Below are 54,379 nucleotides of genomic sequence, written 5' to 3'. Positions count from 1 at the left end.
GGCTGGGAATAAAGATCCCTAATCGTCCGGTTTTTATACAAAATGTAGTGCAGAATTTGAGGGGGTAAAACCCGCAACCCCTTGAAAAATAAGAAGCTTGATTTTAAAACTGCGGAACTTAGGCTAGTTTAGATACAATTAATAAAATATTATTAATTGAATTAAAAAGGGGCGGTTCAAAAATATCGAGAAAAGAAAGAGACCAAGCTATTGGTTATATAGAGGATTTTGCTGGTTGCGGTAGTATTATAGGCAATCCATATATATACGCTTTTATTGTTGGAGAGCAATTTTCAGAAAAAGTTCAACCAGTTCAGACTTCAAAAAATAGTCAGGATATTGAAGTTGGGAAAGTTAGAATTACTACTTATGGGCAGTTAGTTGATACAGCAAATAAACGTCTTTTTGGTTTAAGGGAAAAACTATCTGAACGTTATGATGATATCCCAGGAATTGAAGCCTATAAAAAGACTATTCAATTAGTTTAAATGGATAATGTCAAAATGGAATGAAAAATGAGCAAAATGATGCGTAAAAATTTTATCTCTGAAATCAAAGAAATCATAAACCAATCACGCGTGGCGGCCATTCGCAATGTGGACTTCCAGCGTGTATTAATGTACTGGCATATCGGGAAAAGAATATTTGAAGAAGAACAGCAGGGCAAAGAGCGGGCTGGTTATGGTGATTATCTTACCAGGAATCTGGCTGGAGAACTTGAACCGGAATATGGAAGCGGGTTTTCAGTAAGAATTCTGGAAATCAGCAGGCAATTTTACAGAACTTATCCAATTGCGAACGCACTGCGTTCGCAATTGAACTGGAGCCAATATCGGCTTTTATTACGTATTGGGAATCAGGATAAAAGAGAATACTATTTGCTCGAAGCGGTTAATAATAATTGGACCGGCAGGGAATTGGAGAGACAGATAAACTCAGGGCTGTATGAGCGATTGTTGTTAAGTAACAATAAAGAAAAAGTTTTAGCTGTAGCTCGCAAAGAGAAGATGCCTGAAGAGCCGCAAGAAATCATAAAAGACCCTATGTTTTTAGAATTTCTCGGCTTGAAGCATAAAGCGGAATACTATGAAAAAGACCTTGAATCTGCTATTATTACCAATCTCCAGGAGTTTTTACTTGAATTGGGTAATGGTTTTGCCTTTGTAGCCCGTCAAAAACGCATACATATCGACGGCGATGAATTCTTTGTGGATTTGCTTTTTTACAACCGATTATTGCGGTGTTTTGTGGTCATTGAAATCAAAACGCAAAAACTTACTCATCAGGATTTAGGCCAGCTTCAAATGTATGTGAACTACTATGACCGCATGGAGAAGCGTCCTGAGGAAAATCCCACGATTGGTATTTTACTTTGCGCCGACAAAAATGACGCTGTTGTAAAGTTTTCATTGCCTGAACGAAATAAGACGATTCTGGCAAGTCAATATCAATTATACCTGCCTACAGAAAAACAATTGCTCATTGAGTTGAAAAAAGAAATTAAACAGCACGCAAACAATATGACATAAATTGATTGTGGAAGGGGATTTCGATTACTAAAGATAACATTTTATCTGGATAGAAAGCAGGGAGTAGAAAAGGGGGTAGAACAGGGGGTAGAAAAAATATCGGTAATACAGCAAACCATTATAGAGTATATCCTTAAAAATCCCGCTATAAGTAAAAAAATATTGCAACAAGAAGGAAATCTGACTAAAAAAGCTGTGGATTATAATATAAATAAACTCAAAGAAAAAGGTCTCATCAAGAGAGTTGGCCCTGATAAAGGCGGGCATTGGATTGCGAAATAGCTTAATATGAATATATCAAAATCTTTTTTAGGAGTTATAAATATGCAATTTTGAAAGGAAACATCTAATGCCTAACTGCTGGGTTCACGCAGTAATAGATTTGATCGTTTATGGAAGGCCTTATTTTGATATTCATAAGAAGAAAGATGAACCTTCTAAAATTTTGGGACGAAAACATAGGATTATAAATCATGATTGGTATCAAGCTTTCGGGGAAAAATGGAATATGTCAGAGCCTTTTCCTTCCTGCATAAAAGAATTAACTGAAATATTAAGAAAGGAAAAGGGTGGAGCCAGGGCTGAGGAACAAATGGCATGGATTGATCATGATTATATTGACAAAACCTGGGATTTTATTTCGAATCCGGAGAAAAAATACCGGGAAGGATTTTTCGCGTGGATATTACTTAATCCCGATATTCTTAAAAATTGGGCGGGAGTAGATGTTTTGGGCAGCAAAATACAGAGAGTAATCGACAGCAATGAAATTTGGGAAAGTTGTCCGGAGCTGGAATCTGAATACAACAGGTTATGCATTTATGTGAAAGCGGTAATACAAAAGGATGAAATTTTACGAAATTATGTGGAAAGCGGTGGAAGATGAAGGAACCAAACCAAAATAAAGAACTGACCTCTTCCATTCGATAATAACTTTCAGAATAAAAAGCTTTAACCTCCTAAGATAATTGTTGGTATAATTTAAGGCAGTGATAGTTGTTGGAGTGGATTTTTAAAGATTATTTTTTTAGATAATTTGGAATAATATGAAAAATATGCAGATGAACCGCGTGACAGTAAAACCGGAAATGTTGGATTGGGCTTGTAAACGTTCAGGGAAAAGCCTAAAAAACATATATGATAAGTTTCCAAAATTTGAGCTTTGGAGCAGCGGTAAAGCAAACCCGACTCTCAAGCAATTGGAGCGTTTTGCTAAAGCTACATACACCCCAATTGGATTTCTTTTCCTTCAGGAGCCTCCAGTTGAGAAAGTTCCGATTCCTGATTTTCGGACAGTCGGTAACAAAAAGTATGGCCATCCAAGCCCCAATCTTCTGGATACCATTTATATTTGTCAGCAAAGGCAGGAATGGTATCGTGATTTTATGCGAATTTCAGGTGAAAAGCCTCTGCAATTTGTCAATTCTGCCGCGACTTCAGATAATGTTGAAAAATCTGCAATGCGAATTCGTCAAACACTTGGATTTGATATTGAAGAACGCCGCAAAATGAGAACCTGGACGGACGCGTTGCGGAGCTTTATTGCCCAAGCTGATGACCTGGGGATTCTCGTTATGGTAAATGGTGTGGTTGGAAATAACAATTGGCGAAAGCTTGATGTAGACGAATTTCGGGGTTTTGCCTTGGTTGACAATTTATCTCCACTTATATTTATAAACGGGTCGGATACAAAATCGGCCCAGATGTTTACTCTCGCGCATGAGTTAGCCCATATCTGGCTCGGACAATCCGCTCTTTCTGATTCTCAGGTCAGTGATGTAACTGGAAACGAGATTGAGCGTTGGTGCAATCAGGTTGCCGCTGAACTTTTAGTGCCTCTGGCTGTTATGCGGGACGAGTATCAAAAAAATAAACCATTGTCTGAAGAGGCCAATCGCCTGGCCCGTCGTTTCAAAGTCAGCACATTGGTTATTTTACGGAGAATTTTCGATGCGGGCGGCCTCAAAAAAGAGCAATTCTGGAAGGCCTATAATGAAGAGGTAGAGCGCCTCCAGGAAATTTCTACAGGATCAGGGGGCGATTTTTACCTGACACAGGGCGCGCGGCTTAGCAAGCGTTTTGCCAGAGCGCTTGTTGCCAGTACGCTTGAGGGGCAAACCCTTTATCGTGACGCGTTTCGTATGCTTGGATTTTCAAAGCTTGAAACTTTCCGGGATCTCGGGTATACGCTGGGAGTAGTCTAATGGTATATTTACTTGATGCAAATGTTTTTATCCAGGCAAAAAATCTCCATTATGGCCTTGATTTTTGTCCGGCATTTTGGGATTGGCTGATAACAAATAATACAGCTAAGCGAGTTTTTAGTATTGAAAAAGTTGGCGATGAGATAAATGCCGGCGTGGATGAACTTTCTGATTGGGCGGCTAAGAGAGGCCCGGAATTTTTCCTTAGACCTGACGCGACAATATTGCCCGCGCTTAGTTCAGTCAGCGCATGGGCATCAAGCCAAAAATATGAACCTGTTGCTGTAAATACCTTTCTACAGGTAGCTGATTACTACTTGGTATCTCATGCTTTAGCCCATGGGCATACTGTTGTCACACATGAAAAAGCGTATAATTCGACTAAGAAAATAGGAATTCCAAATGTTTGTATCAGTCTTAAAATTAAGTTTATGACGCCATATGAAATGCTTCGGCACGAACGGGCTCGTTTTGTCCTTGGTTCCAGTGTGTAAAATATATATGAAAAAACAAGAACTGATTAATAAATGGCAGGATTTTGAGGTGAAGGAGGCTAAATCCGCCGTGCCGAAAAACTCGTGGGAAACGGTAAGCGCGTTCTGTAATACCGCGGGCGGTTGGTTGATCTTTGGGGTGTCAAAGAAAGGGAAGGAATATTCAGTGACGGGTATTGATAACCCTGAAAAAATAGAGCAGGATTTTCTTACTGCCTTAAGGAGTGATAAATTTAACAGGAAAATTAAAGTCGAAGCAAAAAAATATTCCATTGAAGGCAAAAGCGTGCTTGCGTTTAATATCCTTTCCGTTTATCCAAAGGACAAACCGGTATATTTTAACTCCCTTTCAAACACGTTTATCAGAACAGGAAGCGGAGACCAGAGAGCGACAAAAGAAGAGATAGACGCGCTATACCGGAACTCTTCCTTTGATAAAAAAGACGAAGAGCCCACTAAATATACTTTTAAAGACCTCGATAAAGAAACCGTTAAAAGGTACAGAACCTTCTTAAAATCCATAGAGCCTGAGCATCGCTACAATGAAGTTTCCGCTGAGCGGATGCTTGAACTTATGCGGGTTATTATTGACGGCAGGGTAACAGCGGGCGGGGCGCTTGTTTTCGGAACGGAAGAAATCGTAAACAGGACTGTCTCGGATTTCAGGGTCGAATATCTTGAAGTCATGGGGACTTCTTTTGCCGACGCTCAAAACAGGTATGATTACCGGATGCCTGTCCAGAAAAATTTATATGAATACTATTTCTCGATACTTGAGAAATTATTGAGGCATATCAATGTTCCTTTTAAGCTTAAAGGTTTTTCCCGCGATGAAAACCAGCCTCAGGTTATAGCTATTCGCGAAGCGCTTGTTAACCTGCTTATGCATACGGATTATTTTTCCAACGCAAAACCACGAATACGTATTCTTTCCGACAGAATAGAGTTTTTTAATCCCGGCGCGTTACCGAAAGATGTAAAGTATATCCTGAAAGAAGAATTTTCAATGCCGAGGAACAGTACTATTGCAAGGATTTTTCAGGACTATAAAACTTTCCGAAAATATTGGTTCAGGTTTTCATAAGATGTTCAATGGTTGGACATCTTATTACAAAAGGAAGCCGAAAGTTGAAGGTGATTTCGATTATTATAAGATTATGTTTTATTTGGATAGGAAGCAGGGGGTAGAACAGGGGGTAGAACAGGGGGGTAGAACAGGGGGTAGAAAAAATATCGGTAATACAGCAAACCATTATAGAGTATATCCTTAAAAATCCTGCTATAAGTAAAAAAATATTGCAACAAGAAGGAAATCTGACTAAAAAAGCTGTGGATTATAATATAAACAAACTCAAAGAAAAAGGTCTCATCAAGAGAGTTGGCCCTGATAAAGGCGGGCATTGGCTTGTCCTGAGCTTACCGGAAGGAAGAGATAAAAAATGAGTGACTCTAAACAATTAGTAAGCAAGTTATGGAATTACTGCGATATTTTGCGGGATGACGGTTTATCGTATGGGGATTATGTTGAGCAGTTAACCTTTCTTCTTTTTTTAAAGATGGATGATGAGAGGGTTAAGCTGTTAAAGAAAAAATCAGATATTCCAAAAGAGTATAACTGGCTGTCCTTGATTGAAAAAGACGGCGCGGAACTTGAGGCGCATTATATGAAACTGCTTACGGAACTTGGAAAAGAGGAAGGCATTATCGGCGTTATTTTCAGAAAAGCGCAAAACAAGATCCAAGACCCGGCAAAACTTCGGAAGCTCATTGCAGACCTTATTGATAAAGAAGAATGGTTAAATTTAGAGGTGGATGTTAAGGGTAATGCTTATGAAGGTTTACTTGAAAAGAATGCCGCTGACGTTAAGGGCGGAGCCGGACAGTATTTTACTCCAAGGCCGTTAATAAATGCTATTGTAAAAGTTATGCAGCCTATGACTGGTATGAAGATACATGACCCTGCGTGTGGGACAGGAGGGTTCTTGCTATCAGCTTATAACTATATTGTGGCGCATAGTAAAATGAACAAAGATCAGAAACACGAATTAAAGCATAATACGTTTACTGGAAATGAGATTGTTCCTTTGGCCGCCCGTTTATGTGTAATGAATCTTTACCTGCATGGCGTAAACGGAGAGGAAACACCAATAAGCTCTGATGATTCTCTGAGAAAAAATCCCGGGGCTATATATGACATGGTGTTGACTAATCCGCCTTTTGGTAAAAAGTCATCAGAAAAAATCATTACAGAAGAAGGAAAGACTGTGGCCCAGTCCCTGACTGTATTAAGGGATGATTTCTGGGCGCAGACATCCAACAAACAGCTTAATTTTTTACAGCATGTGAGAAGCATCCTTAAAATAAACGGGAAAGCCGCGATAGTTTTGCCTGATAATGTATTGTTTGAAGGCGGCGCGGGTGAAACAATAAGAAAAAAACTCCTGCAATCGTGCGACCTCCATACGATTTTAAGACTGCCCACAGGTATTTTTTATGCGCAGGGCGTTAAGGCCAATGTTCTTTTCTTTGATAAAAAAGAGGCGTCAAAAGATTATTCAACAAAAAAAGTATGGATATACGATTTAAGAACAAACATGCATTTCACTTTGAAAGAAAACACGCTTAAAGAATCAGACCTTAGCGATTTTGTTAATTGTTATAGCCCAGAAAACCGGTTTGACCGAAGGGAAACTTTTTCAAAAAAGAATCCCGGCGGCAGATGGAGGTGCTTTGGAATTGATGAGATACTTAAAAGAGACAAAGTGAATCTGGACATTTTCTGGATAAAGGACGAAAGCCTTGAAGATGTTGATAATCTTCCCGGGCCGGATGTTTTAGCCAATGAATTAGTTGAAGACTTGCAGGCCGCATTGGAACAATTACAGGAGATAGCAGAGGATTTGGGGGAGAAAGGGAAGTAATATTTATAAATATGAACATTTAAAAAATTCAGCGATAAAAATCCTCTCGATATTTACAATATTAAGTTAATTTGGCCGTGATAGATTTATTTCTGGTCCGATTGTAAATAATATTAACTCCCGAAGTATCTAAACGCATTTCCAGAAGTTTTTGGCTACCACCGAATGATTTGGATGCTAAATTCAGAGGAGTGTCTGAAAACTTAATTTTCATTAATACATCTTTTGGATATATAAGAATAGATGCCAAACAATCAGCCTCATCTTCTTGGTTTTTATCATATTGTCGAAGCAAAATGCCAGTATCTTGAGAATAGTGTGTTGTTTGTGGTTTATGTCCAATTATGATATGAGATAATTCATGCATAATATCATTTGTTTGCCGCGTTTTTGCATAAGATGAGTTGTAAATAACTATACTTGATTTGCTATTTGATATGGTTACCTAATGCAATATATACAAAAGCAAGTGAGGAAAATATTTCTCTGAGTCCGACAAATAAATCACCCTATAATAGAAGGAAACGATAAGAAAGGATTAAAAATATTACAAGCAATGGGGTAAAATAAAAAAAGTATTTCACTGATTATTATGCTAACGGAAAAGGCGGTAAATCTTACCCAATTTTTTTCCTCAAAAAATCTTCACACAAAATTCACAAATTCTCCCTTTTCCCGTCACACGTCTAATTTATAATCTTCATTAATTAAAATAGAAAAAATAAAAAGTGCCGCAGACAACGGCGGAAAAAGGAGACGTTTTTATGAAAACAGAAGTATTAAGAAATGTGCCGGCGGAATTGATTTCCGCGGAAGGTTATGAAAAAATAGCCAATTGGATATTGAGGCTGTTAATTCTTATAACGCTCGCGAGTATGCTGGCTGGTGTTATAATCACAGCTTTTCATTTACGGTTTTTGTTTAACAAGGAAATGGAACACGCGCTGCATGGAATATTACTGGATGTTTTAACGATACTCGCGCTTCTTGAAATTTATAAAACCATCCTGGTTTATTTTTCCGAAGGCAGGGTAAAGATAAGTTTTATAATAGACACGGTGATTGTAATCGTGCTTACGGAAATGATCGGGTATTTATTCAGGGAGTTTGAACCATTCAAGATGGGGATGATGCTGGGTATTGTGTTTGTGCTGTGTGTAATGAGGATATTTACCGTGAAGTATTCTCCAAGCAACAAGGAAATGGAATAAGAAAAATATACGCAAAAATCGCGCATAAAAACAAAAAGGAGGAATAAAAGATGGAGATGAAAAAGTTGTTAGCGGGGTTATTGGTGTTCACGTTTTTTGCGATTGGGAATTCGCGGGCGGGTGAGACGGACGTTCTTTTGAACAAACTGGTTGAGAAGGGTTATTTGAACGCGGCTGAATCTCAGGAGGTAAGGACTGAGACACAGAATAATATTGACGCGGCAAAAAAACTGGAAAAAGAGGAAAAAGATAAGGAGGCGAAAGAGAAAGGGCCTTTTTACGTGAAAATCGGCAAAGGAGACGTAAAAATAAGCGGTTATGTGCAGAGCCGGTTTGAACGTTTTGAAAAACCCGGTAAGAATGATGAGTTTCGTGTCAAGTCTGTTACTTTGGCGCTTGCGGGCAAATTGGCCGATGATACGAATTTTAAAGCGGAAATAGACGCGAGCAAGACAGACGGTAAAATTTTAAACGACGCCTTTCTTAAATACACCTTGAATAATTACGCTAATATAACATTAGGGCAGTTTAAAATACCTTTTTCAGAGGAATTTATAACTTCCAGTTCATCCATCGAAACCGTCGAACGGTCTCTGCCGGTAACAAGCCTTTCGCAGGAAAGGGACCGAGGATTGATGCTGGATGGAACTGTATTGAATAAAATGGTTAATTACGGGGCCGGGATATTCAATGGCGCGGGCCCTAACGCGTCTGAAGATAATGAAGGAAAAGATGCCGCCGGAAGAGTGGTTGTCAATGTTTTACCGGGATTGAGTATAGGCGGCAGTTATATGACTGGCAGTGAGATGCAGCAAACGGACACATACAGCACTACATCCGCTGACTCAAAAACAGGAATGTTTAAAAAGACATCCACATACGACCCATATAAACGAACTCGCTCAGGCGCTCTTGTGAAATATGAAGATAAAAGCGTGAAGATCCAGGGCGAATATATTACGCAGAAGAAAGATTATGAACTTGCAAGTAAAACCGACATTTCCGGTAAAGGTTATTACGCGCTTTTGGCTTACAAAATTTCCTTAGAAGGCAAAGCGGCTATACAGCCTGTGGTTAAATATGAGACATATGATGCTGATACAGATAAAGACAATGATAAGCAAAAAATTACGACCATAGGAGTAAACTGGTTCATAAATGATTATGTCAAATTGATGGTTAATGACCGGATGAGAAAAGATGACGCCGGCAAAGAAGGTTATGATGAATTATTAGTCCAGGCGCAGGTGAAATTTTGAAGAAATTCAAAATTCAAAATGTAAAATGCAAAATTAATGTGTGCTTCGCACAAAATTTGATGGTTGCATGATGGCACCACAATTTTAATTTATGATAGGAGGAAATATGGGAAAAATATTTTGTATCTTAATAACCGGTCTAACTTTATTGTATATAGGAATGACGAACGTTTTAGCGGTCAGGCTTCTTTTAATCAACGGGGCGGGCGCCACGTTCCCATATCCGATTTATTCAAAATGGTTTTACGAATACGCGAAGATAGACGAAACGGTGAATTTCAATTACCAGTCCATCGGTTCCGGCGGCGGGATAAGGCAGATCACTGAAAAAACCGTGGATTTCGGAGCGACAGACGGCCCTATGACCGATGAACAGCTCAATAAGGCCGGAGGTGAAATGTTTCATATCCCTATGGTGGCCGGAGCGGTAGTTCTAACCTACAATCTGCCGGATGTAAGGGCGAATAATCATTCGCCCCTACGATTCAGCCCGGATGTGGTTGCCGATATTTTTATGGGAAAGATCAAAAAATGGAATGACCAGAAGATTGCGCGGGACAATCCCGGCGTAAATCTTCCTGATAAAAAAATTGTCGTGGTCCATCGTTCGGACGGCAGCGGCACAACATATATTTTTGTCGATTATCTTTCGGAGATCTCAGGTGTATGGAAGTCCAAAGTTGGAAAAGGTACTTCTATCAATTGGCCGGTTGGTCTGGGCGGAAAAGGCAATGAAGGAGTGACGGGCCTTGTTAAACAGACACCGGGAAGCATAGGTTATGTGGAGCTGGCTTACGCGGTAAAAAACAAACTTCCATACGGCGACATTAAAAACTCGGCGGGGAATTTTATTACTCCCAGTTTAGAGAGCGTTACAAGGGCCCTGGACGCGAAGGTTGATACAATGCCGTCTGATTTCAGGGTTTCACTGGTTAATCCTCCGGGAAAAGACGCTTATCCCGTTGCCGGATTAACATGGATACTTGTTTACAAAAATCAGAATGACAAGGCCAAAGGTGAAAAAATAGTCAGATTTTTAAATTGGGCGGTGACAGACGGCCAGAAATACGCGCCGGAGTTGTTATATGCCCCATTGCCGGACAGCCTTGTAAAAAAGATCGAGAAAAAAATCAGTGAAATACAGGTAAGATAGGGAATACTTCCTCCAGGGCCGGGTATGTAATATTAAAATGCCACGGCCCGATTCCCTTTTATGAAATTCAAGGGCTCCGATTTTATCGGGGCCTTTTTTTTGTTGAGTTCATTTCTTTTTATCCAACTTCAGGATATATTGGAATATAATTATCATGATGAAAGACAAAATTACAGCGAATGGCCTTTCGATAGATTTAAAATCAGGGAAGGAATCCGAAATTTTTAGGTGGTTAAAAATTGACAATCCGCCCGAATTTGATATACTACAATAAATACCAATAAATGGTTTATTTCACAGGATTAATTTATGATAAGATTTCATCCGCATGCGCGGGAACGATTGAAAGAACGAGGTGCAACTGAACAGGAAATTATTGCTACTGTTGAGAAAGGCGAAATGTTTCCCGCAAAATTCGGACGTACGGGATTTAGACGTAATTTTGATTTCAATGGATTATGGCAGGGCAAACATTATTTGACAAAACAGGTTGAGGTTTATGCGGAAAAAGAAAAAATTGATTGGCTGGTAATTACAATAATAACACGCTATTTTTGAAATGGAAGGAGGCAGAAAATAGATGAAATTGACATATGATCCGAAATACAATATAGCCTATTTGCGTTTGTATGAGAAATCAATAGAGGCTCAAACTATAAAAATTAGTGATGAATTGAATATTGATTTGGCGCCGGATGGCACAATTTATGGTATAGAATTATTAAATGCTAATGAGCAATTGCGAAGGGAAGATAAAGGTAAATTGCTTGTAGTAAATGAATCAACCGGCGAAGAAACAGAAGTTTCTTTAGCAGTAAAATAAATTCAGAAAATAGGCCAAATCAATTCAAATAAAAAATCCTTATTCTAAAGGAAAAATGAAAAAGATTGCTTGATGTGTTGACTGCCCCCGCATAAAAACTTCACACAAAATTCACATTCCCTTCACAATTCCTTGACATATTTTTGTTATACTCATGGCCGTGAAAAGAACGAGGTTAACCGATTTTCTATTTAAAAATTTCTCCGCGGTTTTGGCTTTTTCCGTGGCCGCTTTTGCCATTCTCATATTCTTTATATTGATAAAAGAGTCGCTTCCCGCGGTTAAAAAATTCCAGCTTCCATTTTTGTTTAATTCAAAGTGGGACCCTGTCCAGGAAGATTTCGGGGCGCTGACATTTATCTGGGGGACCCTTGTGTCTTCTTTTCTCGCTTTAATCATAGCGGTGCCGATTTCTTTAGGGACCGCTATTTTTCTTTCCGAACTCGCGCCTTCTAAAATACGACAGCCTTTGAGTTTCCTGGTTGAACTGCTGGCGGCGATTCCCAGCGTGATCTATGGTTTATGGGGGATTTTTGTGCTGGTGCCGCTCTTAAGGGAAACAATACAACCGTTTTTCGAAAAATATTTTGGATTTCTGCCTTTTTTCCGGGGGGACATTTATGGCGTGGGAATGATGGCCGCGGGAATTATCCTGAGTATCATGATTATCCCTACCATTTCATCTGTTTCAAGGGACATATTTATGGCGGTGCCGCATTCACAGCGCGAAGCGGCGCTGGCGCTTGGCGCGACAAGATGGGAAACAATAAAATTAGCCGTGCTGAAATACAGCAGAAACGGGGTACTTGGCGCGGTGATATTGGGGCTGGGACGCGCTCTTGGTGAGACTATGGCTGTTACTATGCTTATAGGAAACCGTCCGGAAATTTCTCTTTCCCTGTTTGCTCCGGCAGCCACAATGTCTTCAGTAATCGCGAATGAGTTTACTGAAGCGACGAGCGATTTGTATGTGTCCACATTGATGGAAATAGGGCTGATTCTTTTTGTTCTGACATTATTTTTAAATATTATCGCGCGGTTTTTAGTATGGTCCACAACAAATAAAGCAAGTTGGCAATGAGGGGATTCAGGGGTGGTAAAAGTAAAAATGAAAAATTATTTAAAAAGAAAAATAACGGATAAGGCAATGAGGGCGCTTACAATTTTCTGCGCTCTGATTGTTTTAGTTCCATTAATCAGTATTTTTGTCTATGTTATTTCAAAGGGAATCGCGAGCATAAATATTGATTTTTTCACACAGCTTCCAAAACCCGCTGGAGAGCCGGGAGGGGGAATGGCTAATGCCATTATTGGAAGCCTGATATTAACAGGTATGGCGTCTCTATGGGCGATACCGGCAGGAGTGTTGGGAGGATTATACCTTTCGGAATTCAGTACAAAAAAACTTGGGATTTTAATCAGATTTTCGGCGGATGTGTTAAGCGGGGTGCCTTCCATTGTTATCGGCATTTTTGCATACTCTCTTTTGGTCCGGCCTTTAAAAAGTTTTTCAGCGCTAAGCGGCGCGTTCGCTTTGGGAGTGATAATGATACCCACAATAATGCGAACCACGGAAGAATCTGCCCGGATGGTTCCGCATGATTTGCGCGAGGCATCTCTGGCGCTTGGAATAAACCGGTTTAAAACCACTATAAGAATAATTCTGAGTACGGCGATGCCTGGCATAATTACAGGGATAATGCTGTCCGTTGCCCGGATTTTCGGAGAGACGGCCCCGCTTTTATTTACCGCTTTCGGGAACAGGTTCTGGCACCAGGGAGTGACACAGCCGATAGCCGCGCTTCCTTTGCAGATATTTGTTTACGCTATCTCTCCTTTTGATGACTGGCAGAGGCAGGCATGGGCGGGGGCGCTTGTGCTTATTGGATTGACTTTTGTGATAAGTTTAACAAGCAGGATTGTTACAAGGCAGAAATATAAATAGCGGTTTAAACCGTTTGAACTGTTTAAACTGTTTAAACGGTTGAGGAGAATATGACAAACAAAATAATAACTAAAAATCTGAATGCCTATTTTGGCAAAGTTCATGCTGTAAAAAATATAAACATGAACATCGAGGAAAGAGTTGCCACCGCGATTATAGGCCCTTCAGGATGCGGCAAATCCACTTTTATACGCTGTTTAAACAGGATGCATGAGGTTATACCGGATACCAGCGTCAATGGTGAGGTCCTGCTTGATGATAAAAATATTTATGACCGGGATGTCGATCCGATTGAGCTTCGGCAAAAAGTCGGGATGGTTTTTCAAAAACCTACCCCGTTTCCCGCGCTTTCCATCTATGGAAATGTTTCTGTCGGCTTAAAATTAAACGGTATCAGCAAAAAATCTTATCTGGATGAAATTGTGGAAGAATCCCTGAAAAGAGCGGCACTGTGGGATGAAGTTAAGGATAAGCTTAAAGCTCCCGGCATGAGCCTTTCGGGAGGGCAGCAGCAAAGGCTTTGTATCGCGAGGGCCCTTGCGGTCAAGCCGGAGGTCATCCTGTTTGATGAGCCGTGTTCGGCGCTTGATCCCATTTCCACCACAAAAATAGAAGAATTGATTCTTCACCTGAAACAAAATTATACAATTGTGATAGTTACTCATAATATGCAGCAGGCGGCCCGTGTTTCCGATTGGACGGCGTTTTTTCTCTTAGGTGAGTTGGTTGAATTCGGCAAAACCCGGGAAATATTTACAAATCCCAAAGATAAAAAAACCGAGGCGTATATCACAGGAAGATTTGGGTAAGGTTTTGACACCTTGTAACTTAAATGGTATAATCCTCAAAATGTTGAAGAAATATTTTTATATAATTCTTTTTGTCCTGCCATTTATTTCCTGCGATAAAGGCGGCGCCGGCAAGGCCCTGGTAATAGCCGGATCCACCTCCGTCCAGCCTTTTGTGGAGGGTTTGGAAGAGGCCTATTCTCAGAAACACAAAACGGTTGAAATCAATGTCCAGGGGGGCGGATCCAGCGCCGGGATCCAGTCTGCGTTATGCGGAACAGCCGATATCGGGATGTCCTCAAGGCATTTAAGCGCTGAAGAGGAAAAAGAACTTAAAATTGTTCCGATAGCCTACGATGCCGTTATCGTGATACTCAACCCGCGGAATAAAATTGAAAATATCTCGCTTGAAGATATCAGAAAAATTTTCAGCCGTAAAATTTTAAACTGGAAGGAACTGGGCGGGGAAGACAAGGAGATTAACGCGATTACCCGCGAGGACGGTTCAGGTACACGCGGCGCGTTCCAGGAACTGGTGATGAAAGAAATTCCAATATCAAACGCCTGTATGGTCCAGGATTCCAATGGATCAGTCAGGGAAATCGTAAAAGCGGACCCATGGTCGGTCGCGTATATTTCTTTAGGGCTTGTGGACAAGGATGTGAAGGCGATAAAAATTGACGGGATTTTGCCCGACAGGGCGGCTGTGAAAGAAAAAAAATATAATTTTATGCGGCCGTTCCTTTTTGTTTATACCGGAGAGTTAAAAAAGGACGCTAAGGATTTTGTGGATTTTGTCCTGTCGGATGAGGGCCAGGAATTTATGGAGAAGGAAGGATTAATCGCGGTAAAACATTTAATGTAGGGATTCGATTTATCGAACCCGGGCTTGATAAATCAAGCCCCTACGAATAAATATCATGAACAGGGAAAAATCGATTGAAAAAATATTTTTATTAATCGCGTGTTCCGCCTTATTTTCACTTGGATTGATAACTGTGTTTATCTTCAAGGAGGGTATGGGCATATTTCTTAAGATAGGGTTTGGCAAATTCATTTTTTCGCCTGAATGGGCGCCGGGCCAGAAACAATTCGGATTGTTCAGCATGATCATAGGGTCGATGTGGGTCACGATAGGGGCCCTTGTCATTGGTGTGCCGTTAAGCCTTTTTGTCAGTATTTTTCTCGCGGAATTCTGCCCTAAAAAAATAGCAAGAATATTAAAACCCGCGATAGAACTTCTCGCGGGGATCCCGTCCGTGGTATATGGTTTCATTGGTGTTGTGATTCTCGCGCCGCTGATCCGGGAATATCTGGGGGGCCCGGGGCTTTCGGTCCTCGCGGGAAGCATGGTTCTCGCGATAATGATCCTTCCCACGGTTATAAGTATTTCCCTGGATGCCATACAAGCGGTGCCTAAATCCTATCTTGAAGGGTCGCTGGCATTGGGGGCGACAAGATGGCAGTCGGTTTATATGGTCATTATTCCCGCGGCGAAATCCGGCATAATCGCGAGCGTTATCCTGGGGATGGGGCGCGCGGTCGGCGAAACAATGGCGGTCATTATGGTAAGCGGCAACGCCGTCCGGATCCCGTATTCGGTTCTTGAACCTGTCAGGACATTGACCTCAAATATCGCCCTGGAATTGGGCTACGCGACAGGCATGCATCGCGAGGCCTTGTTCGGAACGGGTATGGTTTTATTTGTGATAATCATGATATTGAATGTGGCGGCCTATATTTTTACGAAGAGGAAAGTCAGGAGATGAGCGTAAACCACAATATAATAGAAAAAATAGTGAAGTTTTTTTTATGGATATTCGCTATTTTCACGGTTTTTCTCCTTTTTTATATTGTCGGCTTTATTTTAAAGAACGGCATCGGCGGTTTGTCAAAAGAATTTTTTATGGAATTTCCCAGAAGTATGGGCAGGGAGGGAGGGATTTTTCCTATCATCGCCGGGACCATACTGCTTACCCTCGCGGCGGTTTTTATAGCGGGGCCGCTGGGAATCGGGACGGCGGTTTACTTGACTGAGTATACCAGGGAAAACAGGGTTACTCAGATGATACGTTTCGGGGCTGACTGCCTCGCTGGCATTCCTTCCATTGTGTTTGGATTGTTCGGTTTTGTGCTTTTTGTTATCAAACTTAAAATGGGCTGGTCGATTATTTCAGGCGGCCTGACGCTGTCGATTATGGTCCTGCCGACTATTATAAGGACGAGCGAAGAAGCGATTAAAGCTGTTCCAAAATCTCTGCGAGAGGTGAGTTATTCGCTTGGAGGGACTAAATGGCAGACAATAGTTTTCATTGTTATCCCGCAGGCGCTGCCGGGAATTTTGACAGGGATAATATTAAGTGTCGGCCGGTGTGTCGGGGAAACGGCCGCGGTAATATTCACGGCCGGTTCATCTCTTCGCCTGCCGAGTTCCCTGTTCGATTCAGTTAGGACGATGTCTGTGCATTTTTATATTCTTTCAAGAGAAGGTATTTCATTAAAAAACGCGTACGCTACGGCCAGTGTTCTTATAATTTCAATAGGATTGATTAATTTCTTGTCATACTGGATCATGCACCGTTTTATCAGAAGGATCGAAGGAAAATAAATGGCCAAAATCCTTATAAAAAATCTGAATTTTTATTTTGAAGACAGGAAGGTTTTAAATTCAGTAAATATTGAAGTGTCAAAAAATGAGATCCTTGCCATAATCGGGCCGGCGGGAAGCGGGAAGACAACACTTTTAAGGCTGATAAACAGACTGGAGGACGCCACTTATAACACGCGAAAAGAAGGCGATGTCTATATCGACGACAAAGATATATATTCGGAAGATACGAATGTTTCTGATCTGAGGCGCAGGGTGGGGATGGTTTTCGCCCAGCCTGTGCCGCTGCCGAGATCGATTTATGAAAATATTATCTACGGGCCGAGGCTTGCCGGGATAGTTTACAGGAAAAAACTGGATGAATTGGTGGAACATAGTTTGAGGCAGGCGTTTTTGTGGGACGAAGTCAAAGACCGGCTTAACCAGTCGGCACTGTCTTTGTCGGGCGGCCAGAAACAGAGATTGTGTATAGCAAGAACGCTCGCGCTGCAGCCGGAGATAATTCTTTTGGATGAACCATGTTCAAGCCTTGATCCGATCTCGACAGCGAAGATCGAAGAGGCAATGCTCAGATTGAAGGAAAAATACACGATAATAATAGTAACGAATAACACAAAGCAGGCCGCGCGCGTCGCGGATAAAGTGGCGTTTCTCCTGATGGGTGAATTGATAGAATATGGTGAAAGCAAACAGGTTTTTACTGTGCCGAAGGACAAGAGAACGGATGATTATATAACGGGAAGGTTCGGCTGATTTACTTTTGCACGTTTCAATACAAAATTGCCAATCCATCCTGAAATACGGCGTTCTCGTCGATTTTTCTCCTCGGCATACAGGAAGTATGCCTGTATCGTAAAAATCGACTGCGGCCTTGTCTTTCAGGCGGCTTGACAATTTGCTGAATCCTAAATGCTGAAGGATTTACCTGTTTAAATTTTGTTTTTGGTTTAAAGGAATAATTATGGACATTCGGATGCAGACAAAAGATTTGTCTCTATGGTATGGAGAATTCCACGCCCTGAAAAATATTGACATGGAAATCGCGGAGAACCGGATTACCGCCCTGATAGGGCCTTCAGGCTGCGGGAAATCCACTCTTTTACGGACGTTAAACAGGATGAATGATATAATTGACGGCGTAAAAATTTCAGGGAAAATTCTTTTGGACAAAAAAGACATTTACCAGGACAATATCGGCTTGACGGAATTGCGCAAAAAAATTGGCATGGTTTTCCAGCATCCCAATCCGTTTCCGTTAAGCATTTATGAAAATCTGACGTACGGATTAAGGGTGCATAATATCGGGCAGAAATCCGTCCGGGATGATAAAATTGAAAAATGTTTAAGAGACGCGTGGCTTTGGGATGACGTAAAAGATAAATTGCACAGCCCTGCCCTGGATTTATCACTGGATCAAAGGCAAAAATTGTGTATCGCGAGGCTTATAATTATCGAGCCCGAGGTCATTTTAATGGATGAGCCGTGTTCGACATTGGACCCCATTGCCACTATGAAGATTGAAGAGTTGATGAATAACCTTAAAAAGGATTATACTATTGTGATTGTCACCCACAATATGCAGCAGGCCGCGAGGGTTTCGGATTATTCCGGATTTTTGCTTTTGGGAGAACTGGTTGAGTTTGATGACACAAACAGGATTTTCACGGCCCCTAAGGACAAAAGGACGGAGGATTATATAACAGGAAGGTTTGGTTAAAAATGTAGGGGTTCGATTTATCGAACCCAAAAGAGGGCTTGATAAATCAAGCCCCTACAATTAATATAGGGAGATAAAAAATGGAACGTTATTTTGAAGAGGAACTTAAAGAACTGAAAGAGAAAATACTATACATGGGTGATATAGCGGGTTCAATGATTGATCTTGCCGTGGCCTCGCTTAAAAAGAAAAAGGAAAATTTTATAGATGCCGTATATCAGAAAGAAAAAGAGGTCAATAAACTTCACATTGAAATAGATGAAATGTGCCTTCGCGTAATAGCGTTAAGGCAGCCGATCGCCATTGACCTGAGGTTTATCATGGCCGCGGTGAAAATAAACAGCGACCTTGAGAGGATCGGAGACCAGGCTGTTAATATAGCAGAGAACAGCATAAAACTGCATGAAATTTCCGACTTAAAATCCATGCCTGATATGGATAATATGGCGAATATCTCGCAAAAGATGCTCCATGACAGCCTTAAGGCGTTTATAAACCGTGACGTGGAAATCGCGAGAGCGGTTGTGCTTACGGACGATAAAGTGGATAACTTGAAATCCAAAATATTTAACGACTTGAAGGAATTAATGCGTAACGACACATCAATGGTTTTATCTTCGCTTGATTTTATTCTTATTTCCCGCAACCTTGAAAGGATTGCCGACCACGCCACCAACATCGCGGAAGACGTGATTTTCATGGTTTTGGGCAAGGACATCAGGCATCATATGGAGAACCAATAAATAGATGAGGGGTCGGGATGTTTCGACCACTCAGATCCTTCATTCGCTAAAGCTCATTCAGGATGAGCCTTCGGGAAAAAAACTTCCCGATGGCTCAAATAACTGGACGCTTAGAAGATACTTAGGAAGATACTTAGGGGATGGTGGTGCAGAATGTGCATAGGGAGTCGCTTCCTGCTTTATTTCATATCTTGATTTTTATTTGTCAAATGACGATTTTTTTGATAAAATTTTCACCGGGAATAAAAGATAGGTTTGGAGGTTTAAAATGACTACTGTTAAAGAAATAGAAAAAGCAATTTCAAAATTACATAAAGACGAATTTATGACCTTGCGGGAATGGCTTGACAAATTCGAAGCGGAGAAATGGGATGAAGAGTTTGAATATGATGCCAAGTCAGGGAAATTAGATAAAATAGCAGAAAAAGCGACCGAAAGTTATCGTGCCGGAAAGTGTAAAGAATTATGAAGCATTTCGCAAGCCCGGACTTTTGGAACTGCTACAATAAATTACCCTCATCGATTCAGCGGCTCGCCGATAAAAATTTTGAAATTCTTAAAAATAATTCTGAATATCCATCCCTGCATTTAAAAAAAGTCGGTAAACATTGGTCGGTACGTATTGGAAATAGATACCGAGCTATGGCCGTTGAAATAGAAAAAGGACTTCTCTGGTATTGGATTGGTACTCACGAAGAATATAATAAACTGGCCTAACCATGCGCTGCACTGAAGAAGAGGGACGAATATTTCATCGACAAAGAAATTAAAAAATTATATAAAAATAAATTAATTGCTTAATAATTCATTGAACGAAACGACTCAGCTCCGCATTGAGCCGGTCTGAAAATCTCAAATGCATATAACCTTAAGGGTAAAATATTTCCATACGGCATTTTTCGCAATCGAATTTAAGAAGATATTTTTTCCCGTCTTCTCCGATCAGGAATAAGTCGTCTTTATTTTTGCCGCATAAATCAAATTCTTTTTTAATACAGTATTTTGCGGCCATAACCATTCGTCCGCTCATATCAAGACCGGATTCCGCGGCCATTTCTGTAACTTTTGCGCCGTGGCGCTCATAAAACGCTTCCGCCTTTTTATTCAGGACATTTCCGAGGTAATTAATATTTTCCACGGGGTAGGGAATATCATTAACCAGAATTTTGACTGTTTGCTTCGGCCGGTTTTTCTCTCTTGTTTCCAATAAATTTGTAATTGTTTCCCTCCTTAATTGATTCAGCAATGAAAGGGGGATGAAGTAAGTTTCTTTTAAGTTTATCGTTATGTTTTCGCAGGAAAATATTGTGTCATTTAATTTCAGAAGCTGATTTTTTATGGCAGAGTCGGCCAATTCTTTTTTCTCGGCCTTTATTTTTTCTGCCGGGATGGAAAATATACCTGTATTTCCGTCTTCATCCAAAGCTTTCAGTTTAAATCCACCCGAAGTTTCTTCCAGAGTAAAAGAAATGGAAATTTTCCGTTTGTAAGGCGCCCGTTCCAGCGTTTTTATGAATATCCGGTCGTAATTCCTGTAAATGACAAGGCCTTCTTTAATACCGTGCATTTTATCAGGATAGATCTTTCCCTGTTCAGCTTTATTTATGTTAGTGCCTTTGAGGTTTTGGTCCGCGTCAAAAAAACATATTCCATCGCCGTTCGCGAGACCATGTTCTTCCGATATCGTAAATAAATAATTATGAACTTTTTCGACGGTTCCGATTTTTTCTCCGATAGATTTCGGGGTATAGATCGAAGCCATGTCTTTTTTGTTTCCGTCCATGCCGTAATCCGTGTATCCGCGGTTGAATGTTTTATCGGGATCCGGGATAAAATCAAATGAGGTTTTTCCTGATGAACTTTGTGAAATATTTTTACTCCCTATTATTTCGTCAAGTTTTTTGCGGTAGAAACTTACTATATTTACCACATAAGGCAGGTCTTTTAACCGGCCTTCAATTTTAAAAGATGTGACTCCGGCATCGATCAAATCTCTCAGGTGTTCGGATCGGTTTAAGTCCTTAAGGGAAAGGAGGTGCCTGTCCTTAATAATAGTTTTCCCGTCTTTATCACAGAGAGAATATTTCTGGCGGCAGGGTTGAGCGCATTGTCCCCTGTTTGCGCTTCTTCCTCCGTTCGCGCAGCTTAAATAGCACTGGCCGCTGTAACTTACGCAAAGCGACCCGTGGATGAAACATTCAAGTTCTATTTTTGTTTTATCGCGGATTATTTTTATTTCTTCAAGAGACATTTCTCTCGGAAGAATGACTCTCTTAAAACCAACTTTCTCAAGAAATAATATTTTTTCAAGAGAGTCGTTATTCATCTGAGTGCTTGCGATGAGCGGAAAAGGGGGAAGCTCCAGTTCGAGAAGCCCGAAATCCTGAATTATCAAGGCGTCAGCGTTTAATAAATACAGGTCATTGATTAATTTCTGCGCATCGGGCAGTTTATCGTCACGCAAGATCGTGTTTAAAGCGATGTATACGCGGGAATAAAATTTATGGGCGTGAATTATAAGCTTTTCTATATCAGGCAGGCTGTTTCCCGCGTCTTCACGCGCGCCGAATTGTTCCGCGCTGATATATACCGCGTCCGCACCGCAATTAACGGCGGCGATGCCTGTTTCCGCGTTTTTCGCGGGTGCGAGAAGTTCGATTTTCATTATTTTTTAATCGACCCGATACCGGCTTCTATGTTCAGATGATATGGTGTTTTTGCCCACTCCCTGTATGACAGGAATTGCGGGCCCCATTTGGAAGCTTCAGAAAATTTATAGGAGAATTTATTGACTTTTTGCACTCCTAAGCGCCCAAAATAGAAATGTTTTTCTTTCTTTTGGTCAAAACCGCCGTATATTTCATAATCACCTATAAGTTCGGGATTTTCTCCGCTTATGTCATAAGCGATTCCTGTCAAAAAACCGGCTTGTTTTTTTACCAGGTCTTTCCCGTCGCTGTAATTTATACCGATTCTCGGCCTGAATCCATAAATGCCGTTAACTGTACCAATTCCGTAATTTAGAACCACGGATGAAACACTGGATTCCCGGACTTCATTATTAAATAAAATACCTGCTCCCCCTAATTCGCCAAGATATAGATAATAATCCAAATCTTCGCTGACTCCATAACCATACCAGAATGACCAGCTGAATTCTTTAACCGGGTTTGCCGGATTTTCTTCTATTTCGGCAGGTTGGCTTGAGAGAAACGGAAAACCTACAGACGCACCCCACATTTTTTCTCCTTTTTCCAGCCTTTTTACAGTCGGAATGGTATGGTTAAAACATCCGGTAAGAAAAAGAATGCCGAATAAAAAGAGCGAAAAGTTTTTGCTTATGTTTTTCATTATTGTCTCCCGTTAAAATTTGAATTAACAATTTTGCCTGAAAGCTATTTTATAATAAGTTTGTTAATATTGCAATGTGATATTAAATTATTTTCAGAAGTGCTTTTATATTCAATCACTCACCCTGATGGTTTTCATAATCCTCTGGGCACAGGCTGAAATGGGGTAATATAAATTTGAGGATTCTTTATTGAGGATAGCGGGTTTATGTGCCATTAAGGTTTCATAGATTTCATCCGTGTGAGGTATGGAACCAAAATAATAAATAGATTTATTTAAATGTTTATTAACTGTTTCCTGTATCTTTTGATAGGCAAGATGCGCGGTTTCTTCTTTTTCAGTCCCGTAAATCACAAGACCGATTTTCTGGTCGGAAAATTTATTGAAAATATTTTTTATCAGGGTATAGGTGGAAATAATTTCATCCCGTGTAATAGCGGTCAAAACTATTATGTTTTCCAGCGGGGTAAAAAAATTGTTCTCGTTTAATTCTTTCAGCAGCCAGTCATGACATGAAGAAATAATAATCAATTCCGTGGTTTTTAAAAATTCCGGATTATTTTTTTGAGGGTGGAAGTATTCATTAAATTTTTTCCAGTTGGAAAAACTTTTATCTTTGAATTTTAACGAAATGAGATTAAACGAATAGTCAGGGTCAAAAAACACCTGCTGGGTTAAAAAACCATTTTGTTTGTTTGGGAATAAACTGTGATAGAATGAAGCGGTAAGGGGTTTTGTCTCGAGATTAGTCAGGAGGGATGTCGGCGTGTAATCCAGGCATTCCGCGTCTAAAAGCAGGATTTTATGCCTGAGTTTTGCCAATTCTATTGTGAGATAACTTGTGAAAAAAGGACGGGTGAGGTTATTTGTTATGCCTGTAATGAAAATATTATTTAAAATAACATTTTCTTTTGGTGAGAAGGCGGGGAATTTTTTTGACTGGAAGACATTGGATACTTCAGCCAGTCCTCTCCCTAATTTTCTGTTTCCTTTAATATCATTAAACCTTTGTACCGGATTTTCTTTTAACATATTCAATTTCAGCAAGAAAGAACACATAGCCTGTCATTTTAGGAAAGGTGCTTATTTTTTTATCGAGACCGAATTGTAAACAGCAGTATCTGTATTTACTGTTTCTACCAGGCGCATTCTGTTATCAGTCTTTCCCTCAGCCGGGATTCTTTCTTTTTTAAAATCCTCTGTTAAAAAGTCGGATATAGCCGGCCTGGATTCCCTTTGTTCATCGGAAACCGGCATTTCTTTATAATAATTAAGGAACCTGAACTCTTCCATGGCAATAATTTCTTCTGCAAGGCGGCTGTAATCAAAATATCCTTTGGAGTGCCTGTCGTATTTATTCACGGGGATACCGTAACTCGCGGCCTCCTTTAATTTTACGTTTATATGGATTATTGTTTTCAGCGTGTTTTCTTTGAAATATTTTTGTATTTCCTCCAAAACTTCTTTTGAGAACCTTGTTCTTTTATCATAAATCGTGGGCAGCGCCCGGATAAAGATTTCATGGTTCAATGTCTCTTTGAAGAGTTCGATAGTCTCAAAAAGCTTTCCAAGCCCGTGAAGCGAGAAAAAGCTTGCCTCAATCGGGACAACTACTTCCCTGCATGCGCGAAGTGCGTTAAATGTGAGGATCCCGATATTCGGAGGGCAGTCTATGATAATATAGTCATAAGACTTTTTCATTGAGTTGATTTTAATAAGAAGTTTATTGTCCCTGCCCGGGATGCCGCTTAAAACCTGTTCAACGGCGCTTAAGGTGATGTTTGATGGGGCGATATCAAGGTTTTCATTTATAGGTATTGCTATTTCATCCAGCGAGACAGGGTTGCGGCGGTCGCTGACAAGCAAGTCAAACATGGTCTTTTTAAGTTCCTCGGTGCGGATATTCAATCCAATGGAGGCGTGGCCCTGTGGATCCATATCAATAAGAAGGACCTTCCTGTTTTCTTCAGAAAGGTTCGCGGACAAATTTATCGCGGTGGTAGTTTTCCCGCACCCGCCTTTTTGGTTGGCAATAGCGATTATTCTCATTTTTACTTTCTGTTTTTCTCTGAATAGATTGTATCGGTTTTAGGAAAAGAAACTTTACGTAAAACAAGAATAAAAATTCAATCAGTGATATTATAAAACCAAATCGAAATAATTCAATACAAATTTTTAAAAATTTTTGATCGGAACTGTTTAGTACAATTATTAATAGATCTCATAACTCTGCTAAAAATTAACTTAACAGAACACTATCATTTTTTTCTTGCCAAAAATGGTAAAAGTAGTATTATAAGTAGGCATTAGAAGGTAAATATTATGGCAAAAACGGTCTGCGCAACGGATAGTAAGAAAGAAAATATAGAAATAATTACCCGGAAAGATTTTAGAAAGTTTAAAATAGACGAATCTTATGTGCCTTACGGGGCGGTTGTTTCGAAATCCAATCCATATTGTATTTTAAAAGAAATATTTCCTGACCTTGATTTTTTACTCCAGAATAAATTCGGCAGGGACCCATGGGGGGGGGGAACGGAGTTCGGCGTTTTAAGTGAAATCAATGAATCTGAATACAATATTTTCATAAATATTGACAATCCAAAAATCTCCGCGAGAGAAAAAAACGAGGTTTTAAGAAAGACCCTTTTAAAAGTTGTATCACAGGACAATAAAATTTATTATATTATCCCGGGATATTTAGCGGCTGATTTGGTCCGTGATGTCCGCTATGAAAAAGAAATTTTAGTTGAGGCCATAAAAAAATATTTCCCAAAACCGGAAAAATTAATCCAAATTGGGACTTTAGAACAACAGGACAGCCTGCTTATTCAGTCTTTAAACCATCTTTTCCCGCATATAAAATTTATTACTGTTAGTTTACATGAAAACCTTTCATTAGAGAACAGAATGGATATGTTTTATTTTGCTGACCGCGCGGTTTTCGGCCTCTTTAAAGATATGGTTCCGTCTTCGAAAGAAAAGGAATTAACGGCGGAAAGCGCTGGCGAAAAAGAAAACGAAGAGTACCTTTTAAAAAATATATTTTATATTTTATATCATTTTCTTAAACCGGAAGGCAGGATAATTGCCTTAAGTATTGACGGGAAGAGTTTTAACGCAAAGAAAATGCAAAATTTTTATGAATGTATAGAAAAAATAGGGTGGTGGCAGCTGGCACAGCCGTTTTTTAAGAGGATTGAAATGTCATCTGTTTCCGTCAAAATTCAAAAAATAAATGAAAGAATCAAAGAGGATTATTCAAATTTTCAGTTATATTTTGGGGAACGGGCAGGAAGTAAACTGGATGTATCGGCGATTGAGGAAAGATTATACAGCCTGAATCTGCCCGGCGTCCCTTTTTCCCTTGTGTCAAGTTATAAAAATTCATTTACTTACCTGGCAGATGTTTTAATGATTTTAAAGGATTTAATTGAAGGAAAAGATAACGGGTATTTAAAAGGCATTACAAAAATACAGCGCGATGAACTGGAAATCATATGCACCGATATGAGGGACAAGAAAGAGAGATTTTTTCATTCAATGGTTTCTCTCATCGAAAAAATGGGCCAGATAAAACAAATAGAACGTGTTATCAACCCTTTAAAATACCAGAATAATCTTAGGAACCCTCTTTTGGATAACCTGCATGTTTTTGCGCTTTTTAATTTCACGAAAGAAGAAATAGAAGAAATAATACTGATTATAACAGGTCACAGCGCGATGTCCGGAGTTGTTTCAGGAAAACTGCCGGGGACCGCGCTGAACCCGATCACCGACAAGGTGCTGGTAATAGGAAAGGAATTCTCGGCGAGACAACTCGCATTGCTTTTGGATATAGTTGAAAAAAGGATCCACCCGGATATCAAAAAATCTGTGTCCCAGGAATCTATGGATTATCTTAAAAAAATTCTCGATAAAAGAAAAATATCAAATGATAAAGAACTGATTCTTTTAAAAAGGATTATGGAAGAATACCGCTTTGTGATGGAAAATTATTTTATTCCGCCCAAGCAGGGATTTGAATTGATTAAAAGGGATTATTTAAAAAGCATAGCGGAATTCGCCGCCGGCACCGGCGGATTGATGCCAGCGAAAAAATTTGAAAGATTTTCCAAGCTCAGGAGGGAAGCGAGTGATGTTATTTATAATCCGGGAATAACATGGGAATCGATAATGGAAGAAAAAATAACGAATATGGGAGGGACATTCTGGATGGCCCTCAGGAGGCTTTTAAGGATTTATGAAATTCTAAGGATAGATCCTATTTTAATGAAAGAACTGGAGAAAAAAAATGATTTTGAGATTGAGGCAATCGCGGGCTATAACCGTGAGATGATACGCGAGTACCGCGAAACACGGGAATTGATTAAAATTGCCAGGGAATTCAAGGATAAATATTACAACGAAATAAGTTTTGAAAGGCCGTTTTTTTACAGGAATTTATTTGAAAAATTTGAACTTCACGGGACAGGCCGCATTTTCCCGTTTCTTTCCGCCCGTGCCGGTTTTAAACTCCTGTGGATTGCCTGTCATGTCGCAAAAAATAACTTTATTGATTTCAATCCCATGTTTCTTAACGAGAGCAATAAGGAATACAAAGAAAAAATCAGGGAGATTGAGAGTAATCTGGAATCAATAAATATTGAAACTCTTGATTTTACTTTTTTAGAAGATGTAAAATCGAAACTTTTGGCGAGAGAAGACGTTATTATTTTTGACACGGGCCTGGAGCTCAGGTTGAACGAGAAAACCGATTATCTTGAATTTAGGTATAGTAATATACATAAGACCATTGAAGAATTGGATAGCTTAATGGAAATTTTCAGGAATAAAGAAGTGAGCTTTAGAAATGTAAATTACCTGTTGAAACTTGAAAATTGTGCAAATGTTATCCAGAAATACCCGCTTGCTTACAGGGGAGAAATAAAGCGGTTATACAGTGAAAAATCCGGTTTGCAAAAGATTTTCAGTCTGGAGAAAAGGGTTAAATTAATAGAGGCAGTAATAGAGGATATCAGAAAATTGTTTATACATGAAATTTTTAGCCCGAAAGAGATTGGCGATAATATTTCTCTGATGTCAAAATTCTGCCCGAAGGTTTTGGAAATAGTTTTAAATGAATTTTTGGAAATGAGAAATATCAAAAGTGTCCGTAAAGAGCATATTGAAACGGTGAACGAATATATAATAAGAATAGCAAAAAAATTCCAGGCAGTGGATACAAAAACCAAAAGTGAATTCCAGGATAAAACCGTGTTTAACCGTATTGCCCAGGAGGATTTTGGCGAGAAAACACCCATCAGTATCGAAGTTTCTGAAAAGCAGCTTACACAGCTTGAAGATATGTATGACAGCCTGGCCATGTATCCCGGGGTCAAGAGGGCGATGATTGTGAGTATCTTATTTTTTAATATAGGCAAGGTCCCGTCATTATTTAAAAAATACCACAAGCAAATTGATTTTGTTGTATATCCTGAGGCGGGAGTTGAAGCATTAAAAAGAGAGAAAATACTCGAAAATCTGGTGGACAAAAACACTGAAAAACTGGCCCTTTTTTTTATAGGCCAGATGGGGAAATTAGGGCAGATTATTAAAAGTGAATATCCCCTCGAATCAATTGAAGAGCTTTTTTCGCCAAAAGACAAGGATATGGCGGAAATAACGGAGAAAACCGGCGCAGAGACCCTTTTTACAGCTAACACATTATTGTGTATTTTAATAGCGTCTTCTGTTTATGAGGGATTGATGACTTATGATTTAATGGAAAGATTTTTTTCTTTTTACAGGAAAGGCCTTTCTATTATTAAAAAAGAAAAAACTTCCATGGGAATCCTGATGGATTATATTTTTGACAAGGGCAGGAGGGCTCTGGAGGTAATTAATAAACCCGTTTCAACCGCGGATGAAACTGACAAGGGCGGGATGAAGAGTGCTGATGAGAGTGAGATAGAACGTTTTGGGAGAGAGGCTTATGTTTTAGAACGTTTATTTGCATTTAGAGGAGCATATAATATTTATTATGATATTGTTTTGGAATTTTATAGAAAGTTCCAGAAAGAAATTTCTTTTAATGAAAATGGCCTGCCCGAGTTCAACAAACAAATGGTATCTTTTATAAAATTTCTGCTGTATAAACAGTCATTTCACAGCGTTGGAATAAACCCTTTCACAAAACAAATGCAAAATGCTATTGGAATATATAATGAGTTTGAAAAAATGCCGGAGAAGGCCCAGAAATATCTATTGTATGCATTTCTGGATAAAAGAGAAAAATCGAAATTTTGGCTGTTGGAACGTTCGACTAAAACATTGGACCCTGAGACACAATTAAAAATAATCCTTTTTGGCTTAAAAGCAATTGATTATAGAAGAAAAGTTGTGCAGAAAAAGAAATCCACCTATATCAGTTTTTTTGGGTTAAGCAAGCAGGTGGACTGCCATTATGATTTTATAAATAAGGCAATGAAGGACATTTCTTATACTGAGATTATTGATAATATTTTAATTAAAAAAATATTAAAGGGGAATGTCTCGCAGGGTATCAGGTTTAAATATGGTTTTGTGAACGGCGCGGTCAAGATTTCTTTTTATCCGATAGTGGACATCAGCGGGATGCTTGTGAAGATGAAACGTATTAAAAGCCTGCGTGCGCTGGAGAATTATTTCACAAAAGAGATATTCAAAATCAAGCAGTGTCCGTATAATACATATGATTACCAGGAACAGTTTAAAAGCGAGTTTCTTAAAATAAAAGAAGAAATCAAAGATGATATAGTGAACATCAGTCTGAAAAAGATAACCGGTATTAATTTGTTCCGCAAGGACAATAAAAATATTCTTTCCGAATCCAAATATTTGTTGAAAAGGCTGGAATTTATTTTTAACGATTGTATTAAGGTCGGGAATGAACTTGAACTATCTCCGAATCATTTCGCCCTTATACGGGACGCCTATGAAATTACAAAGGAAAAAATCAGGCTGTCGGCGTTGAAAGGAATTATTTCTTACCAGGCAAAAATTTCCGGGACAAAAGAGCTGAATGAATTTACAAAAAAATGTGTATTGTTTATTAATAAAAATGTCAGATTATTCGGAATGGAAATCAGCTGGGAATTGCTGAATAATTACAGGCAGTTGAGGCGGAAGGAGGTGTTATGAAATTTTTATATTTATGCCCTTTGGTTTTTATTTTATTGTTACCTGATTCAGCCTGTGCCGAAGATGGAAAAGGAGACACATCCGCTGTATCTCAGGAAGTCAGGAGTGAAAAAGAAGAGATAAAAAAAGAAGAAGCCCCGGTTATCCAGGAGGATTATTCACTGGTCCCGTCAATTATATCCGACAGCCTCCAGCTTTACAGGGAACAGGGTGCAGAGGCCTTTGTGGAATCTATATTGAAAGGGAGCGCGTTAGAGGGAGACCGCAGTTCAACTGAAGAATTAGAAAGATTAAAACGGGTTGAAAAATACTATGGCAAGTTATTGAGCCATAAATTTATTAATATTCTAAAATTGGCACAATGGTATAAAAAGATTTATATAGTCCTTCAATTTGAAAAGGGGCCTGTCTTCTGCAGTATAGATTGTTATTATACCTCTAAAAATATTTGGATTGTTCCGGCATTCGTGTTTAATACAGACATCGAAAAAGTTTTCCCGGGTGTTTTATTAGAACAATATCTGGAAAATAATAATAAAAAATAAACAAGGAGGATTTTTGTGCGGGAAGTTTTTGAAATGTGGAAACACACCAGGATGATTGTTCTTTCAGCCCTTACTGCGGCTATTTTTGCCGCGGTATTAATCCCTTTCAAAGGAATACCTCTTATCCCGGGATTCACGGAAATTCGCCCGGCGAATGTTATTCCTGTGGTTTTTGGCGTTCTTTTCGGACCGGCGGCCGCGTGGGGAGCGGCATTCGGAAATTTAATAGGCGATTTTTTTGGAACATTAAGCGCGGGCAGCTTATTTGGTTTTTTCGGGAACTTTTTCTTTGCGTTTGTTCCCTATAAATTATGGGGAAAAATGGGGATTTTTTCGAGTAAAGAAGAACCGTCCATGGGTTCAATAAGGCAGGTAATTGAATTAGAATTGATTTGTCTCATCTCCGCTGTTATATGCGCGCTTATAATTGCATGGGGGTTGGAACTTATGGGCCTTTTGCCTTTTGCCACGCTCGGCGCGATTATATCGGTAAATAATTTTCTCGCCGCCGGAATTTTGGGGCCGTTTCTTTTGAAATTTCTTTTTCCGAGAGTAAAAAAATGGAATTTACTCTGGACGGATATTATGGGTGTGAAAATAGAGCATCGCCCCAAAAATATTATTGGTGCGATTCTAATTTGGACAGGCGGATTAGCAGGCCTGATTTTAGGCATTCTTTTATCAGTCAACTTATACCATGCAATTCCTTTCCAATTTGGTGCCGGGACCGCGGGAACAACTGTAGTTTTAGGGACTGCGCCTTTTATTATTGTATTTCTAATTGGATGTGTTTTGTTGTAAGAGGGTTAAGTGGTTAATATAAAAAACCTCTCATTTTCTTATTCATCCAATCCGCAAAAAGTACTGAATAATATTTCTTTTGAGATTTTACCGGGCGAATTTGTGGTAATTATGGGCCAGGACGGCGCTGGTAAATCCACACTTCTCAAAACTTTTAACGGGGTAATCCCTCATTTGATTAAAGGCGGATTTAAAGGGGATGTTTTTATTGACGGGAAAAACACGCTGGATCTGTCTGTCAAAGAACTTTCATTCCATGCGGGGCTTGTATTTCAGGATTTTGAAACACAGATATTTTCCACCCGCGTTGACCTGGAAATAGCTTTCGGCCCGGAAAATCTAGGTTTGCCGTGGGAGGAGATAAATTCACGCGTTAAAAGATCTTTGGAAACTGTCGGGTTAAAAGGGTTTGAAAAGAGAAATCCCCTTGCTTTATCGGGCGGTGAGAAACAGAGGTTATGTATAGGGTCAGTACTGGCCCTTGGCCCTAAAATTCTTTGTCTTGATGAACCGACTACTGATTTGGATCCACAGGGAAAAGAAGAAATATTTGCCCTTGCCAAAAAATTTTTCGGGAATAAAAAAATGACCTTCTGTATGGTGGAACACGAGAGTGAAGAGGTTTTACAGGTGGACAAAATAATTGTTTTAAATAAAGGGGAAATAACTGCAATCGGCCCGTCTCTGGATATTTTAAAAAACACTGGATTGATGAATAAAAACGGTATTAAACAGCCCCAATTGATTGAATTGAATAATAAATTTAATTTTCCCGTGAAAGATTTTTTAAATACAGATGAAATTTATAATATATATAGCACCATGGGGAAAATAAACGTTAAAAAATATTTAAAGGTTTGTGAAAAAGACAGAAAGATTAAAAATACGGCCCAAAAAGTTTTAGAGGTTGAAGACTTGTATTTTTCATATACCCCGGGCAAAGAAATTTTACGGGATGTAAATCTTGATATTTATCAGGGTGATTTTATCGGGATACTCGGTGCGAATGGAAGCGGAAAAACCAGCCTTATCAAACATTTTAACGGGTTAAACAAGCCGTCGAAGGGAAAGGTAAAAATTTTTGGCAGGGATACCCGGGAAGAAAGGCTTGCTGCTTTGGGTCAGAAGGTGGGTTATGTTTTCCAGAACCCTGATAACCAGATTTTTTGCCATACTGTTGAGGATGAGGTTAGTTTCGGGCCCCAACTTTTGGGTTTAAGCAAAAGAGAAATTAATGAAAGAGTGGAAGAGGCATTGGATGCCGTAAATCTCGCAAAGTTTCGCGGTCTGGACCCATTCAGTTTAACCAAAGGACAAAGGCAGAGGCTCGCAGTTGCGTCGGTATTGGCAAGCAGGCCGGGGGTCATTATTTTAGACGAACCCACGACGGGGTTAGATTACCTGGAAATAAGGGGCCTTATGTCACTTATTGAAAAGCTTAACCGGGAAGGATACACAATTATAATAGTGACTCACGCGGTCTGGGTCGCGGCAGAATACGCCAGCCGTCTGATTATCATGAACAATGGCAGGATAATAGAAGACGGTATTACAAGGGAGGTTTTAAACAAAGAAAAAAAACTGAAGGATTCTTCGATTAAACTTCCACCGCTTGTTAAATTAAGCGGCCAATTAGGCTCAACGTTATTGAATATAGAGGAATTTACAAACTGCTATGAATGTTTATCTATATGAAGAAAAAGACACAGTTATACATAAACTTGACCCGAGAACAAAAATAATAATTCTTGTCGCAAGTTTTATCCTTATTTTAAAAGCGGATAATTTTTATAAGGTATTGATTGTATTTTCTTTTATTGTTATTTTCGGGTTAATGTCAAAAATGTTTTATAATATTATAAAACTAAAATTTATTTTAAGCGGTATTTTTATTTTCTCCATGGTAAGCTGGGCTTTTTTTTATCCTGCGAATACAGAAAAAATTTTGGGAGCAACAAAAGAAGGCGCGATTTTCGGTTTTCTGAGGGGTATTAAACTGGTTGGAATGACCGCGTCTGGAATATTTTTTCTTTCAGCGGCAAGTATTGAAGAAATCTCCATGGGATTGGTTAAACTCAAGGTCCCGTATTCGGCTAGTTTTGTTTTATCCACAGCGTTGAGGCTCGTCCCTACTTTTATCGGGACAGGTGCGTCTGTTATTGAAGCCCAGAAATCGCGGGGATTGGATTTGGACAGCGGCAGTATATGGCATAGGGCAAAAAAACATGTGCCGCTTCTTGTCCCTATATTCCTCCTGGCTATTAGAAATACCGACCAATTAGCTGTCGCATTGGAATCAAGGGGATTCGGCAGGAGGGGAAACCGGACATATTATTTAAAAACCGGTTTCAAGGGTTTTGATTATATCTTTTTATTAATCCTGGTTTTTCTTTGTTTTTTTATAATATTTGACTTTCAATAGATTTTGTTGTAAACTCTGAGTTTATTGTAAAGGATTTTTATGAAAAATAACCATATTCTCGAAAAAGTAAGAAAATTTGAACTTGCAAAGAAGGTGCAGGCTATGGGGCTTTATCCCTATTTCCGCGAGATTGAATCCGGGTTAGATACAGAAGTCATAATAGGCGGCAAGAAAATTCTCATGTTCGGGTCCAACAGTTATCTTGGCCTTAACACTCACCCTGAGGTTAAAAAGGCGTCATTAGACGCGGTTGAAAAATATGGGACAGGTTGTGCCGGCTCGAGGTTTTTAAACGGCACGCTTGACATCCACGTCCAGCTGGAAGAAGAATTAGCCGATTTTGTCGGGAAAGAGGCGTCTCTTTTATTTTCAACCGGGTTCCAGGTAAACCTTGGTACTCTTTCAGGATTAATCGGCCGTAATGAGTATATTATTGCGGATAAATATAACCACGCGAGTATTGTTGACGGATGCCGCCTGAGCTTCGGGAAGACTTTGAAATATGAGCATAATGACATAGATGACCTTGGCCGTGTTTTAAAAAGTATTCCCGCTGATAAAAGCAAATTGGTTGTTACCGACGGTATATTCAGTATGGAAGGCGATATAGTTGCCCTTCCCGGGATTGTTGACGCGGCGGAGAAATATAACGCCTCGATAATGCTTGACGATGCCCATTCAATTGGCGTTTTAGGCAAAAATGGCGCAGGCACTGCCTCTCATTTTAATTTGACGGAAAAAGTTTACTTAATTATGGGCACATTTAGCAAATCTTTGGCTTCACTGGGAGGTTTTATTGCCTCTGATAAAGACACAATCCATTATTTAAAGCACCATTCGCGGGAATTGATTTTTAGCGCAAGTATGCCGCCCGCTAATGTGGCGTCGGTGAGCGCGGCGTTACATGTAATGAAGCGCGAACCTGAGAGGATTGAAAAATTATGGCAAAATACCAAAAGAATGCTGAATGGAACAAAAGATTTGGGATTGAATGTCGGAAGGAGCGAAACCCCTGTCATTCCCGTATATGTCGGCGACAGTATTACATGTTTTAAAATGTGCAAGATGCTTCAGGATGAAGGTATTTTTGTGAATCCCGCGGTCCCGCCGGCGGTTTCTGAGGGCGCTTGTATTATAAGGCTTAGTTTGATGGCCACCCATACTAATGTTCAAATTGATTTTGCGCTGTCAAAAATTAAAAAGGTGGCGAGAGAGCTGAAAATAATCTAAAAACTGAAATCATTCTTCAGTTTTTTAGTTTTTCGGTATAAAATTTATGTCTGAAATTACGATCAAAGAAGTTGAATCAAAGAAAGATTTACATATATTTATCCGCTTTCCTTACGAACTTTACAAGAATGACCCTAATTGGGTGCCTCCGCTTTTGATTGAACGCGAGGAATTCTTTAATCCTAAAAAAAATCCTTTTTATGAGCACGCGGAAATAAAACTTTTCCTGGCTTTTAAAGGCAGAGAACCGGTTGGCCGTATTTCAGCGCATATTAACTTTAATCATAATAATTTTTACAAAGACAAGGTTGGTTTTTTCGGTTTTTTTGAATGCGAAAAAGATTACGCGGTCGCGGAAAAATTATTGTCAAAAGCCTCTTTATGGCTTAAATCAAAAGGGATGGATATCGCCCGCGGGCCGATGAATTTTTCAACAAATGAGGAATGCGGGCTCCTGGTGAAAGGATATGATTCCCCGCCTGTTTTAATGATGTCTTACAATCCTCCCTATTACGCTGACTTCCTGGAAGCTTCCGGTTTTAAAAAAGAGATGGATTTATTCGCATATTTCTTTGAGTTTAGCGATATCCCTGAATATATTAAAAAAGTTTCTGAAAGGTTAATGAAAAGAAGAAATGTAATTGTAAGGCCGATTAATACCAGAAAATTTTGGCAGGATGTAGAAATAATCAAAAAAGTATACTCTTCCGCATGGGAAGAAAACTGGGGTTTTGTGCCGATGACCGATAAGGAATTTACTAAGACCGCGAATGATTTTAAGATGATAATGGATAAAAATATGATTTTATTCGCGGAAATCGACGGTAAACCAGTGGCATTTTTTCTCGCGCTTCCCGATTTGAACATTGCCCTGAAAAAAATAAAGGGGAGGCTTCTTCCTTTCGGTTTGATTAAACTGCTTCTTGAAAAAAGAAAAATAAATGCCTTGAGGGTTTTAACAATGGGCGTGGTGAAGGAATACCGTCACTGGGGCATAGACGTTTTGCTTTATAACACTGGTTTCAAAAATGCCGTGAAAAACGGTTATAAAAAGGTAGAATATTCATGGATATTAGAAAGCAATGAAATGATGAACAAAATCCTCGTCCGCATGGGCTCCGACCCTTACAAGACCTACCGAGTTTACGATAAAAAACTGTGAAATTTATTACTGGCCATAGCGTAGCAGAACATAAGCAAATTCAAAAATATTTCTTTATATAAACTTATTAAATTGTTATAATAAGATAATTTCAGAAGGATAGAATAATGAAAATTTCAAAAGAAAAAGCTTTAGAGTTCAAAAATCGGTGGAGAATAGTTAATGAAATTCAGAGAAAAGAGCCGCAAAAACTTTCTCCTCTTAAAAAATTGCATCAGTTAAAAATACTTATGAAATGGGCAAAAGATTTTGGATGGATTGAGACCCTAAAATCAGAAGAGCTTGCAGTAAGAAAACGATGGATAAAACTTAAAAAGTTATATCATGCCTAAAAAAATAAGAACAGATTTACCTTTCCCGGTCTTGAGAGATTTTATTAAATGGTTAAAATCAGAAAACATTAAAGGTATAATAATTGGCGGTATAGCATCTTCTATCCTTGGACGACCCCGTACAACACAAGATATTGATAGTGTTATAATTATCAATCCCAATTTACTAAATAAATTCATTGAAAAAGGCGAGAAATATGGATTTATTCCCCGCATCAAAAATGTCATCGAATTCACAAAAAAGACAAATGTAATATTAATGAAACACAGAGGAACCAGTATTGATATAGATATTTCAATTGGATTTTTGCCGTTTGAACACGAAGCCATTGAAAATGCTGTATTAATGAAAATAGGGAATTTTTCTCTTCCCCTTCCATCTCCGGAAAACCTGATAATTATGAAGGCAATCGCTCACCGCCCGAAGGATCTTATAGATATTGAATCAATACTGGGCGCCAATCCGAAACTCGATTTAAAACGGATCCGCAAATGGGTCAGGGAATTCTCATCTGTTTTGGAAATGCCAGAAATATCAGATGATTTGGAAAAAATTCTAAAAAGAGGCCTACGGCAGTGAAAAATGAGGAAAATTATATGAAAAAAATAATATTAATAATAGCAATTTTTTGTCTTTCTTTAAATTGTGTAAAATTACGCGAACCTCAAACTACTACTTATGAAGGATTTGAACAATTAAAAAATGAAGATTGGCATGTAAGAAGCAAGTTTATAGAGGAACTCGGGAAAACAAAAAACATTAAAGTTATCCCATTGCTTTTAGAAACTCTCAATGATAAACATGCTTTTGTCCGGTGTAAAGTTATAGAAGCTTTGGGTGAAATAGGAGACAAAAGTGTAACGCAAAATCTAATCAAATTCTATAAAAGAGAAAAAGATGATTTAAGATCTCGAAGAGAAATACTAATTTCTCTTGGAAAAATTAAAGATGAAAAAGCAGTATCTTTTTTAATGAAAGAAGCAAAGAATAAAAATAATAATAAGGAAATACGCATAAAATCAATCGATGCCCTTGGCGAGATAGGGGATAAAAAACCAGTTAAAACGTTAATTACACTGTTAAAATCCGAAGATACTGATTTGAAAATCAGCGTAATCTATTCGCTTGGTAAGTTAAAAGATAGCCAGGCGGTTGAACCCCTTATTTCCCAGCTCGGCAGTAATGACACGGATGTCCTTTGTGAAGCAGTTTACGCCTTGGGTGAGATAAAAGATACCAAGGCAGTTAAACCGCTTATTCCTTTATTGAAACACAAAGAAGAGGATGTCAGGAATGAAGTGGTCACGTCCTTGAACAAGATAAAAGAAACTGTGCCCGAAGAGCTGATACTTAGCTCTAACTCGGATGTTTTACTTAAAATAGACGACCCGCCAAGCAAGGGAGTTATCCCCTTACTTAAAGACAAGAATAGCAGTATAAGAGAATTAGCGGCGAAAACCCTTGGAAGAGCGAAATGGAAGCCATCTACTGAAGATGAAGAAATATCGTATTACATAGCAAAAAAGGATTGGGACATGTGCGTCAAAATAGGCGAACGTGCTTTGGTTCCGCTTATTGAGGCATTGAAAGATAATGATATTAGCGTTCGTAAAGGCGCTGTGACATCCTTGGGGAAAATAGGCGACGAAAGAGCTATTGAACCAATAATTGAAAAGACCGAAGATCCTGACCGAGAGATTCGAAAAATTTCAGTTGAAGCATTAGGTAATATTAAATCACCAGTATCTAAGCCACTTGTTTCTTTGCTTTCAAATAGTATACCTCGTGACGAGATAGACTCATTGACTAAAATTGGTGAACCAGCAATAGTTCCGGTACTGAAATTATTTAAGACAAGTAACTCCCCAATAGCACTTTCTAAATCGGCGGATGTTCTGGGTGGAATACCGGATAAAAGATCAGTGAAGCCGCTTGTTGAAAAACTTGAATATAATGATGAAAGGGTTAGAAAAGCATCGGCAGAGGCTTTAAGTAGATTAGGTTGGATACCAGCAAATGATTCAGAAAAGGTTTCTTATTATATTGCCAAACAAGAATGGGACAAATGTGTAGAAATTGGCACTCCTGCAGTAGAGCGGCTTATTTATCTTTGGCGAGAATTCAACTGGGGATATATTGAGAGAGAAGTTGTTATAAATACATTGGTAAATATCGGTAAACCCGCAGTAAAACCTCTTATTACTGCACTTCAGAACAAAGAAGCTAATAAAATTCAAGAAAATGCAATAATAACATTAGGAAGAATAGGAGATAAAAGAGCAATAAAACCGCTTACTAAATTTACTGGGCAGAAAGAGGCTGTAAGGGCACTGAAAAAAATAAAGGCTGGAGGGGATAAGGAATATATAAAGATAATAATTCCAAAACTTAAAGATAAAAACAGGGAGATTCGTGTAGATGCGGTTGAAACTCTTGGTGGGATGGGTAAATTAGCAGTGGAGCCATTAATAAATGCCTTAAAAAATGAAGATTGGCTTATTCGCTCAAACGCGGCGGCTTCTTTAGGAATAATTAAAGACAGTACGGCAGTTGAACCATTGATTCTTACGTTGGGGGATAAAGAAGCCCATGTGAAAAGGATAACAGCGTATAGCTTAGGCCGTATAGGGGATTGTCGTTCAGTCAAACTCATTATTAATTTATTAGAAGATGATATCCCTGATGTGCGGAATACAGCTATTCAAGCCTTGTCTTCATTCAGATGTGGGAAAATATTAATTTCCGAATTGCAAAATACAAAATCCCATAAAGTAGCATCGACTATACTGGAAGAGGTTATCTGGATTGAACCAGAAGAAAAAGCATTTTGCTATATCGGAAAAGAAAAATGGGATAGCTGCGTGAAGATAGGCGGCCCCGCGGTAAAGCCACTGGTTTCAGCGCTTCGAGACGAAGACTGGAAAATACGCAAAGGCGTGGCGGAATCTCTGGAAAAACTAAATTATAAACTGGAAAAAGAAGAAGAGAAAAATTTTTACCATATCGCAAAACATGAATGGGACAAATGCGTAAATTTTGGCAAACCGGCGGAAAAACCTTTGATTGATTTACTTTTGGACAAGGATGCTTTAATCAGAAAAGCCGCGGCTGAAACTCTGGATAAATTGAAATGGTCAGCCTCAAACGAAGAAGAAAAGGTAATATATCTTATTGCAAAACAGGAATGGGATAAATGTGCTAACCTCGGCGCGCCGGTGGCGAAGAGGCTGATTCTTCTATTGTATAAAGACTCAAATAGTAATATTCAAAACGCGGCTGTGAATACCTTAGTCAAAATAGGCGAACCGTCGATTGATTCCTGTATCTGGGCGTTGAAATACAGCTATCGAAGCGATGTCTGGTTTAAGTTAACGGATGTTTTAAGCAGGATAGGCAAACCAGCATTGAAGCCCTTATTTATTACTCTGAAAGATGGCTACAGTTACGCTCGCGTCGGAGCCGCGTGTGCTTTGGGTAAAATGGGCGATACTGCCGCAGTAGAACCTCTTGAAAATGTCTTAAAAGGCGATGAGGAGATCGATGTTAAACAGGAAGTAAAAAAGGCTCTGGATAATATTCAGAATAAAAATGCTGGATTGGTCAGAGATTAAAGACGAAAATATTAGGTTTGAAAATATGATAGCATCTCATCTCCTGAAATTCTGCCATTTCCTTAAGGATGTTGATGGTTATAAAACACATATTTATTATTTAAGAGACAGTGAGCAGGTTATAAATGAACAAAATGTTGATTTTATAAAAGACAATATTCGAATAATTTCAACCTCCAGATTTTTAACAGGGCAAATGGCCGCCGCTTGTCTAAACAAGGGTCAGCAGAGACCATTATTTCGATTATTTCCACATATCTTTGTCGATGGCCTCAAAATCATGAGTTTTATTTTTGAAATCTTTAAAATTTTTCTCACTCCATGTGCCGGCCAGATGATCCAGGTCGGTATGTACAATACTTCTTTTTTTCTTTAGACCCAAGGCTTCTTTTATGACCTCCAGCATAAAAGAATTATTTTTCTTTCGCCTTGTTTTTCAATGCGCTGGAAACCTCGTTATCGATGCGTACTCTTTTCAAATTTTCTCCTTTGATCTCAATATATGCTATTATATTAAATCAAACTTTGCAAGCATAATTTTTATATAGATTGATCATAGGAAGAGGAATCAAAAATTTCTTTATATTAACTTATTGAATTGTTATAATACAGTTATTTCAAAGGAGCAGGTAATGAAGAATCATATCCTCAGACTGCTGGTTGTTTTTCAAATGGTCAGTTTTATATCCTTGTATAGATTTTTGTATGCTGAATCAGAAGGGACTTCCAATAAAATTTTTCAAGCAAAACATTGGGCAATACCTGTTGAGAAAGCGGGACTGCCTAATTTTTTCAAAGTTACGGATGAATTATACAGAGGGGCCCAGCCGACCTCTGAAGGAATTAGGGAATTAGAAAAGATGGGAATTAAGACTGTTATTAATCTGCGGTCATTTCATTCGGATAAGGATGAAATAGGGACCACTGACATTAAAGGAGAACATCTTTATGTAAAAGCATGGCATCCGGAAGAAAAAGAGGTTGTAAAATTTTTAAAGATTGTAACTGATAAAACAAAAACGCCGGTTTTTGTCCACTGCCAGCATGGTGCGGACAGGACGGGGCTTATGGTTGCGATGTATAGGATTGCGGCCCTTGGCTGGACGAAAGATGAGGCAATCGAGGAAATGACCAAAGGCGATTTCGGATTTCATGAGATATGGGGGAATATTGTTAAATTTATAAAAGAAGCGGATGTTGAAGAAATAAAAAAGAAGACGGGGATAAAGTAGAAAAATATTGATAAAATTTACACTATAAAATGAAAGAAGGCATGTTAAACAGAATCAAAGGATATCCATCAGGCAAAAATTCAATAATGATTCTCTCAGCCGCCGCAGGTGCCGGGCATCTAAGGGCGGCGGACGCGCTTGTATCCGCGTTTGCCGGTAAAGGTATCAATGCGAGGCACATTGAGGTTTTACAGTATACCAATCCGGTTTTCAAGAGGCTTTATTCGGATTTATATGTTGAGCTTATGAATAAAGGTCCGGATTTACTGGGCTGGATTTATAATAAACTGGACAAGCCCGGAAAATTTTTTAAACGAAGGTTGGCGCTGGATAAACTTAACAGCACGCCTTTGATAAAATTAATAAAGAATGAAAATCCGGATATTATAATCTGCACGCATTTCCTGCCCCCTGTAATTCTTCTTCATCTAAGAAAAAAGGGGATTATAAATTCAAAAATCGGGATAGTAATTACGGATTTCGACGCGCACGCGACATGGATATTCCGTGACATTGACTGGTATTTTGTTGCCATCGAAGAAACCAAGGAATATCTCAAAGCTTTAGGTGTCCCGGAAGAAAGGATTCATATTACAGGTATTCCGATTGACCCTGTTTTTTCCGTTGAAAAATCGAAAAAAGATACCCGGTCAAAACTCGGTTTAAATCCTGACAGGACAACGATACTGGTTTCCGCGGGAGGCTTCGGGGTCGGGCCTGTGGAATCACTGGTTTCATCTGTCCAGAATGTAAAGAATCCTGTTCAGATTATTGTAATCTGCGGAAAGAACAAAAACCTCGAAAACAAACTTTTGAAATCAAAAAATTCCAGTCATCCAATGAAAATTATAGGGTTTACAAAAGAAATGGATATTTTTATGGCGGCCTCTGATATTCTTGTGGGAAAGGCGGGAGGTTTGACATCGTCCGAAGCACTGGCGAGGGGATTGGCGCTTGTTATTGTAAATCCCATTCCCGGGCAGGAAACGCGAAACACTGACCATTTTCTGGAGGAGGGAGTCGCGATAAGGTGTAATAACTTTCCGACAATAACTTATAAAATAGATAAATTACTGGACGATAAAGATAAGCTTTTAAGAATGCAGGACAACGCAAGACGCTTGTCAAAACCCGGAGCAGCGTCCACCATTGTTTCAATTATACAAAAGTTTTTATTTCTGTTTTTGATTTTTTTAAAAGGGCTGTCTTACGCCGCCCCGCCTGTGATTAAATCGGTTATTCCGGCAAACGGTGCTGCTTCCGCCACAATAACCATCAACGGCGAGAATTTTGATTCAACGTGCAGGGTCTATTTTAGCACGGGAGGGCCTTACATCTCGGGCAGTGTCGATACTCCCGGTGATACCCAGGGTATATTTATTGCAGGCGATTACGCCTATCTTGCTGACGGCAGTTCAGGCCTTGAGATAATAAATATCCGGGACAAGGTGAGGCCTGTGATATCCGGGAATATAAACTTTTCCGATATTGCGCAGGATGTCCATGTTAAAGGCAGTTACGCGTATGTTTCCGCTAAAAACAGCGGATTGCATATAGTAAATATAAATATTGTTGACCCCTCAAAACCTTATCTTACCGGCAATGTCAAAATTCCGGGCAATGCTTCAGGTATCGATGTCTCGGGAAACTATGCTTATGTCGCCTGCCGTAACGCGGGCCTTCAGATCATCGATATATTTGACCCGGCGGCCCCCCGCATAGCCGGAAGCATCGATACCCCCGGTCACGCGAGCGATGTTTATGTTTCCGGCAGTTACGCTTATGTGGCGGATAGCTGGATGGGCCTTTCAATTGTAAATATATCCGACCCTTCGCATCCCGTTATTTCAAACAGTCTAAAAACTTCCGATTGGGCGGTTGGTGTTTTTTTTGACAGCAATTTTGTTTACGCGGCCGTTGGCAGGACCGGTGTGGATATAATAAATGTGGATGATCCTGATCACCCTGTCATGACAAAAAATATTGACACGCCCGGATACGCGATGAGGACTTATGCCTCAGGGCGTTATGATAAGGGAATTTACGTGTCGGGCGGTTACGTTTATGTTGCTGATAAGTTCTCGGGCATGCAGGTGATAAGCCTGTTTGATTTCTCCCAGCCGCGTTTATTAAAAGGCAGAGAAACGACCCCGGATGAAGTAAAAGCCCTGTTTGTGGCAGATGAATACGTGTACGCGGCCGCCGGGAAATCAGGCCTTGAGATAATAAATATAACAAGCCCCATTAATTCCAGCATCTCAGGCAGTGTTTCAACCCCGGGTCAGGCTTCGGGCCTCTGTGTTTCCGGAAATTATGCGTATGTTGCCGATGGAAAAGAGGGTCTTGAAATAATAGATATAAGCGACCCTTCCGGCCCGGTAATAGCGGGAAATATCTTGGTCCCCGGCGACGCGGCGGATGTTTGCATCATGGACAGTTATATTTACCTTGCAGACAAATCCGGCGGTATTGATATAATAAATATTCTGGATCCTTCCCATCCTGTTATGACAGGAATCATTGATTTGCCGGGCACGGTTAATGATATACATGCTTCCGATAATTTTGTTTATGCGGCCGGCGACGGGGGATTAAATATTATCGATGTCAGTGACCCTCGTGAGTTTGTGATTGCAAGTTCTCTGGATACAATCGGGACCGCTTACGATGTTTATGTGTCAGGCCTCTATGCTTATATTGCCGCGGGAAAACCGGGGCTGTTTATAGTTGATATAAGCGACCCTAAAAAACCGTTTATAATGGGCCGTGCAGGAACAAAGGGCGATGTGCGCCGGGTTTACGTTTCAGAAAATTATGTTTATGCCGCGGATTTTGCGGAGGGATTTACAGTAATAAATGTCAAAAGCCCCGGCCATCCGGAAATATCCTCAAGTTTTAAAATGCAGGGGAATATCCTGGATATTTTTGTTGAGGGAAACTACATGTATATTGCGGCAGGGCGGGACGGTTTAAAAATTGTTGATATTTCTGACCCCGGATATCCTTTGCCTGCCGGAGGTGTTGATACTTCAGGACATATCGCGGCGGTAAAAATCGCGGGAGATTATGCGTATATCGCCGATTCGGACTTTGGGCTTGAGATTATACACAGGTTTAAGGCGGAAATAACCGCAGGGCCTGTTAATTTTATCGATTATCATAATCTGAGCGTCCCTGTTCCTGCCGGAATATCCCAGGGGAAATATAATATAAAAATTCTAAATTCCAGGCATGAGCAGGCCGTTCTGCGCAATGGGTTCACCGTTTTAGAACCGTAAAAAAACCGGTTTAGTCTAACGGTTTATTTTTAAACTCTGTTATAAAATGGCTTAAAGGAAAGAAATATAAAAACAAAGTGATATATATAATGAAAGATTTCAGCCCCAGCATGCCTAAAATGCCGATAATAAAAATCATAAAATGCATTCTGATGACATTGATATAAGGCTTGAACATCGCAGACGGGCCTTCAGGGTTACGGAAGGCGGCGAGATAAATTCTGTCCTTGACAAAGCGCTTAGCACAATAAAAGGCCAGTAGTTTTTGATTGATAAAACAGTTAAGTCCCCAAATAACACCATTGTCCCTTTGGGCGTTTTGCCAAAAGGATTATCCTGGACCAAAGGGAAAAAGCCGTTTAAAAAAATACTGTGGACAAAATGAAATCCTAAAAAGTGGAGTGTAAAAAATCCAAGCAAAAATAGACTTATAGGGAGCAGCATAATAATACGAACCGGCAGGTTGTTTGTATCCGGGATAAAGTCCCATTTCTTAATATCGCGCAAAATTACCCCAATGGCCAGTATAAAACCCGGCAGACCAATAATAAGCATCATTTTGAATAATAATGACCAGCGGAAAAACATAAATACAGCAAATAAAACAAAAATATTCATTAATATGGTCTGAAACTCCAGGGGAAGCCGGGCGGATTTTTCTTCATTATAAAAAAATGCTGGACTGCCTCTTAAAAGAGCGGAGATAATTGAGGTAATAATATAGCTATACCCCAGAATGAGACTTGAAATCCATAAACTCCACAGGATATCTTTAACCGCCCATTTTTCGAACCACGCCAGGACAATCGTGGCAAAAAACAAAATTATATCTAATAAAATATCCGGCGGATTCTCTTTGGAATTTGCAGCGCCTTTTGTTAATAATCCCATTTTTAAACAGCCGTTTATGTTTTAAATTAACCTATACCATAATATTATTATTTAATCAATATAATAAATTGTTTTCCCATGAATTATTAAAAATTTATGTAACAGATCACTAAATTTGTTATAATTTTAAACAAAAGGAGATATAAAATGAAAAAACTTATATTTCTTGGATTATTTTTATTTTCAGCCGGATGTGTGGGCATCCCTGGAGATTTAAAGGCGGTTGATGGTTTTGATATTAATAAGTTTACAGGAACATGGTATGAAATAATACGTTTAGACAACAAGTTTGAAAAAGGGTTGACAAATGTATCCGCAACATACACGCTCAGGAAAGACGGGGGAATAGATATAGTAAACAACGGGTTTAATATTGATACAAAAAAATGGGTTTCGGTAAAGGGAAAAGCGTATTTCGTTTCAAGCCCCGGTACCGGCAGGTTGAAAGTATCTTTTAGCTGGCCATTTTATACGGGATATAATATAATTTTTCTGGATAAAGAAAATTATTCATATGCGCTGGTATGCGGGAATAACAAATCTTATTTTTGGATATTGGCACGGGATATGGCCTTGAGTATAGACCGGGCAAATGAATTGATCGACGTAGCAAGAAACCTGGATTTCGATGTTGATAAGTGTGTAATCGTTGACCAGGACATTGTATTCAAACGGGGATATTTTAAATAATTTTCTCTGGGCCGGACGGGATAATATATTATGAAAATAAAATACCATATCGCTTTCTCCGCTTTTATTTCAGGCATACTGCATATGGTTTTTAAATCGTGGATTTTTACGTTTGTGTCTTTTTTATCCGGCATCTTAATTGATATTGACCATTTTATTGATTACCTTATCGAGTTTAATTTCAGGTTCGATTTGAAAGAATTTTTGCACATATATAGTGAAAAGCTGAATGTGAAAACATATATATGCCTTCACAGCTGGGAACTGCTGTTTATTTTATTAATGACTGCATGGCTGACAGGCTGGAATTTATGGATAACAGGGACGCTTATCGGTTTTGGACAGCATATATTACTGGACCATTTTAATAAACCATACATTAAATGGCTTTATTCATTTCTGTGGCGCCGGGAAAAAGCTTTTATAATACCTTCAAAAACTGATTTGTAATTTATGAAGTATCAAGAAAATTTTTATCTTCAAAGGACCACGTTAAAAAAAGTAAAAATTGCAGGATTTATAATATTTGTAATTTTTGTTATTATCCAGACTTTAAAAATGGTTTATCAAACTCCTGTTTTCACCGGCCGGATTATAAATTCGGTTGACGGAAAACCTGTAAAAGATGCAGTTATTACGGCGGTGTGGTGGAAAAGTTCAATCAAAGGATTAATGCCTTGTTATTCGGTATCTGTGATTACAGGAGAAAAAGGACAATATAAAATTCCAAAATATACGCGTATTCACAGAAGCAGATTATATTTACCGGATCCATACTTTCACATGTCTTTTGAAGTAAGCCACCCTTTATATAAAAGTATAGACATAAAGTCCAATTTGGTTTGGGAAGAAAAAAACAGCCGGACGGGAAAAATCAATTTTAATGGGGAAAAGACGGCGGACGGGTCTATTAATTATGATATATTATTAGACGGTTTAAGAGAAAGGTTTTTATTGAGATTTGAGGCCGGGGAAATAAACAGGGGTGAAATAGATAGAATAATTAAAACATGGAACCCGGGTGGTTTTTTAACTCATCTCGAAAATTATGTGAATGGCTGGTACTGGAAAGTTTTGAAAGAACAAAATATATCATATGATATCAGTGAAACTTTTAATAAATGGGAAGAAATTGCGGCAGGGATTGACAGCATGGATAAAACAGGCAGGGGAACCGGTGAAACTTATAGTGAAAAAGTTTATAAGGCAAGGGTGGAAATATTAACCAATTTAGGACTATAAAAATAACATCAATTTGAAAAATAATTTGTTTAGGCTGAAAGGGTTTTTATTATATGATATAATCCTTAAATTATGAAAGTTTTAGTTACGGGTGCAAATGGATTTATCGGGAGCAGAATAGTTGAAGAACTGCTTAAAAAGAATTACGAAGTTAGTTGTTTGGTGAGAAAAACAAGCAATCTCAGCTTTCTTTCACATTTGCCTGTTTCTTACGTTTATGGTTCAGTTGATAATAAATCCTCGTTAGTTGATGCCTTTGGTTCATTTAAAGGTGATTTTCCCGGGTATATAATTCATTGTGCTGGTGTGTTAAAAGGAAGGAACAGAGAAGATTTTTTTTCAGTCAATGCGGAAGGGACGAGAAATCTTATCGAAACCTGCGCGGTTTTCAAGGATAAAATAAAAAGATTTGTTTATATAAGCAGTCTTGCCGCTTCCGGACCGGGGACCATACAAAATCCCAGGAAAGAGGCAGACATCCCCAACGCCATAAGTTTCTATGGGCAGAGTAAGCTTGCCGGTGAAGAAGAATTAAAAAAGTTTTCCCGCGAGATTCCGATAACAATTATCCGCCCGACTGCCGTTTACGGTCCCGGGGACAGGGGAATTTATACATATTTTAAACTGATTAACAGCGGAATAATGCCCTTTGTGGGCAATATGGAAATGGAAATCAGCGTAATTTTTGTAGAAGATCTGGTTAAAGCTGTTCTTTTTATTATGGAGAGTAAAGAAGCAGAAGGAGAAACTTTTTTCATTTCAGACGGGACTGTCTATAAATTAAAAGAGATTCTTACGGAAATCAAAAAAGCGTTAAATAAGAAGACAATACCTTTTTTTATTCCGGATTTTTTGCTTTATTTCATCGCTTTTATTTCAGAATTTACAACAGAATTATTTGGGAAAGCCACATTTTTAAACAGGCAGAAATTCTTGGAAATTTCACAAAAAGGATGGGTCTGCTCAATAGATAAATTAAAGAAACTTGGTTTTACACCGGAATATGAGTTAAAAACCGGAGTGAAAGAGACTATAAGGTGGTATAGAGAAAATGGATGGCTTTAATAAAAAACTAAGGACCAAAGAACTAAAAAACTGAAAAACATAAATACACAGGAATATTTTTTTGCTATTTAGTATTTTGGTTTTTAAGTTTTTAGTTTTTCAGTTTCTTATTGTAGTTTTTAAAGATATGCGATTAAATTTAACCGATAAATTTACTTTAGGTTATATAATAACAGTTTTATTAATAATACTTCTTTTTTTTCCCAGTGTGCCCGGCGGGGCTGCATTTGTTTTAATCCATCTTTTTATTATCGCGGGGATATTTTTATTAATTTATTTATTTGATAAAAAACAGAATAATAAAATTATCAGATTTTTGCGTTTTTGGTATCCGCCGGTTCTTTATACGTTTTTATATGAAGAAACCAGCCGTTTGAATCATATTTTTTTTAAGGAATATTTAGATCCGTTATTTCAAAATATTGAATTTGCTATTTTTAAATCACAGCCAAGCTTATGGTTTTCTGAAAAGTTTCCTTATATATGGCTGAAAGAAATTTTTCATTTTTTTTATTTCAGCTATTATCTTTTAATCCCGGTTCTTGGACTGATTCTTTATTTTAAAGATATTAAAAAGTTTCAGCATTTTATTTTTACAGTAAGTTTCACATTTTATTTTTGTTATTTGATTTATATTTTCCTGCCGGTTGTGGGACCCTTGATATGGGATTTCCCCAAAATGAAAGGATTTATATTTGTGCCTTTAATGAATTTTATTTATGCCTATGCTGAAAAACCCGGGGCGGCATTCCCAAGTTCTCATGTGGCTGTAGCTTTAATAGTCACTTTTTTTTCTTTTAAGTATAACCGCAGGCTGTCCCTTTATTTTTTAATTGACGTTATTTTACTTGCAATTGCCACTGTTTATTGCAGGTTCCATTATGTTATTGATGTTGCCGCCGGGATCATTACTGCTGCCGGGTGTTATTATTCAGGCAATTTTATTTATAAAATATTTGAAGGGCCGGCAGAACCCCGGCCCCTCATTTAAATAACACGCGGCTGGACCGCAATAAACCATTTCTTTACATTGATGGCTTCAGGAGAATTGGGCGGAGCTGATTCCAGAAATTTTTTGAATTCTCTTGCGGCTGAATCTATTTTATTGACTTTAGAATAAGCGTACCCCAGCGAATAGCGGAAATATGGTGAAGACGGGTCGATACGGGATAGTATCTGAAATTGATATATCGCCAATTCATATTTATCCTCCTGCATATATTTCTGGGCGAGATATGAATGTGAATTAATAACAAAATGTAGAATCTCATTGTCCCTGTCACATCTTGTGGCATGATCCAGGTTTAACCCCCTATAACGGTAATTTAACCATACTTTTTCGTCGATTACCGGATTGTTGTTTGGCACGCCCAAATCACGGAATAGGATTCCTTTCGGAACTAAAGCATACCGTTTTGGAAGGTAGTCTTTACTGAAATAAGTATAATAATAGTTCCGGTTAGGATTATCTGCCATAAAATCTCTTGTAAAAACTACCGAACGGTATATTAAATCCTGTACCAGATACCAATCCAGAAATTCGTTATGACGCATAACTACATGTGGATAATTATCTTTTGTCTGCTGAAAATACCATGGCAATGTTATCATTCTTTGATGGATGTTTACGATGTCTAACCTGCGGCCTTCGGCGTAATTATAAAACCACCAGTTAAAAGTGTCATTAGAGAGAAATCCCCAGACAACACTGTCTTTTTCAAGCGTATTGGCCATATTATAAACAAAATCGTAGGTAAAATAGCTTTTATGATAATCATAGGTTTTATACTGTAAGGCCAGGTTGCTTGCAGGAAAAAGCAAAAAAGGAAGTAATGTAAACGCCCAAATTTTTTGGCTGACAGGCTTAATTGTATTTATTAAAAAGTGAATTTTTTCTAATATAAAACATAGCCCAAAGATTATCCATATGGCGGAAAGGGCATAAAAAGGGAGAAGAAATTTACGCATTAAATGGACCATATGACCGGGAGAAGGAGGGTTTACGAGGAAAATAAATAATAAACTGCTGCAAAGGGTGGCCAATGAAAGAAATACAGTATATTTTAAATTTTTCCTAAGCATCCGGTATAACCCTAAAAAAACAAAGATGAAAATATAAACATTAAATTGTTCAATAAATCCTACTCTGTTTATTTGTTCAATCCATGTTTTTATTTCCCGCATCTGCTGGAGCGGCCCATATTGGTCCCTCTTAATGGAAAATTTAAATCCTTCCCATGTGTAAGGTATTCCCCAGTTTAAAAATGGGTGTTGGCCGGACCGTATCGGCATATACAAATAAGCGCTGAATCCCAGAACAGAAAGAAACAGGATGATAATAAAATTTTTCCATGCAAAAACATTCTTAAAGTCTGTAACTGCCGCAAAATATAAGAGAGGTATAAAAAACAAAACTGCCTGCTGATGATGGGCAAAACTCATGCCATAGATAAAAGACGCACAAAACATATATCTTATATCTCTTTTTTCTTCCCATAAGAGGAAAAGAAAAGTAACCAGCATCATAAAGAATAAATTCAGGGTATATTCCTCTGATGTGATTGAATATAACCATATCATACCGGCGGTAGAAGCCAAAATAGCGGATGCAATAGCCGGGAGATACCCGCCAAACAAAATTTTCGGGTCTGTCTTGTTTATTTCAATAAGTTTTTTTTCAATTTTTAAAACTATGAAAAAAATAAGGACGGCGGATAATGCGCCCCAGTAAGCGTTTGCCATATTCCCCCTGAAACCGATATTGCTTACAGGAATAAGAGTTATAACCGCCTTTGTAACAAAAGTGAAAAGCGGGTAACCAGGCGGGTGTGTAATCCCGAGTGTATATGGAGAAGTGGTTAATTCTCCGCTGTCTTCCCACCAGATAGAAGGATTTAGTGTTTTTAGGTAAATCCCCAGGGTTATTATAAAAACAAAGATAGCGGCAAGATAAGTTTTATTTTGTTCGTTTGATAAAATCATATTGACTCCTTAGATAGCCTGTGATTATCTTTACAAAGTTCATTATTAAAATATACATTGCCTTTTGTGTCAATGGCAAAACGGCCTTCAGCGATATATTGCAGAGTCAGCGGAAAAATTTTCCAGTCTCCATTTTTTTTAAGCCTATCCTGGTGCTTATCAATTATTTCCTGAAGCAGGCTTTTTTCTTTTGATTTGTCTAAATCCATAATATACAATTTATCCGGTATAGTAACAGAAATTCCTTCGGAAATCAAAAGAATTTCACCATAATCAACCTTATCTCTTACGATATGCGTGGTAGAATGAAGCTCTTTTTCTCCCGCCAATATTGCGTCGTGGACCGCGTGGGCTCCTGTGTATTTTCTTTTATTGCCTGTTTTAATAGACAAATCTGCGGGGTGAACGTTTATTATTTTCCCGTTGTATTTATCTAAAAGCGGTTTAGTGACTATGCTCATGTATCCGGCCAATGCGATTAAATCTATTTTATATTTTTCTAAAATTTTTACTATTTCACTGTCAAATCCTGAGCGAAGAGATAAATCTTTTTTATCAGAATGTCCTTTTAATTTATAATAATCAAGGATGTCAAATATCTCCAGCGGAATATTAAATTTTTCTGATATCTGTCCGGCATTGCTTTTTTTATTATCTGTGAATATCACACTAATTTCATATGGAGATTTACCTTTTTCTGTCTCAAGTTGTTTCGTCCATTCAATAATTTTTATTAAGTTAGTCCCTGAGCCGGACATAAACCCTGCCACCCGCATTGGCAGGTTTTTACGGGGTGTGTATATAAGTTGAATAGACATAACTACATATTTTATCATAAACTTTTAAAAATTGTTTAAAAAAGTTACATTTTTTTTACAAAAAGCATATATAATATATAACATCTTGTGCAACTTTAAGCCCATATCTTAAAATTAGCCGCGCACAGCATTAATACATAAAAAACCGGAGAAATTATGCGAAAATATTTCAAATTTTTTGCAGTTTTGTTTTTGTTTTTCTCTCTTAACGGTTGTTTAAAGAAAACAAAATTGCCTTTATCTTATTCTGATTTGGCGGTTAATTTAAAAGCTGGGGATATTATACATATCCAGACAGGTTTTGTAATCAGCGTGGAAAATATGATTGATATTATTAAAGATTCGCGGATTATTTATATCGGAGAAACGCATGATAATATTGAAGCTCATCATGTCCAACTGGAAGTTATTAAAAAATTGCATGAACTGTATCCGGATAATCTTTCCGTGGGAGTGGAAATGTTTCCTAAATCTTATCAAAAGATATTGGATAAATGGTCGATGGGGGAGCTTACGGAAAAGGAATTTATCAGACAGACAAACTGGTATTCTACATGGGGAATAAATTATAAATACTATGCTGATATTTTTAATTTTATTAAAGAAAAAAAATTACCCCTTATCGGCCTTAATGTTCCCCGTGAAATTTTAAAAGACATGAAAATAAGCGGTATTGACATAACAAGAGAAAAATACCGCGAAGACATTCCTGATATAGATATGAACGACCCTTATTATATAAGTTATATGAAATCTTATTTTTCCGGGCACGGCAGTACGGGAAGAGGGTTGGACACATTTATTCAAATTCAGGCTATGTGGGATGAAATTATGGCTAAAACACTTGTTGATTTTTTGACGCGGAATAACGGGATGAAAATTGTTGTCCTGGCAGGCGGTAACCATGTAAAGTATGGGTTTGGTATCCCCCGCCGGGCCTTTCGGAAAATGCCTCTCCCATATAAAATTATTATTCCCAGGGAAGTATCTATTCCTGAGGATAAAAAAGACAAGTTAATGGATGTTGATCTGCCGGATTTAAATATTCCGGCAGCGGATTTCTTCTGGATGGTAAACTATACTGATTTGGATAAGGAAAAAATTCGTTTAGGGATAATGACAGATGACACGCAGGGTAAAATTGTTGTGAAAAGCATCCTTCCTGAAAGCCTTGCAGAAAAATCAGGCATTCTGGCTGGAGATATTGTTTCAATGTACAATGATGAGGATCTGACGGAGGTCTCTGATTTAATTTATTTATTGGATAAAGAAAAACCAGGCAACCATGCTGTATTAGAAATTTTAAGAGGCGGAGAAACATTGAAAATCGATATAATTCTGACTATCACTTCCCCTGAACCTCATTAATTTATTCTGTACTGTTAATATTCACATTTTCAAAAGTATCGGCTTTGCTTAAATCCAAATTTAAAGGGAGTGTTATAGTTTTGTTTATATCTTTGATGATTATTTGCCATTGCCCTGCCGAAGGCTCAGATACAAACATATATTCGCCTTTTTCATCAGTGACAGTGGAATAATATGTTTTGCCGTTACAGGACAGTTCCAGGGACACGTTGGGGTATGGAGTTACGGCATTCCTTTTGTATATTCTCCCTGAGATTATAGCAAGGGTTTGTTTCATTTCAAAATCCGCATCTTTTATATTTTGTTTCTGGGTAAGTTTTATGGGCGCCGCCGGTTTTTGGACATACTCATATACTTTTTCCATTTTTTGGGGGAATTCAATTGTTAGATAATAATCACCGTCCGGAAGGTAGTTGAATTCATATTCTCCGTTGCTGTTGCTGTACGTATTGTCCAGCTTGGCTTTTCCTTCCCAGAAGAACTGATTTTTTACATCTTTTGCAGAATAATTTCTTAATTCGACTTTTATCCCTTTTAATGCGTAATTGTTTGTGGAATATATTTTTCCGCTGATTGAACTGGCCTTTATGATTTGAGTAAGATTAATGAAAGAAAAAACAAATAGAAATATTGATATAAAATTAATTTTTTTCATAAATTTTTCTCCTTATGCTGTTACGTAATGTCAAAAATCTCTTTGACATTTTATTAAAATTCCTTATCATTATCGATAAAAATCAACTTTTTAAATGCTCCCCCCTGTTTTTAAGAAAATTTTGAGGTATAATAATCATCATATTGT

53 protein-coding genes are annotated in these 54,379 nt (G+C 38.6%); 42 read left to right on the top strand and 11 right to left on the bottom strand.

Translation table 11 applies throughout. From position 1 onward, the window contains the following. The first annotated feature begins 524 nt into the window (after positions 1-524). The 8 genes from AB1498_00815 (at position 525) to AB1498_00780 (ending at position 7,148) form a co-directional block, all read left to right on the top strand. Positions 525-1,529 (top strand): PDDEXK nuclease domain-containing protein, encoded by a 1,005-nt coding sequence (locus AB1498_00815; GenBank protein ID MEW6086843.1) that lies wholly within the window; start codon positions 525-527, stop codon positions 1,527-1,529. Continuing rightward, positions 1,530-1,811, top strand: a complete 282-nt coding sequence (locus AB1498_00810) for a winged helix-turn-helix transcriptional regulator (GenBank protein MEW6086842.1) — start codon at positions 1,530-1,532, stop codon at positions 1,809-1,811. It abuts the gene before it with no gap. A gap of 67 nt (positions 1,812-1,878) precedes the next feature. Next, positions 1,879-2,415 carry a hypothetical protein gene (locus tag AB1498_00805; protein ID MEW6086841.1) on the top strand — a complete coding sequence of 179 codons (537 nt, stop codon included), beginning with the start codon at positions 1,879-1,881 and terminating at the stop codon, positions 2,413-2,415. Between the two features lie 160 nt (positions 2,416-2,575). Further along, positions 2,576-3,733, top strand: a complete 1,158-nt coding sequence (locus tag AB1498_00800; protein ID MEW6086840.1) for an ImmA/IrrE family metallo-endopeptidase — start codon at positions 2,576-2,578, stop codon at positions 3,731-3,733. Beyond that, on the top strand, positions 3,733-4,227 hold the full coding sequence (locus AB1498_00795) for a DUF4411 family protein (protein ID MEW6086839.1): 495 nt from the start codon (positions 3,733-3,735) through the stop codon (positions 4,225-4,227). Before AB1498_00800 ends, AB1498_00795 begins: the two co-directional genes overlap by 1 nt. 7 nt (positions 4,228-4,234) lie before the next feature. Further along, positions 4,235-5,311, top strand: a complete 1,077-nt coding sequence (locus tag AB1498_00790; GenBank protein ID MEW6086838.1) for an RNA-binding domain-containing protein — start codon at positions 4,235-4,237, stop codon at positions 5,309-5,311. 146 nt (positions 5,312-5,457) lie between these two features. Beyond that, on the top strand, positions 5,458-5,670 hold the full coding sequence (locus AB1498_00785) for a winged helix-turn-helix transcriptional regulator (GenBank protein MEW6086837.1): 213 nt from the start codon (positions 5,458-5,460) through the stop codon (positions 5,668-5,670). Then, the gene (locus AB1498_00780) at positions 5,667-7,148 is read left to right on the top strand and encodes a class I SAM-dependent DNA methyltransferase (protein ID MEW6086836.1); all 1,482 of its coding nucleotides are present in this window, start codon (positions 5,667-5,669) and stop codon (positions 7,146-7,148) included. The genes AB1498_00785 and AB1498_00780 overlap by 4 nt, the downstream gene beginning before the upstream one ends. A gap of 61 nt (positions 7,149-7,209) precedes the next feature. Here the strand turns inward: AB1498_00780 and AB1498_00775 are convergent, their stop codons facing one another. Then, entirely contained in the window at positions 7,210-7,560 is a 351-nt protein-coding gene (locus tag AB1498_00775; GenBank protein ID MEW6086835.1) for an ImmA/IrrE family metallo-endopeptidase, read from the bottom strand. A 352-nt stretch (positions 7,561-7,912) separates the two neighbouring features. On the opposite strand from AB1498_00775, the gene AB1498_00770 reads away from it, so the two are divergent. The 16 genes from AB1498_00770 (at position 7,913) to AB1498_00695 (ending at position 20,112) form a co-directional block, all read left to right on the top strand. Then, entirely contained in the window at positions 7,913-8,359 is a 447-nt protein-coding gene (locus AB1498_00770) for a phosphate-starvation-inducible PsiE family protein (protein ID MEW6086834.1), read from the top strand. Positions 8,360-8,415: 56 nt separating this feature from the next. After that, positions 8,416-9,618, top strand: coding sequence for a porin (locus AB1498_00765; GenBank protein MEW6086833.1), 1,203 nt, complete (start codon positions 8,416-8,418; stop codon positions 9,616-9,618). Between the two features lie 160 nt (positions 9,619-9,778). Next, a complete protein-coding gene (gene pstS / locus AB1498_00760; protein MEW6086832.1) occupies positions 9,779-10,771 on the top strand; it encodes a phosphate ABC transporter substrate-binding protein PstS in 993 nt (330 codons plus the stop codon). A gap of 309 nt (positions 10,772-11,080) precedes the next feature. Next, positions 11,081-11,329 (top strand): DUF4258 domain-containing protein, encoded by a 249-nt coding sequence (locus tag AB1498_00755; GenBank protein MEW6086831.1) that lies wholly within the window; start codon positions 11,081-11,083, stop codon positions 11,327-11,329. A 22-nt stretch (positions 11,330-11,351) separates the two neighbouring features. Further along, positions 11,352-11,594 (top strand): DUF2283 domain-containing protein, encoded by a 243-nt coding sequence (locus AB1498_00750; GenBank protein ID MEW6086830.1) that lies wholly within the window; start codon positions 11,352-11,354, stop codon positions 11,592-11,594. Positions 11,595-11,748: 154 nt separating this feature from the next. Beyond that, positions 11,749-12,675: a phosphate ABC transporter permease subunit PstC gene (pstC, locus tag AB1498_00745; GenBank protein ID MEW6086829.1), complete on the top strand. Its 927-nt coding sequence runs from the start codon at positions 11,749-11,751 to the stop codon at positions 12,673-12,675. Between the two features lie 12 nt (positions 12,676-12,687). Continuing rightward, positions 12,688-13,539, top strand: coding sequence for a phosphate ABC transporter permease PstA (gene pstA, locus AB1498_00740; GenBank protein MEW6086828.1), 852 nt, complete (start codon positions 12,688-12,690; stop codon positions 13,537-13,539). Between the two features lie 50 nt (positions 13,540-13,589). Next, complete coding sequence (gene pstB, locus AB1498_00735) at positions 13,590-14,348, top strand: phosphate ABC transporter ATP-binding protein PstB (GenBank protein ID MEW6086827.1); 759 nt, start codon at positions 13,590-13,592, stop codon at positions 14,346-14,348. After that, entirely contained in the window at positions 14,266-15,192 is a 927-nt protein-coding gene (locus AB1498_00730; protein MEW6086826.1) for a phosphate ABC transporter substrate-binding protein, read from the top strand. The genes pstB (AB1498_00735) and AB1498_00730 overlap by 83 nt, the downstream gene beginning before the upstream one ends. Before the next feature lie 55 nt (positions 15,193-15,247). After that, entirely contained in the window at positions 15,248-16,096 is an 849-nt protein-coding gene (gene pstC, locus AB1498_00725; protein ID MEW6086825.1) for a phosphate ABC transporter permease subunit PstC, read from the top strand. Next, positions 16,093-16,935 (top strand): phosphate ABC transporter permease PstA, encoded by an 843-nt coding sequence (pstA, locus tag AB1498_00720; GenBank protein ID MEW6086824.1) that lies wholly within the window; start codon positions 16,093-16,095, stop codon positions 16,933-16,935. The genes pstC (AB1498_00725) and pstA (AB1498_00720) overlap by 4 nt, the downstream gene beginning before the upstream one ends. Continuing rightward, positions 16,936-17,688, top strand: a complete 753-nt coding sequence (pstB, locus tag AB1498_00715; protein MEW6086823.1) for a phosphate ABC transporter ATP-binding protein PstB — start codon at positions 16,936-16,938, stop codon at positions 17,686-17,688. A gap of 208 nt (positions 17,689-17,896) precedes the next feature. Then, positions 17,897-18,652: a phosphate ABC transporter ATP-binding protein PstB gene (gene pstB / locus AB1498_00710; protein MEW6086822.1), complete on the top strand. Its 756-nt coding sequence runs from the start codon at positions 17,897-17,899 to the stop codon at positions 18,650-18,652. 80 nt (positions 18,653-18,732) lie between these two features. Next, the gene (phoU, locus tag AB1498_00705) at positions 18,733-19,395 is read left to right on the top strand and encodes a phosphate signaling complex protein PhoU (protein MEW6086821.1); all 663 of its coding nucleotides are present in this window, start codon (positions 18,733-18,735) and stop codon (positions 19,393-19,395) included. Between the two features lie 268 nt (positions 19,396-19,663). Then, positions 19,664-19,864 carry a hypothetical protein gene (locus AB1498_00700; GenBank protein ID MEW6086820.1) on the top strand — a complete coding sequence of 67 codons (201 nt, stop codon included), beginning with the start codon at positions 19,664-19,666 and terminating at the stop codon, positions 19,862-19,864. Further along, positions 19,861-20,112: a hypothetical protein gene (locus AB1498_00695; protein ID MEW6086819.1), complete on the top strand. Its 252-nt coding sequence runs from the start codon at positions 19,861-19,863 to the stop codon at positions 20,110-20,112. Before AB1498_00700 ends, AB1498_00695 begins: the two co-directional genes overlap by 4 nt. A 151-nt stretch (positions 20,113-20,263) precedes the next feature. Here the strand turns inward: AB1498_00695 and AB1498_00690 are convergent, their stop codons facing one another. The 4 genes from AB1498_00690 to AB1498_00675 all read right to left on the bottom strand — a co-directional run bounded on the left by AB1498_00690 (position 20,264) and on the right by AB1498_00675 (position 24,795). After that, a complete protein-coding gene (locus AB1498_00690; protein ID MEW6086818.1) occupies positions 20,264-22,060 on the bottom strand; it encodes a U32 family peptidase in 1,797 nt (598 codons plus the stop codon). Further along, the gene (locus tag AB1498_00685) at positions 22,060-22,746 is read right to left on the bottom strand and encodes a hypothetical protein (protein MEW6086817.1); all 687 of its coding nucleotides are present in this window, start codon (positions 22,744-22,746) and stop codon (positions 22,060-22,062) included. Before AB1498_00685 ends, AB1498_00690 begins: the two co-directional genes overlap by 1 nt. 111 nt (positions 22,747-22,857) lie before the next feature. Then, a complete protein-coding gene (locus AB1498_00680) occupies positions 22,858-23,778 on the bottom strand; it encodes a hypothetical protein (protein ID MEW6086816.1) in 921 nt (306 codons plus the stop codon). A 51-nt stretch (positions 23,779-23,829) separates the two neighbouring features. Beyond that, positions 23,830-24,795 carry a ParA family protein gene (locus AB1498_00675; protein ID MEW6086815.1) on the bottom strand — a complete coding sequence of 322 codons (966 nt, stop codon included), beginning with the start codon at positions 24,793-24,795 and terminating at the stop codon, positions 23,830-23,832. Between the two features lie 273 nt (positions 24,796-25,068). Here AB1498_00675 and AB1498_00670 point away from each other — a divergent pair, with 273 nt between their 5' ends. From AB1498_00670 to AB1498_00625, 10 genes are all read left to right on the top strand, one after another. Beyond that, entirely contained in the window at positions 25,069-29,907 is a 4,839-nt protein-coding gene (locus AB1498_00670; protein MEW6086814.1) for a hypothetical protein, read from the top strand. Further along, positions 29,904-30,452: a hypothetical protein gene (locus AB1498_00665; GenBank protein ID MEW6086813.1), complete on the top strand. Its 549-nt coding sequence runs from the start codon at positions 29,904-29,906 to the stop codon at positions 30,450-30,452. The genes AB1498_00670 and AB1498_00665 overlap by 4 nt, the downstream gene beginning before the upstream one ends. A gap of 15 nt (positions 30,453-30,467) precedes the next feature. Beyond that, a complete protein-coding gene (locus AB1498_00660) occupies positions 30,468-31,253 on the top strand; it encodes a QueT transporter family protein (GenBank protein ID MEW6086812.1) in 786 nt (261 codons plus the stop codon). 9 nt (positions 31,254-31,262) lie between these two features. Continuing rightward, positions 31,263-32,948: an energy-coupling factor transporter ATPase gene (locus AB1498_00655; protein MEW6086811.1), complete on the top strand. Its 1,686-nt coding sequence runs from the start codon at positions 31,263-31,265 to the stop codon at positions 32,946-32,948. Beyond that, positions 32,929-33,675 (top strand): energy-coupling factor transporter transmembrane component T, encoded by a 747-nt coding sequence (locus AB1498_00650; protein MEW6086810.1) that lies wholly within the window; start codon positions 32,929-32,931, stop codon positions 33,673-33,675. The genes AB1498_00655 and AB1498_00650 overlap by 20 nt, the downstream gene beginning before the upstream one ends. Positions 33,676-33,714: 39 nt before the next feature. Further along, the gene (locus tag AB1498_00645) at positions 33,715-34,905 is read left to right on the top strand and encodes a pyridoxal phosphate-dependent aminotransferase family protein (GenBank protein MEW6086809.1); all 1,191 of its coding nucleotides are present in this window, start codon (positions 33,715-33,717) and stop codon (positions 34,903-34,905) included. Between the two features lie 46 nt (positions 34,906-34,951). After that, positions 34,952-36,067 carry an N-acetyltransferase gene (locus tag AB1498_00640; GenBank protein ID MEW6086808.1) on the top strand — a complete coding sequence of 372 codons (1,116 nt, stop codon included), beginning with the start codon at positions 34,952-34,954 and terminating at the stop codon, positions 36,065-36,067. A 107-nt stretch (positions 36,068-36,174) separates the two neighbouring features. Further along, positions 36,175-36,399 carry a hypothetical protein gene (locus AB1498_00635; GenBank protein MEW6086807.1) on the top strand — a complete coding sequence of 75 codons (225 nt, stop codon included), beginning with the start codon at positions 36,175-36,177 and terminating at the stop codon, positions 36,397-36,399. After that, positions 36,392-36,979: a nucleotidyl transferase AbiEii/AbiGii toxin family protein gene (locus AB1498_00630; GenBank protein MEW6086806.1), complete on the top strand. Its 588-nt coding sequence runs from the start codon at positions 36,392-36,394 to the stop codon at positions 36,977-36,979. The genes AB1498_00635 and AB1498_00630 overlap by 8 nt, the downstream gene beginning before the upstream one ends. A 17-nt stretch (positions 36,980-36,996) precedes the next feature. Continuing rightward, on the top strand, positions 36,997-40,011 hold the full coding sequence (locus tag AB1498_00625; GenBank protein ID MEW6086805.1) for a HEAT repeat domain-containing protein: 3,015 nt from the start codon (positions 36,997-36,999) through the stop codon (positions 40,009-40,011). A 244-nt stretch (positions 40,012-40,255) separates the two neighbouring features. Here the strand turns inward: AB1498_00625 and AB1498_00620 are convergent, their stop codons facing one another. Further along, positions 40,256-40,417, bottom strand: a complete 162-nt coding sequence (locus AB1498_00620; protein MEW6086804.1) for a hypothetical protein — start codon at positions 40,415-40,417, stop codon at positions 40,256-40,258. 226 nt (positions 40,418-40,643) lie between these two features. Here AB1498_00620 and AB1498_00615 point away from each other — a divergent pair, with 226 nt between their 5' ends. Together AB1498_00615 and AB1498_00610 are read left to right on the top strand one after the other, a co-directional pair. Beyond that, positions 40,644-41,243 carry a dual specificity protein phosphatase family protein gene (locus AB1498_00615; protein MEW6086803.1) on the top strand — a complete coding sequence of 200 codons (600 nt, stop codon included), beginning with the start codon at positions 40,644-40,646 and terminating at the stop codon, positions 41,241-41,243. Positions 41,244-41,284: 41 nt separating this feature from the next. Beyond that, positions 41,285-44,521 (top strand): glycosyltransferase, encoded by a 3,237-nt coding sequence (locus tag AB1498_00610; protein ID MEW6086802.1) that lies wholly within the window; start codon positions 41,285-41,287, stop codon positions 44,519-44,521. A 10-nt stretch (positions 44,522-44,531) separates the two neighbouring features. Here AB1498_00610 and AB1498_00605 read toward each other — a convergent pair whose 3' ends face one another. Then, positions 44,532-44,741: a hypothetical protein gene (locus AB1498_00605; protein MEW6086801.1), complete on the bottom strand. Its 210-nt coding sequence runs from the start codon at positions 44,739-44,741 to the stop codon at positions 44,532-44,534. After that, positions 44,657-45,412, bottom strand: coding sequence for a hypothetical protein (locus tag AB1498_00600; protein MEW6086800.1), 756 nt, complete (start codon positions 45,410-45,412; stop codon positions 44,657-44,659). Before AB1498_00600 ends, AB1498_00605 begins: the two co-directional genes overlap by 85 nt. A gap of 147 nt (positions 45,413-45,559) precedes the next feature. Between AB1498_00600 and AB1498_00595 the strand changes: the two genes are divergently transcribed. From AB1498_00595 to AB1498_00575, 5 genes are all read left to right on the top strand, one after another. Further along, positions 45,560-46,102, top strand: a complete 543-nt coding sequence (locus AB1498_00595) for a lipocalin family protein (GenBank protein ID MEW6086799.1) — start codon at positions 45,560-45,562, stop codon at positions 46,100-46,102. A gap of 30 nt (positions 46,103-46,132) precedes the next feature. After that, positions 46,133-46,552: a hypothetical protein gene (locus AB1498_00590; protein ID MEW6086798.1), complete on the top strand. Its 420-nt coding sequence runs from the start codon at positions 46,133-46,135 to the stop codon at positions 46,550-46,552. 3 nt (positions 46,553-46,555) lie between these two features. Then, entirely contained in the window at positions 46,556-47,344 is a 789-nt protein-coding gene (locus tag AB1498_00585) for a hypothetical protein (GenBank protein ID MEW6086797.1), read from the top strand. 72 nt (positions 47,345-47,416) lie between these two features. Continuing rightward, a complete protein-coding gene (locus AB1498_00580) occupies positions 47,417-48,409 on the top strand; it encodes an NAD-dependent epimerase/dehydratase family protein (GenBank protein MEW6086796.1) in 993 nt (330 codons plus the stop codon). Positions 48,410-48,536: 127 nt separating this feature from the next. Then, entirely contained in the window at positions 48,537-49,400 is an 864-nt protein-coding gene (locus AB1498_00575) for a phosphatase PAP2 family protein (protein ID MEW6086795.1), read from the top strand. On the opposite strand, the gene AB1498_00570 is transcribed toward AB1498_00575, so the two are convergent. Both AB1498_00570 and AB1498_00565 read right to left on the bottom strand, forming a co-directional pair. Further along, positions 49,397-51,391: a DUF2723 domain-containing protein gene (locus tag AB1498_00570; GenBank protein ID MEW6086794.1), complete on the bottom strand. Its 1,995-nt coding sequence runs from the start codon at positions 51,389-51,391 to the stop codon at positions 49,397-49,399. The two genes, AB1498_00575 and AB1498_00570, sit on opposite strands and share 4 nt — an antisense overlap. Next, positions 51,388-52,209: a formyltransferase family protein gene (locus AB1498_00565; GenBank protein MEW6086793.1), complete on the bottom strand. Its 822-nt coding sequence runs from the start codon at positions 52,207-52,209 to the stop codon at positions 51,388-51,390. Before AB1498_00565 ends, AB1498_00570 begins: the two co-directional genes overlap by 4 nt. Positions 52,210-52,365: 156 nt before the next feature. Here AB1498_00565 and AB1498_00560 point away from each other — a divergent pair, with 156 nt between their 5' ends. Beyond that, on the top strand, positions 52,366-53,577 hold the full coding sequence (locus AB1498_00560; GenBank protein MEW6086792.1) for a ChaN family lipoprotein: 1,212 nt from the start codon (positions 52,366-52,368) through the stop codon (positions 53,575-53,577). Position 53,578: 1 nt separating this feature from the next. On the opposite strand, the gene AB1498_00555 is transcribed toward AB1498_00560, so the two are convergent. Then, positions 53,579-54,232, bottom strand: a complete 654-nt coding sequence (locus AB1498_00555) for a carboxypeptidase-like regulatory domain-containing protein (protein MEW6086791.1) — start codon at positions 54,230-54,232, stop codon at positions 53,579-53,581. Positions 54,233-54,379 lie beyond the last annotated feature (147 nt).

The sequence above is a fragment of the bacterium genome, assembly GCA_040754625.1.
GTDB lineage: Bacteria > JACRDZ01 > JAQUKH01 > JAQUKH01 > JAQUKH01 > JAQUKH01.
The sequence above is the reverse complement of the archived record's forward strand: the minus strand, read 5'-3'. Positions and strand labels throughout refer to the sequence as shown.

What these genes read in the sequence shown, in the direction of transcription:
- AB1498_00815 (MEW6086843.1), top strand. Translation starts at nt 525, where the DNA reads ATGATGCGTAAAAATTTTATCTCTGAAATCAAAGAAATCATAAACCAA.
- AB1498_00805 (MEW6086841.1), top strand. Translation starts at nt 1,879, where the DNA reads ATGCCTAACTGCTGGGTTCACGCAGTAATAGATTTGATCGTTTATGGA.
- AB1498_00800 (MEW6086840.1), top strand. Translation starts at nt 2,576, where the DNA reads ATGAAAAATATGCAGATGAACCGCGTGACAGTAAAACCGGAAATGTTG.
- AB1498_00795 (MEW6086839.1), top strand. Translation starts at nt 3,733, where the DNA reads ATGGTATATTTACTTGATGCAAATGTTTTTATCCAGGCAAAAAATCTC.
- AB1498_00790 (MEW6086838.1), top strand. Translation starts at nt 4,235, where the DNA reads ATGAAAAAACAAGAACTGATTAATAAATGGCAGGATTTTGAGGTGAAG.
- AB1498_00780 (MEW6086836.1), top strand. Translation starts at nt 5,667, where the DNA reads ATGAGTGACTCTAAACAATTAGTAAGCAAGTTATGGAATTACTGCGAT.
- AB1498_00770 (MEW6086834.1), top strand. Translation starts at nt 7,913, where the DNA reads ATGAAAACAGAAGTATTAAGAAATGTGCCGGCGGAATTGATTTCCGCG.
- AB1498_00765 (MEW6086833.1), top strand. Translation starts at nt 8,416, where the DNA reads ATGAAAAAGTTGTTAGCGGGGTTATTGGTGTTCACGTTTTTTGCGATT.
- pstS (MEW6086832.1), top strand. Translation starts at nt 9,779, where the DNA reads ATGACGAACGTTTTAGCGGTCAGGCTTCTTTTAATCAACGGGGCGGGC.
- AB1498_00755 (MEW6086831.1), top strand. Translation starts at nt 11,081, where the DNA reads ATGATAAGATTTCATCCGCATGCGCGGGAACGATTGAAAGAACGAGGT.
- AB1498_00750 (MEW6086830.1), top strand. Translation starts at nt 11,352, where the DNA reads ATGAAATTGACATATGATCCGAAATACAATATAGCCTATTTGCGTTTG.
- pstC (MEW6086829.1), top strand. Translation starts at nt 11,749, where the DNA reads ATGGCCGTGAAAAGAACGAGGTTAACCGATTTTCTATTTAAAAATTTC.
- pstB (MEW6086827.1), top strand. Translation starts at nt 13,590, where the DNA reads ATGACAAACAAAATAATAACTAAAAATCTGAATGCCTATTTTGGCAAA.
- pstC (MEW6086825.1), top strand. Translation starts at nt 15,248, where the DNA reads ATGAACAGGGAAAAATCGATTGAAAAAATATTTTTATTAATCGCGTGT.
- pstA (MEW6086824.1), top strand. Translation starts at nt 16,093, where the DNA reads ATGAGCGTAAACCACAATATAATAGAAAAAATAGTGAAGTTTTTTTTA.
- pstB (MEW6086823.1), top strand. Translation starts at nt 16,936, where the DNA reads ATGGCCAAAATCCTTATAAAAAATCTGAATTTTTATTTTGAAGACAGG.
- pstB (MEW6086822.1), top strand. Translation starts at nt 17,897, where the DNA reads ATGGACATTCGGATGCAGACAAAAGATTTGTCTCTATGGTATGGAGAA.
- phoU (MEW6086821.1), top strand. Translation starts at nt 18,733, where the DNA reads ATGGAACGTTATTTTGAAGAGGAACTTAAAGAACTGAAAGAGAAAATA.
- AB1498_00700 (MEW6086820.1), top strand. Translation starts at nt 19,664, where the DNA reads ATGACTACTGTTAAAGAAATAGAAAAAGCAATTTCAAAATTACATAAA.
- AB1498_00695 (MEW6086819.1), top strand. Translation starts at nt 19,861, where the DNA reads ATGAAGCATTTCGCAAGCCCGGACTTTTGGAACTGCTACAATAAATTA.
- AB1498_00690 (MEW6086818.1), bottom strand. Translation starts at nt 22,060, where the DNA reads ATGAAAATCGAACTTCTCGCACCCGCGAAAAACGCGGAAACAGGCATC.
- AB1498_00685 (MEW6086817.1), bottom strand. Translation starts at nt 22,746, where the DNA reads ATGAAAAACATAAGCAAAAACTTTTCGCTCTTTTTATTCGGCATTCTT.
- AB1498_00680 (MEW6086816.1), bottom strand. Translation starts at nt 23,778, where the DNA reads ATGTTAAAAGAAAATCCGGTACAAAGGTTTAATGATATTAAAGGAAAC.
- AB1498_00675 (MEW6086815.1), bottom strand. Translation starts at nt 24,795, where the DNA reads ATGAGAATAATCGCTATTGCCAACCAAAAAGGCGGGTGCGGGAAAACT.
- AB1498_00670 (MEW6086814.1), top strand. Translation starts at nt 25,069, where the DNA reads ATGGCAAAAACGGTCTGCGCAACGGATAGTAAGAAAGAAAATATAGAA.
- AB1498_00665 (MEW6086813.1), top strand. Translation starts at nt 29,904, where the DNA reads ATGAAATTTTTATATTTATGCCCTTTGGTTTTTATTTTATTGTTACCT.
- AB1498_00650 (MEW6086810.1), top strand. Translation starts at nt 32,929, where the DNA reads ATGAATGTTTATCTATATGAAGAAAAAGACACAGTTATACATAAACTT.
- AB1498_00645 (MEW6086809.1), top strand. Translation starts at nt 33,715, where the DNA reads ATGAAAAATAACCATATTCTCGAAAAAGTAAGAAAATTTGAACTTGCA.
- AB1498_00640 (MEW6086808.1), top strand. Translation starts at nt 34,952, where the DNA reads ATGTCTGAAATTACGATCAAAGAAGTTGAATCAAAGAAAGATTTACAT.
- AB1498_00635 (MEW6086807.1), top strand. Translation starts at nt 36,175, where the DNA reads ATGAAAATTTCAAAAGAAAAAGCTTTAGAGTTCAAAAATCGGTGGAGA.
- AB1498_00630 (MEW6086806.1), top strand. Translation starts at nt 36,392, where the DNA reads ATGCCTAAAAAAATAAGAACAGATTTACCTTTCCCGGTCTTGAGAGAT.
- AB1498_00625 (MEW6086805.1), top strand. Translation starts at nt 36,997, where the DNA reads ATGAAAAAAATAATATTAATAATAGCAATTTTTTGTCTTTCTTTAAAT.
- AB1498_00620 (MEW6086804.1), bottom strand. Translation starts at nt 40,417, where the DNA reads ATGCTGGAGGTCATAAAAGAAGCCTTGGGTCTAAAGAAAAAAAGAAGT.
- AB1498_00615 (MEW6086803.1), top strand. Translation starts at nt 40,644, where the DNA reads ATGAAGAATCATATCCTCAGACTGCTGGTTGTTTTTCAAATGGTCAGT.
- AB1498_00610 (MEW6086802.1), top strand. Translation starts at nt 41,285, where the DNA reads ATGTTAAACAGAATCAAAGGATATCCATCAGGCAAAAATTCAATAATG.
- AB1498_00600 (MEW6086800.1), bottom strand. Translation starts at nt 45,412, where the DNA reads ATGGGATTATTAACAAAAGGCGCTGCAAATTCCAAAGAGAATCCGCCG.
- AB1498_00595 (MEW6086799.1), top strand. Translation starts at nt 45,560, where the DNA reads ATGAAAAAACTTATATTTCTTGGATTATTTTTATTTTCAGCCGGATGT.
- AB1498_00590 (MEW6086798.1), top strand. Translation starts at nt 46,133, where the DNA reads ATGAAAATAAAATACCATATCGCTTTCTCCGCTTTTATTTCAGGCATA.
- AB1498_00585 (MEW6086797.1), top strand. Translation starts at nt 46,556, where the DNA reads ATGAAGTATCAAGAAAATTTTTATCTTCAAAGGACCACGTTAAAAAAA.
- AB1498_00580 (MEW6086796.1), top strand. Translation starts at nt 47,417, where the DNA reads ATGAAAGTTTTAGTTACGGGTGCAAATGGATTTATCGGGAGCAGAATA.
- AB1498_00575 (MEW6086795.1), top strand. Translation starts at nt 48,537, where the DNA reads ATGCGATTAAATTTAACCGATAAATTTACTTTAGGTTATATAATAACA.
- AB1498_00570 (MEW6086794.1), bottom strand. Translation starts at nt 51,391, where the DNA reads ATGATTTTATCAAACGAACAAAATAAAACTTATCTTGCCGCTATCTTT.
- AB1498_00565 (MEW6086793.1), bottom strand. Translation starts at nt 52,209, where the DNA reads ATGTCTATTCAACTTATATACACACCCCGTAAAAACCTGCCAATGCGG.
- AB1498_00560 (MEW6086792.1), top strand. Translation starts at nt 52,366, where the DNA reads ATGCGAAAATATTTCAAATTTTTTGCAGTTTTGTTTTTGTTTTTCTCT.
- AB1498_00555 (MEW6086791.1), bottom strand. Translation starts at nt 54,232, where the DNA reads ATGAAAAAAATTAATTTTATATCAATATTTCTATTTGTTTTTTCTTTC.